The following is a 57,671-nucleotide window of genomic DNA, read 5'->3' as shown; positions in this document are numbered from 1 at the left end:
TAGCAGATATCCCATGAATAATACCCATAAATTTTATATTCTTCGCATTCGAAAACGCCATAGGTATTCCTCTTTTATATAAATTAAAAACATATTTCTCCCATAAAATCGCTGCATCTTTTTTCCCAGTTGCAGCATTTTTCTCAATATTTTCAGCCACTTTTAAAAGAACTTCTTCTTTGTTAAATTGTTTTGCTGCTATAACCGCCATAGAAGACGCTTTAGGTAAGTTTTCAAAATTAATTTGATTTACATTTAATCCTAAACCAACTACTGAATTAATTGTGCCGTCACTTTTTATAACGTTTTCGATCAAAATGCCACCTATTTTTTTATTGTATGACATTATGTCGTTAGGCCATTTTATAGAAAGATTCGGAATATTTAGCGATTCTAAAGCCTCCATTACAGCGAGAGAAACTGCTATATTTAGATTGAAAATTTGAGTTATATCACATAGGAAATCCTTAATCAAAATACTCATTACTAAGTTTTTACTTGCCTCAGACGACCATACGGCACCCATTTGACCTTTGCCTTTGAATTGATTCTCAGCACTTACAACAGTAAAGTTTTCAATATTTTGCTTACTTGACAAGCCTTTTAAGAACTCGTTTGTCGAATCTATGGCATCGAGTTTGATTAGTTTCATGATACGTTTTTTGTAAACAGAATTTAATATTATGTTAAGGTTCAAAAATAATGACAAAAAATGGTAACTTTACAAACTTATATAAAAATAATTCATGGCCAAAAAGACTATAAACAATGACATCCTATTAGCGAATATCATTAACGGAATCGAAGAAGTAAAAGGAAATGACATTACTATCCTAGATTTAAGAGAAATAGATACAGCAGTATGCGACTATTTCGTTATTTGCAACGGTAATTCCAACACACAAGTTAACGCCATCGTAAACTCCATCCAAAAAATAGTTTCAAAAGAATTGAAAGACAAGCCATGGCATGTTGAAGGAACGGACAATGCAGAATGGGTACTTATAGATTACGTAAATATTGTAGTACATGTTTTCCAAAAGCACATTAGAGAATATTACAACATCGAAAGTTTATGGGGCGATGCTAAAATAACAACCATAGAAAACAAATACTAAAGACACATAATCCGTAGTAATGGCTAAAGAAAATAATCCAACTCCAAATAAGTTTAAAGTAAGTCCGTGGTTAATTTATGCTGCAATCTTACTTATTTTCTTATTTATAACTTTTATAACTGGAGGTTCTAGTATAGATGAACCAGGACAGTTGACTTCATCAAAATTTAACGACTATTTAGAAAAAGGTCAAATCGAAAAGGTTATTGTTTATAACAAAACAGAAGCTGAAGTCTTTTTGACAGCTGCTGCATTGAAAGATGCTGCACACAAGAAAGTTTCTAAAGATGTTTTTGATAGAGCTAACAAAGGACCGCACTATAAATTTGATATTGGTAACGATCAAATTTTCCAAAATAAATTGGAAAAAGCAGTTGAAGAGAAAAAATTAAAAGATTTTAATTTCTTACCTAAAAACAATTGGTCTGATATTTTAATTAGTCTTTTACCTATTATAATTATCATCGCTGTTTGGATCTTCATTATGAGAAAAATGTCTGGTGGTGGCGCAGGTGGTGGCGGACAGATTTTCAACATTGGAAAATCTAAAGCAAAACTTTTTGATGAAAAAACAGATATCAAAACTACATTCAAAGATGTTGCTGGTTTAGAAGGTGCAAAAGAAGAAATACAAGAGATTGTAGAGTTCTTAAAAAACCCTGAAAAATATACTAATCTAGGTGGTAAAATACCAAAAGGTGCTCTACTTGTAGGACCTCCAGGAACTGGTAAAACATTATTAGCTAAAGCCGTTGCCGGTGAAGCACAAGTACCATTCTTCTCTTTATCAGGTTCTGATTTTGTTGAAATGTTTGTGGGTGTAGGAGCATCACGTGTACGTGATTTGTTCAAACAAGCTAAAGAAAAATCTCCAGCTATTATCTTTATTGATGAAATTGATGCAGTAGGTAGAGCAAGAGGAAAAAGTAATATGTCAGGTGGAAATGACGAGCGTGAGAATACATTGAACCAATTACTAACAGAAATGGATGGTTTTGGTACCAATTCTAACGTAATAGTCTTAGCTGCTACCAACAGAGCCGATGTTCTTGACAAAGCTTTAATGCGTGCAGGACGTTTTGATAGACAAATATTTGTTGACTTGCCAGATATCAGAGAAAGAGCTGAAATTTTCCAAGTGCACTTAGCTCCTATTAAAAAAGTAGAAGGTTTAGATCTTGATTTCTTAGCAAAACAAACCCCAGGTTTCTCTGGTGCTGATATAGCTAATGTTTGTAACGAAGCTGCTTTAATTGCAGCAAGACATAATAAAACTGCTGTTGACAGACAAGATTTCTTGGATGCAGTAGATAGAATTATTGGTGGTCTCGAAAAGAAAAATAAAATTATTACACCTGAAGAGAAAAGAGCAATTGCAATCCACGAAGCGGGTCATGCAACTGTAAGTTGGATGCTAGAACATGCTGCGCCTCTTATCAAAGTAACAATTGTTCCTCGTGGACAAAGTTTAGGAGCGGCTTGGTATCTTCCTGAAGAAAGACAAATCGTAAGAACAGATCAAATGTTAGACGAAATGTGTGCAACAATGGGTGGAAGAGCCGCAGAAAAAGTAACTTTTGATAGAATTTCTACAGGAGCCTTAAGCGATTTAGAAAAAGTAACGCGTCAAGCTCGTGCAATGGTAACAATTTACGGATTGAACGAAAAAATAGGAAACGTTACTTATTATGATTCAACAGGACAAAGTGAGTACAATTTCTCTAAACCATATTCTGATGAAACTGCTAAAGTAATCGATGCTGAAATCTCTGATTTGATTGAAGGTCAGTACACAAGAGCGATTGCAATCTTAGAAGAAAATAAAGATAAGTTGAACCAACTTGCTGATATCTTGATCGAAAAAGAAGTTATTTTTAAAGATGACTTAGAAGCTATTTTCGGTAAAAGAACATGGGATAAAAATCTCGAAGAAGTAGTTTCATAAATAAAATACCAATATTTAATTATTTAGAAAATCTTAATTCAAAAACAACTTTTGAATTAAGATTTTTTTATCTTTGGACGTTTTCAAATAATAAATCAAGTAGTTTAAAAGTGTATGAGTCTTTTTAGAAAATTTTTTGGTTCAATCAATCCTGCTTCTGATGAAGATAAAGCAAATGAATCTAACGAGTCATTTACTGAAAGCAACAAATCAATTGACGAGATATTTATTTTCAATTTTAAAAAAAATGGAGGTAAGTTTTTATACTGTGAAAATCTTGAAGAAGTAAAAGAGCAGTTTGAAAATATCCTAGAAGAAAATGACTGGTTTGAGAGTAAAGTTCTATGCTACAACCCTGATTTGTTTTCGATCCTTGATGACAATAAATTGGATTACAGTAAAAGTGCAGATCCAAAATTTTTGTATGCTACTTGTGAAAACTTAATAGCTGATGAAGGTTCTATACTGTTTTCATCTAAGCAAATAAAGCAAAATAAACCGCACGAACTTCCCGCGAATATTATTATATTAGCTAAGACTAGTCAAATTATTGGCGCTAAAAGTGATTTATTGAGTGTAATTAAAAAGAAGTACGAAACGGACTATCCCACTAATATCACAACGATAAAATATTTCGAAAAAGCTAAAGAAGAAGATTTCACACAATACGGAAGCACTGCTAAAAACCTATATTTATTGCTCTTAGAAGATCTTTAAGATGAATGAAACTCTAAAACGAGGTATATCAGGAGCTGTATATATCTTATTGTTACTGGCATCCATTTTATATTCGACAGAAACTTTTTTTATTCTTTTCGGTATATTTCTGGCAATAGCAATTTACGAGTTTTGTAATCTTGTTCAAATTGGAAAAGTGTTTCCAATAATTTTAGGAATTACGTTATACACCGCTGTCACTTTATTGAGCCATTACAATAAGCTGACTAAACAATGGATTGATGAAATTTTCAATACTGATATTGATATTTCCTTTAACATTCATCAGTTAGATATAATACTGTTAGTGATAGCATTAGTTGTTTCTCTTAAAGCAATACTGTTTTTGTTTTACGATAGTATTCAGAAAATAAGCAATTCTTCAAAATACCTATATTTAATAGGCTACATAATATTACCCTTTATCTTTATAACCAAAATTTCTTTTGGAGTACAAGACTACAACCCAAAGATTATTATAGGACTTTTTATATTGGTTTGGACAAACGATACATTTGCGTACATCGTAGGTAAATCAATAGGTAGAACTAAATTATTCGAAAGAATATCACCTAAGAAAACCGTTGAAGGCTTCTTAGGCGGAATTGTTTTTGCAGTTTTAGCTGGTTACATGATATCTAAGTATTACATAAAAGCGAGCCCAGAACACAGCGATCGTTCGATCTTGATATGGACATCAATTGCAGTTATCGTTGGAATTGTAGGTACAATTGGAGACTTAATTGAATCTAAATTCAAGCGAATAGCTGGTGTAAAAGATAGCGGAAGTATAATGCCTGGCCACGGAGGCATACTAGATCGTTTAGATAGTGTTATATTTGTAGCACCAATAATTTTTTTGTTTTATCAAATTTTAAACTATGTTTCATAAAGAAGGAACCCAATCGATTTTATTAGGAACGATTTTTACTGCTATTGTACTTTTATTGTCTGATTATTTTATTGACACGAACTGGCTAAAAATGGCCGTTCAAATTGCAGCATTATTGCTTCTAGTTATTATTTTACAATTTTTTAGAAACCCAAAAAGAACTGTTATCATCAACGAGAATCAAATTCTTGCACCAGTTGACGGTAAAGTTGTTGTGATCGAAGAAATATACGAGGGAGAATATTTTAAAGACAAGCGCTTACAAATATCAATTTTCATGTCACCTATAAATGTACACGTTACGCGTTATGGCTTGAGTGGTTTAGTGAAATTTAGTAAATACCATCCTGGTAAATTTTTAGTGGCTTGGCATCCAAAAGCTAGTGAAGAAAACGAAAGAACTACTATTGTTATTGAGAATAACAGTTTTGGTGAAGTTCTATACCGCCAGATCGCTGGAGCATTAGCACGCCGAATAGTTAATTACGCTGAAGTAGGTATGCAAGTCATTCAAGGTACTGATGCTGGTTTTATCAAATTTGGTTCAAGAGTTGATATTTTTTTACCATTAGGAACTCCTATCAATGTTACCTTAAATGAAACAGCAGTAGGAGGAAAAACAGTTATAGCAACAAAAAAATAATGACCGAAAAAGATTTAGATACTCAATTTCTAGAAGCTGTTGAAATAGCGTCGAATATGACACAAGCTTCTTTACCGCAGGATGTACAATTGCGACTATACGCTTTATACAAACATTCGACTAAAGGTACCGTGGATCTAAAACAAAATCCTTCATTCCATTTGAGAGATGCTTTTAAAACAAACGCTTGGATGCAAATTAGTCATCTCACTTCAAACGAAGCCAAGCAGCAATATATCGAAATGATACTTTCGTTATATAAAAAATAATCTAATGATGAAAAAGACCTATTTACTAATTCCAACATTGTTGCTGATTATACTTTTACAAGCTTGTAATGACAAGAAATTAATAGAAGTCGTTGAAGTACCATTACCTACAACCGTGGAGGAAAAACCTGTGATGGGATCTCCTGATGATGTTAGAGCAATTGAGGGTTCTTTTCAAATGGAGAAATTACCGTATACTTATGACGCACTAGCTCCGAGCATATCTGCTACTACATTAGAAATGCATTATTCTAAACATTATCTAACTTATACTAATAATTTAAACAAAGCCGTTTTAGGAACTCCGCTAGAAAACCTAACAATTGAAGAGGTTTTGGCTAAATTAGATCCTAACGACCAAGCGATTCGCAATAATGCAGGAGGATTTTACAATCATTCTATGTACTGGAAATGCATGAGACCGGATTCGGCTCGTGAAGCAAGTGGTTCATTGGCAGAGGCTATTATTAGAGACTTTGGATCTTTTGGTCGCTTTACAACTATGTTCAAAAATGAAGCTACAAAGCATTTTGGTTCTGGTTGGGTGTGGTTGATTATTGATCGTTCAGGCAAGTTGCAAGTAAGCAGCACTGACAATCAAGATAATCCATTAATGCGAAACGCTACTATGCCAGGAACTCCAATTTTGGCATTAGATATTTGGGAACATTCGTATTACTTAGATTACCAGTACAGAAGAGCAAATTATATCGATGCTTTTTTTACTCTAATCAATTGGAAAAAAGTACAAGAGAATTACGAAAGTGCTGTTAAAAAATAATTTTTCAATTATTACTAACATTTAAATTAGTAACTCTATTTTAGCTCTAAAGGAAATTAAGAAGACGTTTATTCTTTTACTATTCAAAAATTCTATTATCAATTTTAGCAGTATAATTAGCTAACACAAAACTTGTATTTTATAATAGTTTATGCGCTTCTGCTATACGAGAATCTGATTGTAATTTAAATAAGAGTCATTCCTTAACAGCATTCTTATTCAATTATTTAAAATAGCAATAACACTTCTTTCGTACTAAAGTTTTTTTCTAAATTTTCTATTTAAAAGTATCGAAAGTAACTCAAATCTAATCTTCAATTATTTAGAATTTAGTTCGAAATTGTCCATTCTTTTCCTCTTTCGAAAAAACCAGTAAAGACGGTAAATTATAAATGATTGTAATTGCTTTTGATCAATTATAAATAAACCTTAATATGGATTAGGATTGTATCCTTTTTCATAAATTTGACAAAAATTAAATCCATTGAATAAATCACTTTTTTCCCTTTGTTATTGTTTCTTGTTATTTGCTAGCAATTTAATTTTGGCACAAGCACCGAAAAAAATTATTATTGAAAATTCTGATTTTGCAGATGTAAATCAAACAGAAACTCCTGATGCTTTATTGCTTATTGGGAACGTTCGTGTAAATCATGACGGAATTGTAATGACCTGCAATAAAGCTTATTATTTCCAGAAAGAGAATTACATAAAAGCTTTTGGAAATGTGCAAATGGTACAAGGCGATACTTTATTTTTAAATAGTAAATATGCTGAATATAATGGTAATCTAAAAAAAGCATATGCTTCCGGTGATGCTGTTATGAGTTCGCCAGACGCAACTCTAGTAACTGAAATAATTAACTTTGATAGAAATACACAAGAAGCATTCTACGAAACTCCTGGAACAATTACCAACAAAGAAAATATATTACAAAGTAATTCAGGTCGGTATTACGTCACTCAGAAGAAGTTTCAATTCCTAACAGCAGTTACGATTACAAATCCAACTTACGTCATTAAGTCAAATCATCTCGATTATTTTAGCAACTCCGGACATTCCTATCTTTTAGGACCGTCGACAATTACTAGTAAAGCAAATTTCATTTACACTGAAAAAGGTTTTTATGATACTAAAAAAAATCTAGCTCACTTCCTCAACAAATCGTACATCAAGTACGATGATCGCGTGATTAAAGGAGATAGTTTGTATTACGATCGAAATAGAGAATTTGCTTCGGCAACGCGAAATGTGAAAATTACAGATTCTATTAATAGAGGTATTATTAAAGGCCATTATGCTGAAATGTATAAAAAGCAAGATTCAGTATTTGTTACTAAAAGAGCAGTCGCTGTCAATTTTGTTGAAAATGACTCCGTCTACATTCATGGAAAAAAATTAATGGTTACAGGCAAAGAAGGGAACCGCATTATCAGAGCTTTTAATAATGTACGCTTTTACAAAACAGATATGAGCGGCAAATGTGATTCGATACATTCAAGTTCTAAAACTGCCTTGACAAAAATGATAGGAAATCCTATATTATGGAATGGCGAAAGCCAAATTACAGGTGACGTTATGCATCTTATAGGAAACAACAACTCTAAAAAGTTAGATTCTCTTAAAGTGCTCAACAATACTTTTATAGTTTCAAAAGATACATTAGGAACTGGCTACAACCAAGTAAAAGGCCAAAATCTTTATGGGAAATTTGAGGAAGGAAAATTACGGGACGTCGATATAATTAAGAATGCAGAAGTGATTTTTTATATGCGAAATGATGATCAAGAATTAATAGGCATCAATAAAAATGTGAGTAGCAAAATCAATCTTTTATTAAATAAAAATGAGATTGAAACGATAACATTTTTCAATCAAGTTGATGGTGATATTTTTCCTGAAAAAGATTTGCCAGAAAATGCCCGTAAGCTTCGAGGATTATTGTGGCGTGGCGACGAGAGAATAAAAACAAAAGATGATATTTTTCCTCCTGAGGAAAGTGAAGACATTTATAAGTCCGCTAAAGCGTCAAAATCTACTGCGGCAAAAGACAATGCTCCAATGAAAATTAGAGAAGAAACTTTGAATTACGATAAAAAATCTAAACCAAAGCCTAAAAAAATAAAATGATAACAGTTTTCTAAGCGGTTATTAGTTTAAAACATTAAATATAAAAAAAGTGAATACTGATTTTACAAAATATCAAGCACAAACTTCACCTTATCCTTTAGGCATGGAAGTTTCACATGCGGTAGGTTCATACATTTACGACACAAATAATAAAAAATATTTAGATTTTGTTGCTGGAGTTTCTGCTTGCGCGCTGGGGCATCAGCATCCAAAAGTAAATCAAGCTATAAAAAATCAACTTGATAAATATTCTCACGTAATGGTTTATGGCGAATACTCGCAAAGTCCAGCAGTTGAATATTGCAAATTATTAGCTTCACTCCTACCACCAACATTGAACAAAACTTATTTAGTAAATTCAGGTACAGAAGCTATTGAAGGCGCTTTAAAATTAGCGCGAAGAACAACTGGTAGAAGTCAATTAATTTCTTGTCATAATGCGTATCATGGAAATACAATGGGTTCTATGAGCGTGATGGGATTTGAAGAGCGCAAACAAGTTTTTCGTCCTCTTATACCAGATGTTGACTTTATAACTTTTAATAATGAAGCAGACTTAGAAAAAATAACAACTAAAACTGCTGGAATAATCTTAGAAACCATTCAAGGAGGTGCTGGATTTATTCAGCCGCATAATGATTTCCTCAAGAAAGTACGTCAACGTTGTGATGAAGTAGGTGCCATGATGATATTAGATGAAATTCAGCCTGGTTTTGGAAGAACAGGAAAATTATTCGGATTTCAACATTACGATGTAGTTCCAGATATTTTGGTAATGGGCAAAGGAATGGGTGGCGGAATGCCAGTAGGTGCCTTCACTGCCGAGGCTTCAAGGATGGATTTATTAAGCGATAATCCTAAATTAGGTCACATCACCACATTTGGTGGTCACCCTGTCATAGCGTCAGCCTGTTTAGCGACTTTGAAGGAAATTACCGAGACGAATTTGATGGATGAAGCCATTGAGAAAGAAAACTTATTTAGATCGCTTTTGGTACATCCTTTGATAGAGGATGTACGAGGACGAGGATTAATGCTGGCCGCAATGACAAAAAGCGCTGATATTACTAATGAAGTGATTCTTAAATGTCAAGACAAAGGACTTATTTTATTTTGGTTACTTTTTGAAGGAACAGCAATCCGCATAACGCCACCGCTTACCATTTCAAATGAAGAAATTAAAGAAGGTTGCAAAATAATGCTAGATGTAATGGACGAGATTTTCAATAAAGAATAATTATAGTACGAAGGTATTCTTGCTCCCTAAACTTCGGGACGCTACACTCTTTAATCAGGACTAGAATAGCAGGTTATGAACAAAAATATTTATAAATTGAAATTTGTTTTTTGTTAATTAAATTGTTCAAAACAATTCCTACTCCTCACCGCTTTAACATTAATGATGCCTAACTTTATTTAGGCCAAATTAAAAAAACACAGTATGCAATTAAGCAACGAAGAAGAAGACTATAACTTATCCTTGTCTAAATTTGAGTCTATGTTGAAAACCAACAAAGTGCTCTTTTTTGACTCTGAGGAATTTGAAGAAATCATTCTTCATTATCTCGATATGGGTAAGGCCGCTTTAGCTAAAAAAGCATTAAAGTTAGCACTTGATCAACACCCCAAATCAACAGGACTAAAACTAGTCCAAGTGGAGATGTTAGTCTATGATGACAAACTAGAATTAGCCGAAAAATTGCTAAATGAATTATATGCAATCGAACCTACGAACGAAGAGATATACATTCAAAAAGCAAATATATACTCTAAAAGAGACCAACACGAAAAAGCAGTTGAGTTATTAAAAATTGCTTTAAAATATACCGATGATTATGCTGATGTCTATAATTTAATAGGTATGGAATACTTATTCATGGATAATTTCGAATTAGCGAAAGAAAGTTTTATCAAATGCTTAGAGGAAGACTTAGAAGATCAATCTGCATTATATAATGTTGTTTATTGCTTTGAATTTTTAGATCAAAATCAAGAAGCGATTACTTTCTTAAATGAATATATTGAAAAAAATCCATACAGTGAGATTGCTTGGCACCAAGTAGGTCGATTGCATTACGGTGTAAAAGAATATGAAAATGCAATTCGCGCTTTCGATTACGCGACTTTAATAGAAGATGAATTCTTAGGAGCGTTTATGGAAAAAGCGAAAGCTTTTGAAAGACTTAAAAAATATAAGGAAGCTATTGAAAGTTACGAAAGAACTATAGAGCTAGATGATGCAACTTCATATGCATTACTAAGAATAGGAAAATGTCACGAGAAATTAGGAAATAAAGCACTTGCTCTAAAATATTTTAATCAAACAGTGCATGAAGATCCGCTTCTTGATAAAGGATGGATTGCAATTACTGACTTTTATGTTCGCCAAAAAAACTTTCAAAAAGCACTTTTCTTTGTCAACAAAGCATTAGCAATTGATAATCAAAATCAATTGTACTGGAAGCGATATGCCTCTATAAATAAACAAATGAACTTTTTTGAGGAAGCAGAGTTTGGATATAGAAAAGCAGTCGAATTTGGAGACCACTCTTTAGAAACATGGTTGTTTTGGGTTGATATTCTTCAATTTTTAGGAGAATTTGATAGCGCAATAAAAACATTGCTGCAGGCGTCTGAATATTTTCCGGAAGAAAACGAAGTTGAATATCGATTAGCTGGATTGTATTATATGCAAGCTGACAATACTAAAGCAAAATTTCATTTGAGTAATGCTTTACGACTAAACTTTGATAACAAAGTTGTTCTCGAGGAATTATATCCGGTAGTTTGGGCAAGAAAAATAGTTCAGAATCATATCTTAAAATACATAAAACCATAATGATTGAAATAGTAAAAAAGCGTTTTGGTTTGTTGGGTAGAAATATAAGCTACTCCTTTTCTAAAGGATATTTTACTGAGAAATTTAGTAATGAAAACTTTGAAGGTTGTACTTATGAGAATTTTGATATTCAAGAAATTACAGCTTTCCCTGAGATTATTAGAGACAATTTAGAATTAAAAGGTTTGAGCGTTACAATTCCTTACAAAGAAACTGTAATTTCTTTCTTGGATAAATTATCAAAAAAAGCAAAGAAAATTGGTGCTGTTAATACGATTAAAGTTTCCAAAAAAGGCAAGCTTAAAGGATATAACACTGACTATTTTGGCTTTAAAAAATCGTTAAAACCTCTATTAAATAAAAGTCATCAGCGAGCATTAATCTTAGGAACAGGTGGCGCTTCAAAAGGTGTAGCTTTCGCTTTGGACGAGTTAAAGATTTCCTATACATTTGTTTCTAGAGAAGCGAAAGAAAATGCAATTAGTTATGAAGCTATTAATGCTTTAACATTTGAAAATTATCAAATCATAATTAATTCAACTCCAGTAGGAACAAGTCCTAATATTGATGCTTTTCCACTAATTCCTTACGAGTATTTTACAGAAAAGCATATTGCTTATGATTTAATTTACAATCCAGAAGAAACACAATTTTTAAAAAAAGCAAAAGAACGAGGCGCTAAAACAAAAAATGGTTTAGATATGCTTATTTTTCAGGCCGAGAAAGCATGGGAAATTTGGAATAAATAAAACTAAAACACAAAGGCATCTACCAATATTTCAAGCTATAACCCTTAAAAGTTATAGCTTTTTTTTTATTTACAAGGTTTTCAAATACCTAAAAATAATTAATACTTAGGCAAGAATGTTCAGCTTAATAATTTATAATCACTTTAAATCGATTGTTTTCCATCAAAAGTGCCCATAATTAGCATATTAATTTTGTACTTTCATAGGGCTTTAGTACCTTTCGCAATAGATACAATTAAAAACCTTACACATTGAACAAATGTTAGAAGAAAAGAATGATAACCTGTCTCGTAATGAAAACGAAACAGATGGAAACGTGGAAAACAGTGCGGTTGATACAAACCAATCTCCAACGGATAATTTAGAGCAATCCGCATCTACGGAAATGACTGAAGAACCTGCTGAAGACAATGTTGTAAATCCAGAAGAAAGTAATTCCGCTGATGTCGTTGAAACGAAAAATCAGAACGCCGTTGACGCTATCGCAGATTCCAATGCTGAAGAAAGTGAAGATGAAACGCTGAAAGAACGTCATGCTATTCCTATGCAAGATTATGATACTTTATCATTAGAGGAATTAGTAGACGAGTTATCTAATTTAGTTTCGAACGAAAAAGTATTATCTGCTAAAGATCATATTGAAGAAATTAAAAAATCATTCTTAGCAAAATACAATCATCTTTTAGAAGAGAAAAAAGAAGAATTCCTTGCTGAAAATCAAGATCCAAATGAAGATTTCCAATATCATTCTCCTCTAAAAACAAATTTCGATAAATATTATTCCATTTTTAGAGATGCTAAAAACATGCATTTCAAAAGTTTGCAAACTAATCTAAAATCTAATTTAGAAAATAGATTAGCAATCGTTGAGGAACTTAAAGAACTTATAGATCCTCAAGCAAACATTAAAGACACCTTAAAACATTTTAATGATTTAAGAGACCGTTGGAAAAATGCAGGACCAATTCCTAAAGACAAATACAATCATGTATGGAATAATTTCCATTTCCACGTAGAGAATTTTTACGATTATTTACACTTAGATAGAGAAGCAAGAGATTTAGACTTTAAGCACAATCTTGAGCAAAAACAAAAAATAGTTGCACGTGTCGAAGAACTAGTAAACGAAGCGGACATCAATAAAGCTTTTAGAGAATTACAGGATTTACATAGAATTTGGAAAGAAGATATCGGTCCAGTTTCTAGAGAACACCGTGATGATATCTGGAATAAGTTTAGTGAATTAACTAAACAAATGCATGATAAAAGAGAAGTTCTATTTGAAAACCAAAGAGGTACAGAGCAAGAAAATCTAGAAAAGAAAAAAGAGATAATCGCTCAAATTGAAGTTTTAGCAACTGAGAAAGTTAATGCTCATTCACAATGGCTTGCACAGATTGAAAAAGTAGAAGCTTTACGTACTGCTTTTTTCTCAGCTGGCAAAGTCCCTTCCGACGTAAATGAAGAAACGTGGTCTGCTTTTAAAACTGCTGTTAGAAATTTTAATTCTTTCAAAAACTCTTTTTACAAAGATATTAAGAAGGATCAAAACGATAATTTAAGTAAAAAAACGGCGCTTGTAGCCAAGGCTAAAGAGTTACAAGAAAGTACAGATTTTGCTGCTACAACTCCTATCATGAAGCAAATTCAAGAAGAATGGAAGCAAATAGGTCATGTACCAAGAAAATATTCAGATAAAATCTGGAAAGAATTTAAAGATGCTTGTAATCATTATTTTGAGAAGTTAAAAGAGCAAAAAAACGAAGAAAATAGTGAAGAAGTAGAAGCATTCGATAACAAGAAAGCCTATTTAGAAACACTAAGAGAGTTTCAACTGATAGGTGAGCATAAAGCAGATTTAGACGCTATAAAATTGCACATCGAAACTTGGAAAAACTTTGGTAAAGTTCCTTTTCCAAGAAGACATATCGAAGGTAAGTTCAATAAAATACTAGATGCTCTTTTTGAAAAATTAAATCTAAGTAAAAAAGATACTGAGATGATGCGTTTTTCAAATAGAATGGATCATTTATCTGAAAGTAACGATACACGCAAGCTTGATAATGAGAAGATTTTTATCATGCGCAAAATTGAAGAAGTTCAAAATGAAATTTTCCAATTAGAAAATAACATTCAGTTTTTCACCAATACGCGTAACGCTAAAAAAGAAAACTCTATAGTTCTAGAAGTTAGAAAAAACATAGCAATTCATAAAGAAACGCTTACTGTTTGGAAAGAAAAACTTAAACAGTTGCGAAATCTTAACGTAGAATAAACTACAAATAAGCTTATAAAGTAGTAACCTCGAACAAATACTGTTCGAGGTTTTTTTTTATCTGTGTTAATTCGCAGAATAACCTTCATTTACAGGAAAGAATGACTCATAATCAAATCCAATGGCTATATTTACATTATGGATTGGTTAAGGAGAACAATACTTATTATTGGACTTTCATTAGTTATTTTCGCTGCTTTTACTGCTAGCAAATCATTGGGTGACTCCATCGAAATAGAAAAAACAGCACCTTCTTATTCACCAGACAGTATACATAGTTCTGTTTTTATTCAGCCTCAAACTACAGCTGCTTTTATATTACAGTATAAAACACAAAGCTACACTGTAGTAAAATATTTAGAAAGCTATTTAGCTTTACTTCCAGAGTTTAAAATTAAGACTCTTTTCATCCGTTATGCGAATCAAGACATCAATCGATGCGAGATGGTTTCGCTACTCTTATTTCCGTATCACTCTTTTTGGTAAAATATATTCTTACTTCTATTATTAAGAGACTTTTTTAATTCTCGCAATTAACACAAATTAATATTATTTACTCAAACTATTTGAACAAATCAATTGGTTCAAGTCATCTTGTTATATAAACACCTAAAATTAAAAAAAATGGAAACTTCAATTACAATTATCGGACTTGCATTATCTTTCTTAATCGCTATTCCAATATTCTACTCAATACGATCAAATTCACTTAACAAATCAAAAATTAATTCGATTATAAATCAATACTCTCAGCCAGGAAATTTTAAATTTGAGGTGATAGACACATTAAATAAAAAAGTTTTGGCTTTCGACGAACACAATAAAGGATTTATTTTAATGGATTTTAACCCGAAGACAGAGTCTAATTCATTTATCAATTTAAATGATGTACAATCTTGTAAAGTGAACGTTACTAAGGACAGCACTACTGATGATACAAATCAAGTAGATTTAGAGTTCCAATATAAGAATAGTAAAAAATCAGAATCTATTCCATTTTACAAAATAGTCAATGACCAAATGGGACAACTTTGCTTATACGAAGATCATCAGCTTGCAAAAAAATGGAAATCACTAATTGATAACTGTATTACTAAATAATTTAAAAGAGACTTTAAAAAGGTCTCTTTTTTTTTGTCTTTTTCTAACATGATAAATATCATTTTAAATATTTAGTGTTAGGAGTACTTTTGGATATTACTAAAAGCTTTTATTATGAAAAACTCCTTAATTCAAAAATACAACGTTCCAGGTCCCAGATACACTAGTTATCCTACGGTTCCCTATTGGGATGAAGCTGATTTTTCATATGAAGCATGGACTGACACCTTAAAAAAATCATTTATACAAAGTAACGGTCCAGAAGGAATAAGTCTTTATATACATCTTCCTTTTTGTGAAAGTCTATGCACTTTTTGTGGATGTAATAAGCGTATCACAAAAAACCACAGTGTAGAAAATCCTTATATAGAAGCTGTCTTAAAAGAATGGTCAATCTACTGTAAAATATTAGGAGAAAAGCCAACTGTAAAAGAAATCCATTTAGGAGGCGGAACGCCTACTTTTTTCTCCCCAAAAAATCTAGAGGATTTAATAAACGGTATTTTCACAAGCGCAACTAAAGCAGAAAATTATGAATTTAGTTTTGAAGGACATCCTAACAATACCTCTTATGAGCATTTGCAAAAGCTATACGATTTAGGTTTTAGAAGAGTAAGCTACGGAGTACAAGATTATTCTGCAAAAGTGCAGAAAGCAATTCATAGAGAACAACCCTTTCACAACGTTGCAAAGGTTACTTTCTGGGCTAGAGAAATAGGTTATACTTCGATAGGCCACGATATCATATTTGGTTTACCATTTCAAGAACTTGATGATATTATCGATACGATAGAAAAAACAAAATCATTACAACCTGATCGATTGGCATTTTACAGTTATGCTCACGTTCCGTGGATAAAAGGAAACGGTCAGCGTGGTTTTAAAGATGAAGATATACCAAAAGATGACAAGAAAAGATTGTTATATGAAACAGGTAAAAAACTACTTTTCGAAAATGGTTATCACGAAATAGGAATGGATCATTTTGCCTTAGAAACTGATAGTCTTCATGATGCTTTTGAAAACGGAAAATTACATCGTAATTTTATGGGTTACAGCTCTTCAAAAACACAATTAATGATAGGTTTAGGCGTTTCATCTATTAGCGATAGTTGGTATAGTTTTGCACAAAATGTAAAAAACTTAGAAGATTATTACCAAATATTAGAATGGGATAAAATACCTATTTATCGCGGACATTCGCTGACAAATGAAGATTTAATAATCAGAAAACACATCTTGAATTTAATGTGCCAATTTGAAACTTCATGGGAAAATAAAGATGTTTACTTTGAAGAAATTCCGGATGTTCTAATTCAATTGAAAGAAATGGAAAACGATGGCTTACTTATTATTAAAGAAAACAGTATCGAAGTAACAGATGCTGGCAAACCTTATGTTCGAAATATCTGCATGGCATTTGATCTTCGATTAAAACGAAAAGCTCCGGAAACCGAATTGTTTTCGATGACAATATAAATTCTTAGTTAAATAAAAAAAACACGTTTACAGCGTGTTTTTTTTTTTAGTATGGTTACTAATACGTTAGTGACAATTTGGATCTTCTTGAACGAACAAGCTCATATTGGATGGCGAGATATAAGGAATTCCTAATCCTAAACCTCTCAAAATAAACAAGCATCCGATTAAAACAGCAACGTATGGAATTAATTTTTGGATTTTATTTCTAACAGGCATTGTCAAGTACGAATTAATGTACACAATACTACTCATCATAGGAACTGTACCAAGACCAAATAATATCATATACAAAACTCCAAGACTTTCACTTTGCATCGCAATTGCGCCAAAGAGAGCGACATAAACCATTCCACACGGTAAAAATCCGTTTAATAAACCAATAGTAAATAATGATTTATAGCTTTTGTTTCTAAATTGACTTCCTAAGGCTATCTTAATTTTCGAGATTAATCTATACGCTGGTTTAGAAAAATTATATTTTGCGAAAATCTTCTCTGGTATCAACACTACAATAATCGTTGCGGCACCTATGAATATCGATAAATTTTGCTGAATTCCTGCTAAGAAGAAACCTTTACCTAGAAGTCCGAAAACAAATCCGATAGTTCCGTAAGCAGTTAATCGTCCAATATGATATGTAATTATTTGTGTTACCTTTTTAGCTTGATTCGTTCGATCTACAGGCAACATCATCGCAATAGGTCCGCACATACCTATGCAATGAAAACTACTTATTAAACCGAATATAAACGCTGAGTATAGCATTTTACTATATAGGATATTATAAAGATTAAAAGCCATAATGTCAATATTTGACTTTATGGCTTTTATCTAATTAATGTAAATTGTTTCTTTAGTCAAATATAATTTTCCATCATATTGCCATTCCATGTTAATGTCCCATCGACCGCCTGCCAAACTTTTTTTAGGTATGAGCAAAGTAGTAGCATCAGATAATGAAATAGGAATTTCGAAATCTAATTTTTTGTTAGACGGTCTATAAAGGGACACTTTTCCTTTGATATTTTTTGGAACTAAAGTTTTTGGAAAAACAACAGTAACTCCTTCTTCCATTATAGTAATTATAGGTTTTGATTTTAAATCTTGAGCATTTTGAATGCGCTCCATCTCATCACCAAATTTAGCATCGTGCTTATAATATTCTTCTACGACCAAATCATTATCGTATTTTGAATCTGATTGAACTTTTATAACAAAATACAATATGAACGAAATAAACAAACTGAAAGCAATGACAATTGCTGTTCCCCAATTAATTTTCATGATATTTTATTTAATAATTTGAAGTATTGCAAAAGTGTTAATCGAAACTTCGTGGACTTAAAAAGTTAGTCGTACTCGTTTCAATTTTCTTATCACCATCGTAAACTTCGATCTTCAATTTTGTTTTATCGCTATCCAATAAATTTTTATTGATTTCGACAAATAATGTACCACCACTCATTCCTTGTTTTGGCACTTTTAATTCTTGTTTACCTACTACATTCAAAGTACCATTTATACCAACTAATTTAAAATGAACATCATTAAAATCATTGTTAGTTTTATTAATAATTTTGAAAGTGTAGATATTACTTATATTATCTCCTTTATGTTGGAATAGCTGCCCTGGTAAACGTAAAATTGTAGCTTCAACATCAGTACGTAAGAATAAAAGACCAATTAAAATTCCTGTAAGAATAAACAATACAGCTGAATATCCCTTAATTCTTGGCGTTATCTTAAACTTATTTTTTTTCTCAATTTCCTCTTCTGATGCATAACGGATTAAACCTCGTGGCAAACCGATGTTATCCATAATAACATCACATTCATCAATACAAGCCGTACAATTCACGCATTCCATTTGAGTACCATTACGAATATCAATTCCGGTAGGACAAACATGCACACACTGTTTACAATCAATACAATCTCCTTTTCCACTTGCAGCGCGATCTTCTTGCTTATTGTATTTTGCTCTTCCTAATTCCTTTTCACCTCGTACAAAGTCATAAGCTACATTTATAGATTTATCATCTAATAATACACCTTGTAACCTTCCATACGGACAAGCAATAATACATACTTGCTCTCTAAACCATGCAAAAACAAAATAAAATATACCTGTGAAGATTAGTAAAGAAATCAAAGTACTCATGTGATTAACAGGTCCTTCATCAATCATTAAAAATAGTTTATCACTACTAATTAAATAGGCAAGAAATACATTAGCAATAAAAAACGAAATAATAAGAAACACAGTCCATTTAAGTGCTTTTTTTCTAATTTTCTCCGCGTTCCACTCTTGTTTCTCTAGACGAATTTGAGCTCCTCTATCCCCTTCAATCAAATATTCAATTCGACGAAAAACCATCTCTAAAAATATAGTTTGCGGACAAATCCATCCACAAAATATCCGTCCAAAAATCACAGTAAACAGAATTACGAATACGACACCTACCAGTAAAAAAAGAACAAAAATGTAGAAATCCTGTGGCCAAAATGGAAATCCGAAAATATTAAATCGACGTTCAAGAATATTAAACATCATGAACTGATTGCCATTAATCTTTATAAAAGGATTAGCGACAAGAATAATTAGTAAAATGTAACTAACCCACTTCCTATAATCGTAAAACCTACCTGAAGGTTTTTTTGGAAAAATAAATTTTCTACTACCATCTACATCTATCGTTCCAATAGTATCTCTAAAAGCTTCATCTGGTAATTTTGACATTTTTTTAATTTTAAAAAAAATTAATGAAGAGCTTTAAAAAATAATTTTTCTAAAGCTCTTTTATTATGATATTACTTTACTTGTGTAGAGTCAATAGCATTTGGTACCGGAATTGTAGTAGATTTAGCAGCATCTTTGTCTACCCAAACTTCACCTTCTGCTTCTTTTGCATCAGCTGGATCACTTCCTCGTAATGAGATAATGTAACTCGCTACCTTTTGCATTTCTTTAGGCTTTAAAGTTCCTTTCCATGCAATCATACCTTTACCATCACGTCCACCATTTACTAGTGTGTGGAATATATTTTTTATCCCGCCACCTAAAATCCAGTAATCATCTGTTAGGTTTGGACCAATTTGTCCACCTGCATCTGCTCTATGACATGCTGCACAATTTGTTATATATATTTCCTTTCCTGCTGATAAATCTGCTGCTGCAGTTAATACTGTTACTGTTTCTTCGTCCATCATATCAGGAGCAGTTTTCATATATTCTGCTACTTCAATTTTAGCTTGAGCGATCTCTTTAGCCAACTCCATTTCTTGGTCATCAGCACCTAAGATTTCGAATCTAACCATATAAACAATTCCAAAAACAATAGAAGCATAGAATAAATATACCCACCATGGCGGAAGATTATTATCTAATTCTTTAATACCATCGTAATCGTGCTCTAACAGCAATTGATCTTCACTTACTATTGTAGATTCTGGTCTTACAAAAGTTGATACTAATTTTTTATACCATTCGCTATCCGTAAAACTCTCATCACTTTTCTCTTGTAATTCGGCTTTTTCCTGTTCGGTCAGTAAATGATAGGTAATATTATCTACCGCTCTCATTGTAATTGATATCGCTATTAATACGAAAAGAAAAACTAGTAAGAAGACAGAAACCATAGGATACCTAATGAAAGCTGGTTGATTGCCCGAGTCTATGAAATATTCCATCGCCCCAAATGCAGCAAAGAAAATGACAATTACGCTAACGTATGCTGGAATTAATTTTTTCATTCTATATATTATTAAAAAATTATACTATTTTATTGTCTTCTAATGGCATTTGGCTCAACTCGTCTATTCTCTCTTTTTTATAGGAAAAAACCCAAATTCCTAATCCTACAAAAAAGGAGAAAAATATTAATAACGATATGATTGGAAATGTTTCCACACCATCAATTGTCTCTAAATTATGTTTTACTTGTTCGAACATGACTTTATAATTTTAGTACTATTTCTTTACTTTTATATCAGTTCCAAGTCTTTGCATATAAGCAATCATAGCTACAATTTCTCTTTCGTTCATTGGAACAAATTCCTCACCTCTAGCTGCTGCTTTTTGCTTGCTTTCCTCGTAACTTTTCACAAAATCTGGATCGTTTTTCAAACTTTCTTCAATCGAAATTGCTTGTTTTCTTAGGTTATCTAATCCACCAGCTACTTCAGCTTCAGTGTACGGAACACCTAATGTTACCATCACTTCCATTTTCTTTTGAGTATGAGAAATGTCCATTGCTTTATTATCAAACAACCATTTGTATCCAGGCATAATAGAACCGGCTGAAATACTTTGTGGGCTCCAGAAGTGGTTAAAGTGCCAGTTGTCATTGTATTTACCACCTACTCTTAATAAATCTGGTCCTGTACGTTTTGATCCCCACAAGAATGGATGGTCATAAACAAACTCACCTGCTTTAGATTGTGGTCCATAACGTTCCACTTCACTACGGAAAGGACGTACAGACTGAGAGTGACATCCTACACAACCTTCACGAATGTATAAATCACGTCCTTCTAATTCTAGCGGAGAATATGGTTTAACACTTGTAATTGTTGGTATATTCGATTTAACCATTATCGTAGGTACAATTTGAATCACACCTCCAATTAAAATAGCGATTGTTGCTAAAATTGTTAACTGAATTGGTTTTCTTTCCAACCAAGGGTGGAATTTTTCTCCTTTAACTCTTCCAGAGCTAATTCTTACTAATGCTGGAGCTTCAGCTAATTCATCTTCAATTACAGATCCTGCTCTTAGTGTTTGAATGATGTTATACACTAAAACAAGCATTCCAGTTAAATAAAGACATCCACCAATAGCTCTCATCCAATACATTGGCATGATTTGAGTTACCGTTTCAAGGAAGTTACCATACGTTAAAGTTCCGTCTGGATTAAATTGTTTCCACATAGATGCTTGCAAGAAACCTGCAACATACATTGGTATTGTATATAATATAATACCTAAAGTACCAATCCAAAAGTGGAAGTTAGCTAACTTTAAAGAGTACAAAGTAGTTTTAGACATTCTAGGAACCAACCAATAAATCATACCGAATGCTAAGAAACCATTCCATGCTAATGCACCTACGTGAACGTGTGCAATAATCCAGTCCGTGTAGTGCGCGATAGCATTTACGTTTTTAAGAGACAACATTGGACCTTCAAAAGTAGCCATACCATAACCAGTAATTGCAACAACGAAGAATTTCAAAACAGGATCAACACGTACTTTATCCCAAACACCTCTTAATGTTAACAATCCATTAATCATACCTCCCCAAGATGGAGCAAGCAACATAATTGAGAATGCAACACCTAAGTTTTGCGCCCAGTTAGGTAATGCCGAATATAACAAGTGGTGCGGTCCAGCCCAGATATAAATAAAAATTAAAGACCAGAAGTGAACAATAGATAGTCTATATGAGTAAACCGGACGATTAGCAGCTTTAGGTACAAAGTAATACATCAAACCTAAGAAAGGAGTCGTTAGGAAAAATGCAACTGCGTTATGACCATACCACCATTGAACTAATGCATCTTGAACTCCTGCATAAACAGAATAACTTTTCCAAGCAGATACCGGAATCTCTAAATTGTTGAAAATATGCAATACCGCAACAGTAACGAAAGTTGCTAAGTAAAACCAGATCGCAACATATAAGTGGCGCTCTCTACGTTTTATCATAGTCCCAATCATATTGATTCCCATTACAACCCAAATAATGGTAATTGCAATATCAATAGGCCACTCCAGCTCAGCATATTCTTTTGAAGAACTATAACCCAAAGGCAGTGTTATAGCGGCTCCAACAATAATTAATTGCCAACCCCAGAAGTGAATATTACTTAATAAATCACTAAACATTCTCGCTTTAAGCAATCGCTGCATGGAATAATACATTCCAGCAAAAAAAGCATTTCCTACAAAAGCAAAAATAACAGCGTTTGTATGTAAAGGTCTCAACCTACCGTAGCTTAACCACGATATTCCATCGGTCATGTTTGGGAAAAGAAACATAAAGGCCAATGTGAGCCCAACTATCATCCCTACTACACCGAAAGCGATAGTAGCAAAAATGAATTTCTTTACAATTTTGTTGTCATAATAAAACTGCTGCATTTCCATAATTAAATTTGTTTTTTATTTTAATTTTAATGTTTGAAGTCAATAGAACTGGACTATTTATCCTGCTCCTTTTCTTCAATTTCTTCTAATTGTGTTACTTTTTTTGGAGATTTCATCAACTCATCATCAAAAAGCATTCTGACAGACGGTGTGTAATCATCATCGTATTGTCCTGTTTTGACCGCTGTTATAAAGGCAATAAAAAAGCCAATCGCAATGATTATACTGATGGTTATTAATAAATAAATGACACTCATACCTAAGTTTATGTGAACAAAATTACTGTGATTATTTTACGCAAAACATGACAATTGTCATACATATTGACAAACGTTAAATAAATGTGAAGATAGACAATTATTTTAATTTTGAATTTATTTCTTCTTGGAGTAGTAGCTACTCATCACTGTCACAAAGCTAACAATTGTTATAGTGCTCAGCGGCATTATAATAGCTGCAACTAGTGGCAGCAAATTTCCCGTCACTGCAAATGAAAGACCTACTACATTATATAATAAAGACAGTGCAAAACTCATCTTAATTGTAGTAATAGAATTCTTAGAAAAGTTGAGGAAATAGTTTAATTTTTTAAATTCAGAAGCATCTAAAATAGCATCACAAGCGGGAGAGAAGACATTTACATTTTCTGAAATTGAAATCCCTACATTACTTTGTGCCAAAGCACCAGCATCGTTCAAACCATCGCCCACCATCATAACGTTACTACCACTATCTTGCAAGTTTTTAATAAACTCTAATTTTTGTTCTGGTTTTTGATTAAAAACGAGCTCAGTTCCCTTAGGTAACAATTCCTCTAACACCGAGCGCTCACCTTCATTATCTCCAGATAAAACTTTGATTTTATACTGCTTACTTAAAACATTAAATAACTCCTCTAAACCATCTCTGTACTGATTGTTAAAAATAAACTTTCCATAATACACCTCATCAATTTTTATATGAACTGACGTTTGCTTAAGATTAGAATTTTCTATTTTCTCTACAAAAGCCGCAGAACCAATTAAAATATGGTAACCAAAAATTTGCGACTTAATACCTTTTCCAACGATCTCTTCGAAATAATCAACTTTCATTTTTTTAGCATTCGAAGCAGATTTATTTTCTAAAATTGGTAAAGGCAAATAATCATATAACATCCGACTCAATGGATGATTAGAAGCGCGAAGGACATTTTTTATCAACAATAAATTTTCATCTGATAATTCATCGCCTTCATAAGAGATATTTGATTTTTTATTCGTCGTAATTGTTCCTGTTTTGTCGAAAACAATGGTATCAACTTTTGCCAATTGCTCGATCACTAATGCGTTCTTCAGATAAAATTTCTGCTTACCCATAATTCGCAATACATTGCCAAAAGTAAAAGGTGCTGTTAATGCTAGAGCGCACGGACACGCGACAATTAAAACAGCTGTGAAAACATTAAAAGCGATATTAGCATCTATAAAAATCCAATATCCAAATGATGCAAAAGCAATTAATAAAAGTATTGGTGTGAAATAGCGAGAAATGCTATCTGTAATGGTTTTGTGTTTCTGCTCGACATTTTTTTGGAAAACATCATTACTCCACAACTGCGTTAAATAACTTTGAGAAACTGAATGTAAAACTTCCATTTCGATAACTTTCCCTATTTGCTTTCCGCCTGCAAAAACTTTGTCACCTGATTTCTTTGCAATCGCAACGGCTTCACCTGTAACAAAACTATAGTCTATTTCAGCTTGTTCTGAGATTAAGATTCCATCCACAGGAATCAATTCCTGGTTCCTTATTAGTAAACGATCTCCTTTTTCGACCTCATAAATTGGCACACTTTCCTCTGAGGAGTCTGCTTTAATTTTAGTAATTGCAATTGGGAAATAGGATTTAAAATCTCTTTCGAAACTCAAGAAACTATAAGTTTTGATTTGGAACATTTTACCTAAAAGCATAAAGAAAATCAATCCTGTCAAACTATCAAAAAAGCCTGAACCGTAATCCATTATGATATCAAATGCACTTCTAACAAACATTACCACAATTCCTAAAGCTATAGGAATATCGATATTTAGCATTTTAGTTTTAATGCTTTTGTATGCGGAAACGTAGTATCCACTAGCCGAGTAAAAGAAACTTGGCATAGCCAACGCAAAAATTAACCATCTAAAGAAACCACGGTATTGATCAAGCCAGTACTCTTTTACTTCAAAATATTCAGGAAATGATAATAACATCACATTCCCAAAACAGAAGAAAGCAACGCCTAATTTGTAAGTTAGCGTGCGATCCACTTTATTATCTCCAGTTTCATAGTTTTCTAAACTAATATAAGGCTCATAGCCTATCGAACTGAGTAAGTAAACAATACTTTTGATGGTTACGATTTCAGGATTATAGGTAATTCGAACCTTCTTTTCAGGAAAATTAACTTGAGAAGTACTTATTCCTTTTTGAAGACGCTGTAGATTTTCCAAAATCCAAATACACGAGCTACAGTGTATGTGTGGAATGTTAAGTGAAATAATAGCGGTTGAATTCTCTTCGAATTCCAAAAGTTTGGATACAATGCTTTCATTATCTAAAAAATCATATTTACCTTTAATATCCTGCGGAGTTGCTCCAGGTGATTTTTCAAAATCATAATAGCAAGACATATCATTCAGACTAAAAATTTCATAAACCGTTTTACAACCGTTACAACAGAAAATTTTAGCATCAAAAACAATTTCGTCCTCTTTTATAATATCTAAACCACAATGGAAACAGTTTTGTGTGTCCATAACATTGCTCATTTTACCTAGGGCAAAGGTTGCTAAATTGATTCACTTAAAAAAATGATATTTGTCATATAAATGTCTAAATTTGTCAAGTTAAAAACCCATCTTCTATTATGAGTAAATGTGAACAATGTATCGTCAGAGAATTTAGCTCACTAAAAGCACTTACAAAAGACGAGCTTTTAAAAATTTCTGATTGTAAAACCTCTCACATTATTAAAAAAGGGGAAGTTATATTTGAAGAAGGAGAAAATGTAAATGGAATTTACTGCATAAAAGATGGTATTTGCAAGTTAACAAAACTCAGCGCAAATGGTAAAGATCACATTGTCAAATTAGTTACAAAAGGCGAACTATTAGGACAACGCTCAATGATTAGTGAAGAGCCTGTGAACCTAAGTGCAGTTGCCTTAGAAGACATGCAAGTTTGTTTTATTCCAAAGAAAGAAGTAATGGGATTTTTCGATAAAAACAATCAGTTCTCTATGAATGTTATGAAATCGATATGCGGTGATTTAAGAGATGCCGATGACCATATGGTTAATTTAGCTCAGAAAACTGTAAAAGAAAGATTAGCAGAAGTACTTCTTTATCTGCACGATACTTTTGGCAAAAACGAAGATAATTCATTGAAAGTTCAGCTTTCTCGTGATGAATTAGCAAGCATGATAGGAACAGCTACTGAAAGCTGTATTCGTTTACTTTCAGATTTCAAGAAATTAGAATTGATTGAATTATCAGGTAAAAAAATAGTCCTTAAAGATATTAGTAAGCTGAAAAAAATTAGCCGAACAGTTTAATTTAGGCTTTTTTATTCATTACCAAATAATAAACTGGAACTCCTAAAGCGACAATACAAAGTCCTAAACCCGTATTGAAAGTATCATAGATTAATAAAGTTAAACAGATACCTGTTGTAATTACAATGTAGATGGCAGGAACAAGTGGATAACCAAACGCTTTGTAAGGTCGATCAGCATCTGGTTCTTTTTTTCGAAGGATAAAAACACCCATGATTGTTAATATATAAAACAGTAGCGATGCAAAAGTCGCATACGTAAGTAAATCTCCAAATTTGCCAGAAACACATAATACACAAGCCCAAATACATTGAACCCATAAAGCCTTTGCAGGAACTTGGTTTTTATTAAGTTCAGTTGCTTGTTTAAAAAACAATCCATCTTTAGCCATTGCAAAAAACAATCTTCCACCAGAGAGAATTAAGCCGCTATTACATCCAAAAGTGGATACCATAATTAATGCTGCCATTACAAAAACGCTCATATTTCCCATAATCATACTTGCAGCTGCAGCACCTACTCTATCGTTGCTCGCAAACATGATTCCGTTATTAGCTACATCAGTAACTCCAGGAGTTCCATGCAGCGGCAATAAAGCTAAATACGCTAGATTTGCTAGTACGTAGATAACAGTCACTATCAAAGTACCCAAAAATAAACTGCGAGGAATATTCTTTTTCGGCTCTTTAATTTCCCCAGCAATAAATGTAACATTATTCCATGCGTCACTTGAGAAAAGTGAATTGATTATGGTTGCTCCTGCAGCTCCTAAAAGTGCCATTCCAGCAAGTTTAGTAACTGTGATTGTTCCATCAGGGTTAGCAACTGTTTTACTAGCCTCCCACATATTTGTAAAATTATCTGAGAGGATATTTGTTTGCAAGCCCACATACAATCCTAAAATAATTAATGCAAAAAGCGCAATTAATTTTGCTGAAGTAAGAATCAATTGAACGGTTTTGCCGCTTTGAATCCCTTTAGTATTAATAAAAGTCAACAAAACAATACTAAAAATTGCTAAAACTTTTTGGTACGAAAAAATAAAAGTTGCACCAATAGTAAATATCGTTGTATCTAAAACTGGAAAGAATATTGCAGCATAATTAGCAAATGTTACTGCAATGGCTGCAATAACTCCCGTTTGAATCACTGTAAAAACAGTCCATCCATATAGAAACGAAATTAATCGTCCGTATGCTCTTTGAATATATACAAATTGTCCACCGGCATTAGGCATCATTCCAGCTAATTCTCCATAACTTAATGCAGCTGCAACAGTTATTAATCCTGTCACAATCCATATTATTAAAAGCCAAGCTGCAGAGCCAATATCTCTCGCCATGGCAGAAGTAACAATAAAAATCCCTGAACCTATCATAGAACCTGCGACTAAACTCGTCGCATCTATTAATCCTAAAGAACGCTTTAACTCGGTTTTATTTTCTGCCATTGGTTAATTTACTTATCTACAGTCAATCTAGTAAAGTAGAACTGAATACTTGTTATTGAATATTATCTTATGAACACGTTCCCCTATTCACTTTTTACTAAGAAAAGAACACTTTCTACTGAGCACTTATAGCTTTTTCGCTTCTTCCCAAAATTGAAATATTTGAAAATCAAAGATTTTCAATTTCTACTTTTTGGTAATACGCTTCGCTTCTTCCCAAAATTGGAATATTTGAAAATCAAAGATTTTCAATTTCTACTTTTTGGTAATACGCTTCGCTTCTTCCCAAAATTGAAATATTTGAAAATCAAAGATTTTCAATTTCTACTTTTTGGTAATACGCTTCGCTTCTTCCCAAAAAACATCCATTTCAGCTAAGGTCATATCCATCAGTGGTTTTCCAAGCTCTCCAGCTTTACTTTCTAAATACTGAAAACGCTTGATAAATTTTTTATTGGTGCGTTCTAATGCATCTTCTGGATTTACTTTTAGAAATCTAGCGTAATTTATCATCGAAAATAAAACATCCCCAAATTCGTCTTCAATTTTATCTTGATCACCAGCTTCGACTTCAACTTGTAGTTCAGCCAATTCTTCCTGCACTTTATCCCACACTTGATGCGATTCCTCCCAATCAAATCCCACACCTTTTACTTTATCTTGAATTCGGCTCGCTTTTACTAATGCAGGCAAACTTTTTGGCACTCCTTCTAAAACAGATTTTTTGCCTTCTTTTAGTTTAAGTTTTTCCCAATTTTGCTTTACTTCTTCTTCATCTTTTACAACAACATCACTGTAGATATGCGGATGACGATGTATTAGCTTTTCACATATTTCATTACAGACATCAGCGATATCAAAATCATTAGTTTCACTTCCAATTTTCGAATAAAAAACAATGTGCAATAAAACATCACCTAATTCTTTCTTGATCTCAGACATATCATTATCTAGAATAGCATCACCTAATTCATAGGTTTCCTCAATAGTTAAATGACGTAAGCTTTGCATGGTTTGCTTCATATCCCAAGGGCATTTTTCGCGCAAATCATCCATTGTATCTAATAATCTTCCGAAAGCTTGTAACTGGTTTTGTCTTGAATTCATTAGGACTCTATTTTTTAGTAAAAATAAAAAAATCCTGTTCAGAAAAAATAGCTGAACAGGATTAAATTGTATTTAAAAGTAAAATTATTCTTTCTCTACTTTTTCTTTTTTAGCTGGAGCCGCATCTGCAACGACCGCTGCTTCTTCCTCAACTGCAACAGCTGGAACTGTATCTACCACAAGACCTTTTGCTTGAAGCATATTGTACCAGTTTAAAACTTTTTTAATATCAGAAGGATAGACTCTTTCCTCATCATAATCCGGTAAAATCTCTTTAAAATAAGCCGTTAATGTTGCGTTATCCTCTTTGTGAGAAATTGCAGGTTGCTTATTCTCTTTATCAGCAATTTTTTGCATGATTTCAGACAGTGGTTTTTCACCTTCATACGTGTAAATAGAAATCTCAGATAATAAGCTCACATTACTTTTTAAGTTAACGGTGATTTTCTTTCCATCAACTAATGATTCTGCAACAAATCCTGTGCGAGTTTGTACTTGTAATACATATAAACCTGGTTTCCCAGAAATCGCTAATATTTTTTCTAAATTCATGTTTTTTGTAATTATTATTAAGAATTTGACTTATTATTTTTTCGTTAAAGACCAAGAACCATACCAACTGAAACGTAAACTTATCTTACCTTCCCTTTTTACCAAAAAATTTCATTCGGTAATCTTGAAACGTTTTACCTTCTAATATATTTTTTAATTTCTTTTGTATTAATCTTTTCTTTAATGTGGAAATTTTATCAGTAAACAAAATTCCTTCGATATGATCGTATTCATGCTGAATAACTCTAGCGATCAAACCATCAAAAACTTCCGTTTTCATAACAAAATCCTCTTCGCAATATTCGATAGTGATAGTAGGATTTCTATAAACATCTTCCCTAACATCAGGAATACTAAGACAACCTTCATTGAAACTCCACTCAACACCTTCTTCTTTAATCATTTTTGCATTAATAAAAGTCTTTTTAAATCCTTCTAATTGCTTTTGCGAAGCATCGTCTAAATCTTCATCATCACTAAATGGAGTGGTATCGATAACAAATAAACGAAGTGCCATTCCTATTTGAGGTGCAGCTAGTCCAACGCCACAAGCGTTGTACATTGTGTCGTACATATTAGTAATCGTTTCTTTCAAATTTGGATATTCTGGCGTAAGAATCTCTCCTGTTTTTCTTAAAACCGGATCACCGTATCCTATAATTGGTAAAATCATGCGAGTTATATTAATTATTATCGTCTATAATTAGAATTGCATTCTTTTTATTTCAGTTCGCAAAAATAGTAAAAAAATAGACAATGGATAATCATCTATTAATTATTACTGAATATTAACAATATTAACCAAAAGTTGGCCATTTATACTTTGAATAATACCTACAAATCTTACCTTTGCTGCAATACTACCTTATGATTAATAAAATTAGAAAATTTATAGACAGCACTTACTTTACGAATGCTATGAAAGTGACCATAGCAGCTGTTATTCCGGTTGTAGTATTTTCTTTTTTAGGACATTTTGCCATGGGATTTACTATGGCTCTTGGCGCTTTTTTTACGTATCCAAGCGACATTCCAAGTAGTTTAAAACACAAAATAAACGGCATTCTTGTAACTGCATTTTTAGTTGCAGGAATTAATCTCGTTGTGAATTTGATTCATCCTTATTCATGGGTTTTTTATCCATTTTTAATTTTGCTTATTTTTCTGCTATCAATGATATCTGTTTACGGGCATCGCGGCACTATGATTTCCTTTTCAGGATTAGTAACGGTTTCATTGTCATTCTCCAGCTTAAATACGGGTTGGGCTATTTTAGAGCACGCGGGCCTAATTCTGGCCGGTGGTTTATTTTATCTTACTGTCTCACTATTATTTTATTATATCAGACCGAACCGTTATGTCGAGCTACAAATTGCAGAGTGCATAAAATTAACCGCTAAATACTTGAAACTGCGCGGTGATTTATGGACCTTAAATAGTGATAAAAAAGTTATTATAGAAAAGCAACTTCATCTCCAAGTTGAGCTAAACTCAATACATCAAAATATTAGGGAGGTTCTTATTAATGGTTCGAATAATACTGCTTCTTCAAATCAAAATCGTAAAATGCTTTTGGTCTTTATCTCGCTAGTTGAAATTCTAGAGCTTGCCTTATCTACCGCTTTTGACCACGACAAACTGAATAGTAAATTTGATAATCATCCTAGAGTTTTATTCACCTATCAAAGTTTAGCGTATCACCTTGCTGCTAGTCTAAAGAAAATTTCAAAAAGTGTCAAGAAAAGAAATAATTATGTATCTAAACATAATCTATTAAAAGACTTGAACGCCTTACAATCTACAATAGATAATTATGAGAATGATTTAGGTAAAATCGCAGCCTCAGAAGGTGTATTTATGTTAACTACAATGCTTAATTACGCTGAAAAGCAAGTAGAGAAAATAAAAATCATAGAAAAAGCATTTACGCTTCCAGCAAACTCAGAGGATTTCAAAGGAATAGGAAAAGATTTAGAAAAATTCCTCACGCCACAATATTATCCTTTAAGTACATTAACTGAGAATTTAAGTTTTTCATCAAATATTTTCCGACATTCCTTACGATTGACGATTACATTAATAATTGGTTTTCTCATTGGTATTTCGTTTCCATTCCAGAATGTATATTGGATTCTGCTTACCGTAATTGTAATTTTACGCCCTACGTATGGCTTGACTAAAGAACGTTCTTTCCAAAGAATCATTGGTACCGTGTTGGGTGGACTAATAGCATTTGGAATCCTATATTTTATTAAAGACAATATTACAATTAGTATTTTCTCGATAATCTGTATTCTGCTAGGTTTTACCTTTACGCAAATTAACTACAAGGTCAGTGCAACTTTTGTAACGATGTATGTCGTTTTTATATATGGAATCTTAACTCCTAATATTAGTGACTTAGTTCAGTATCGAATTTTAGACACAGTTGTTGGTGCTATCTTGGCTTTCCTAGCCAATCACTTCCTATGGCCGTCATGGGAATTCTTGAATGTTCCTAATCATTTAGAAAAATCCATTCGAGCCAACCAAAATTACTTAAAAGAAATAGCTGCATTTTATAACAAAAAAGGTATCGTACCAATATCTTATCGCTTAGCCCGAAAAAACGCATTCATAGAAGTTGGAAATTTAATGTCCTCCTACCAGCGAATGTCGCAAGAACCAAAATCGAAACAAAAGCAATTACCTCAAGTTTATCAACTTGCTGTGCTTAATCATTCTTTACTTTCCTCCTTAGCATCATTAGGAACTTATACGCAATCTAATGCGACGACCACCGCTTCAGAAGCTTTTAATGTGGTTGTTGATACAGTAGTTAAAAACTTAGAAAATGCAGTTTTATTGCTAAAAGGAAATGATTGTTGTTTTGAAGAAAACACACCAAAAGAAGAATTAGCAATGCATTTTACTTCCTTAAAAAAGATTCAAGAAAAAGAGTTAAAAAAAGGATTTCCCGCTGACGAAGAGGCATTTCAGTTAAAGATGCAGGAAGCACAATTAGTAATAGAGCAGCTTATTTGGTTAATAAATTTATCTGAAAACATCGCTAAAACTACTAAAATTATAAAAAGTATCTAAATAAAAAAAGGTGCTAAAATTAGATCAACTCTAAATTTAGCACCTTTTTATTATTTATAATATGGTTTAATTTTTCAGTTTTAAAACAGTTGCAGTTGCTTTTCTAACTTCCAATAATAATTCAGGATTGTCATTTAATTTTTGTCCGAAAGAAGGAATCATGTGCTTCAGTTTTTGTTGCCATTCTGGCGAATTGAACTGATCTTCAAAACATCTACTAACTAAATCAACCATAATAGAAACTGCAGTTGAAGCACCTGGTGAAGCTCCAAGAAGCACTGATAACGAACCGTCATGCGTCGTAATCACTTCAGTACCAAATTCTAATATCCCACCTTCTTTTTCATCTTTCTTAATGACTTGTACCCGTTGGCCCGCTCTTTCTAAAACCCAATCTTTAGATTTTGCAGTTGGAACATATTCTTTCAAGGCATTAATTCTATCTTTAGGTGATTGACGTACTTGCTCAATCAGATAGCGTGTGAGTGGAATGTTTTTTATTCCTGCAGCAATCATCGGAATAATATTATCGGTTTTTATAGATAATGGCAAATCAGAATACGATCCATTTTTTAAAAAACGAGTTGAGAAACCAGCAAATGGCCCAAAAAGTAATGCTCGCTCACCATTTATCATTCGGGAATCAATATGTGGAACTGACATTGGTGGCGCACCTACACTAGCTTTTCCATATACTTTCGCTTGGTGTTTAGCAATTACCTCAGGATTTATACATTTTAACCACTGCCCGCTTACTGGAAAACCTCCGTATCCTTTACCTTCTGGAACATCTGCTTTCTCAAGTAAAGGTAAAGATCCTCCTCCAGCGCCAATAAAAACAAATTTTGTGTATGCTTTTCTCTTTTGGCCAGTAGCTAAATCAGTAACTTTGATTCTCCATACTTTGTCGTCACGCTGTTTCAACTTTTTAACTTCGTGGTGAAAATGGATCGTTACGCCATCTAATGTTGTAAGATGATTGAATATATTTCTTGTTAGTTCACCAAAATTCACATCTGTACCCAAAGCCATTGATGTTGCGGCTACCTTTTCATTGTCGTTTCTACCTTCCATAACAAGAGGCATCCATTCTTGCAATTTTGCAAAATCAGTGCTAAAAAGCATGTCTTTAAAAAGAGGATTTGCCGTAAGAGCATCATATCTTTTTTTAAGATATTCTACGTTTTTTTCGCCCCAAACAAAACTCATGTGAGGAATGCTTTTTATGAAGTTTTCGGGAGAAGAAACTTTATTTTCTTGAACAAGATAAGACCAGAATTGTCGTGAAACTTCAAAAGACTCCGCTATGGAAATCGCTTTTTTAGCACTTACAGTTTTGTCTTCACTTTCAGGTGTGTAGTTGAGTTCGCAAAAAGCAGAGTGACCTGTTCCTGCGTTATTCCAAGCATCAGAACTTTCTGCTGCTGCAATATCTAGTCTTTCGTAGATTTCTATTTTAATATCTGGCTGTAATTCTTTGAGGATTAAACCTAAAGTAGCACTCATGATCCCAGCGCCTATAAGAACTACATCACTATTTGTACGTATTGTTGTATCTGACATAACAAAAATTTAAAACGCAAAGATACTTGAAAATACTAAAAAAAATGTAACAATATAATGTTAAAAAGTAAGAATCGAAGCGATAATTTGAAGCCTTAAAAATTTAGAATAGTAGATTTTAAAATCTTTTTTGCTTCAGATAATCTTGTAACATTATAGTTGCTGAAATCTCGTCAATCAATGCTTTATTTTGTCTTTGCTTCTTTTTCATTCCGCTATCAATCATAGATTGAAAAGCCATTTTTGAAGTAAATCGTTCATCAACTCTAATTACTTTCATCTCTGGAAAGTGATTCGTAAAATGCGTTACAAAGCCTTTTATCATTGAAGCACTTTCTGATGGTTGTCCATTCATTTGCTTTGGTTCACCAATAAGAACTGCCTCCACTTTTTCTTTCGAAAAATAATCTTTTAAAAAAGCTATTGCTGTAGCACTTGGAATTGTAGTCAATCCTGATGCGATAATTTGCATTTCATCAGTAACTGCAATTCCAGTACGTTTTTGTCCGTAATCTATTGAGAGAATTCTTGGCATTTTTATATGGAATCTTTTATTTTGTAAAACTAAATTGTATGGTATGTATTAGTTTTACAACTTCAGTTAAGGTTAGAGTAACAGTAATAAACAATGTTATTTAAAAGACAAATATATAACATTTTCAAAGTAAATTGACTTTTTGCTTTTGGCTAAAAATCCTATATTTGGCAAAAATAAATTTAAGATGAATCCATTACAAATTATTATAGAACAAGCTTGGGAAAACCGCGCCTTGTTACAAGAAACGGCAACTACTGATGCCATTAGAGAAGTTATTGAATTATTAGACACTGGCAAATTACGAGTAGCTGAACCGCTAGCTGAAGGTTGGCAAGTAAACGAATGGGTAAAAAAAGCAGTAGTAATGTACTTCCCTATTCAAAAAATGGAAACTTGGGAATCAGGAATTTTTGAATACCACGATAAAATGCTTTTAAAAAGAGGTTTTGCTGAAAAAGGAATTCGTGTTGTACCTAATGCAGTAGCGCGTTATGGAGCATACATTTCAAGTGGCGTTATATTAATGCCAAGTTATGTAAACATAGGTGCTTACGTTGATGAAGGAACAATGGTAGACACATGGGCAACAGTAGGAAGTTGTGCTCAAATAGGTAAAAATGTACATTTAAGTGGCGGTGTAGGTATTGGTGGTGTTCTTGAACCTCTACAAGCTGCTCCTGTAATCATAGAAGATGGTGCCTTTATAGGTTCTCGTTGTATCGTGGTTGAAGGTGTTCACGTAGGAAAAGAAGCAGTTCTTGGTGCAAATGTTTGCTTAACAGCTTCTACAAAAATTATAGATGTAACTGGTGATACTCCAGTTGAAATGAAAGGTTTTGTTCCTGCACGTTCCGTAGTAATTCCAGGAAGCTACACCAAAAAGTTTGCTGCTGGAGAATTCCAAGTTCCTTGCGCACTAATTATAGGAACACGTAAAGCTTCAACTGATTTAAAAACGTCTTTAAATAACGCGTTGAGAGAATATGACGTAGCAGTCTAAAACTTTCCAGAATTTAAAGTAAAAAAAATCCAAACTACAATCCTAGTAAGATTGTAATTTGGATTTTTTTTTGAATTATTACTTTTTATTTTGAATTTTCAAAAGCTTTGCATACTTCATGTAGGAAAAAAAAGCTTGAGTCATTGCTATGGATAATCCATCAATTCCATTGAATATTCCCTTTTTGAAAAAATAGCATCTTATAAAAGCAACTAATCCATTTAAAACGGGTTTGAGGGAATTAATTCTTTTACCTTGATCATACAATTGTTGTGCGTGCCAACCTGAATATTGATTCTTCTTCGCTATTATTTGATCTAAAGAATCCCAACCATAATGAAGAATGTGAACCGGAACTCTCTTTTCATTTTGAGCAATTATCTTTTGATGCACTTTAGAATCAGATGGAGAAGCTGTTTTTTTATTAAAAAATCTAACTTTATGATCTGGATACCATCCTGAAAAATCGATCAACTTATCACCCAGATAATTTTTTACTCTAAAACTTAGTGCATCATGTTCACCTTTTAGATAATCACCTTCTAGAATATATTTTTCAGCATCTTTATCAAGGAATTCATCAGCATCTAAATTAAGTATCCAGTCATTCTTACAATAAGGAATGCCATGAGTGCGCTGAGGACCATCTCCTAAAAAGACTTGAGAAATTACTGTAGCACCTTTCTCCTTCGCAATTTCAACGGTATCATCAGTACTAAATGAGTCAACTACTACAACCTCATCACAAACTTTAAAAAGCGCATCAATACACTTTCCTATATTTTTACCTTCGTTAAAAGTGATAACTAAACCGCTAATCGCCATTGAAATTGAATTTTTGAACGACAAAAGTATAGATTTTTTATCTACTTTTCCGTTATTTCGATTTTGTGTTACCACCTTCTTTAAATACTTTGTAATTTAGCACGCTAAATGAATTTAGTACCAAATGAAAATAGTAGTCATTCAACAAAAAAGAATTGGAGACGTACTCACAAGTACAATTATATGTAACAATCTTAAAAAAAAGTATCCTAATTCGGTTATCGATTTTATGTGTTATCCAAATTGTGCTGATGTTTTAAAGCAGAATCCAAATATTGACAATATTATTCTTTTATCTAATGAAAAAAGAAAATCCATACCCTCACTATTTAAATTTATTTTCGAAATAAGGAAAAATAAGTACGATGCCGTAATTGATGTTTACTGCAAGCTAGAGACTAATCTTATCACATTATTTTCTGGTGCAAAATATAAAGTTTCTTATCATAAATGGTATTCGTCGATATTTTACAACTACAATATTAAAAGAGTTGCAAACGGTACAAAATCTGAATTAGGATTAGCAATAGACAATAGATTGTTGCTTTTAAAGCCTTTTATTCAAGAACCAATCACAGACTATAAACCAAAAATATTTTTAACAGAGCAAGAAATTCAAGAAGCAAAATCGCGATTGAGTACCTTTAAGATTGAGCAAGGGGTCAAGCCTTTAATTATGTTTGGCATCGTAGGAAGCGAGTGGTATAAAACATATCCTTTAAAGAGAATGGCAAAAATCATTGATTTTACCGTTCAAAAACTGGATGCCGATATCATCTTTAATTATATCCCTTCTCAAAGAGAAGAAGCTTACAAGGTTTACGAACTTTGCGCTACAGAGACAAAAAAGAATATTCATTTTGATTTGTATAGTAATGGCTTGAGGTCGTTTCTAGGATTGCTATCACAATGTTCAATATTAATAGGAAATGAAGGAGGTTCTGTTAATATGGCAAAAGCACTTGATGTGCCAACATTCTCTCTCTTTTCTCCATCAGTAGATAAAGAGACTTGGCAAATATTTGAGAATCTGAAAGAAAATGTTTCAATACATCTCAAAGACATCAAGCCCGAAATCTATATAGCAAACGATATTAAATACATAAAAGAAAATACTTTTAAATATTTTGAAGAATATCCTTTAGAACTTTTACTTGAAAAACTCGAACAGTATTTTAAAGATTTGAATTTTTTGAAGTAACTGTATGAAATTTTAGTTTTATGCACTGTTGATCGCAAAAAAATTAAATTACTTGAATCGTTTATTTCCAGAATTTAAGTTTCTTTTTTAATCTTTTTTTCCTGTAGAACTTCTCTTGAAACTCTGTTGTCATTTGCCAGAGTGTATCAAAAACTAATTTTTCAGGCTGACCACAAATTTTAGCATATTCGCTACTCATTATCGCCACCATTTCTTTGTGTGGCGTCAATCTTCTAAGATTATGCATACGCATAGTAAAAGTCATACTCTCATGAAAATTCATTCTATTTAAATCTACTAAAAAAAAATCATATTTCCCTTCACTAACCTTTCTTATCAAAGTATTCCCGGGTGAATGATCAATAAATTCAATTCCGTTTTCATGTAAATCATAAGAGAATTTTGTAAATTGACGCAGAATATTTTCGGCATCTGGATAATCCGTTTCTACTAATTCTCTGTAGGTTAAATCACAATTTAGATGTTCAGACACATAGTAGCTTTCAAGTAAACCAACTGTATCAAAATTCTCGTAATACGCCATTGGTTGTGGTGTTCCAATTCCTTTTTGTAATAATATAGAAGCATATTCAAAAGAGCGCTTTGCTTTTGATTTTCTAAAATATTTGTAAGCGACTTTATTAATTAAATTCGGTTTTTTGAAAGACTTTATGTTAATAGTCTGACTTGCTGATTTAAAAAGCTTTATTACATTCCGGTCTCCATTCCCAAAAACAATGCCTTCAGAGGAGTTGAACTCTTTTATAAATCTGAGTATCTCTTTCGAATTTTTAACTGTGTTAGAAAACATAAGTTTTATAGTCATATTTTTTTCTTTACAATTCAGTACTTAGTATCTATCTAAAATAGGTTTCCAAAAATCAATCACTTTAGGCTTGTTAATAGCATGACATCCAAAAGGAAGCTGATTGTTATTAAGTTCCAATGCTAGCTTTGGTTTTCGATCCATAGCAAATCCAAGCGCTTCTTTATATTCTGGAATTTTAAAGTTCGGATCAATTTCAGGCGCTTTTAAAGACCAAAAGACATCTTCAATCGCGCACAGCTCTTCTTGTTTATTTTTAATTAAATCAAAGATAATTTCTTTACTCTCTCTGGCTATTTTGATAAAAGATGCTGTTTTTCTTAGTGAAAATCCACCATTTCCAACTTTATAAAAAATGACATTTCGCTTTTTCTTCTTCTGTGACTTAAAAATACTTAAAAAACTATTGACTTGCTTTAGAGGGAACTTTTCTATACTTGCAATCCAAGGTGCTCCTATATAATCGTAGCCCTTTTTACACCAAAATTCCAATTCATCTTTGAATACAAAAGCATCCAACTGATGTATCAACACGTATTCCGTATCAGAAAAGCGCTCATAGAACTCTGAAGTTAGCAACAATTCATTGTAACCGTCAATATCTTTGAAATACTTTTTTGGAAAATTCTCGACACTTACAGGATAAGAATTCGTAATAAATGAACTATCTAAACCTTCCGGTTGCACTAATACAATTTCAAAGTTTTTTAAAACTTTTACACATTGTAAAAAAGATTTTTCCTCTAGTAATCCAAAAGATGTTTTGTATAATGGAATAAGTACTTTTACTGAATTTATCATTCTTAAGCGTTAATTTATAATCAAAAGACAAACTGAAAAAACAACTATTCTATTGATGAGTTTAATAGATACCAATAAACTCTTCGACAACAAAATCAGCCTTTAAAAGCAAAAATAACTTTATAATTAGTAAAAATGCTTTTATTCAGAATTAAATTTAACTCATATACCAACTAGAATAGTATTTTTGCATTAAATCTATTTTGATGATATGACTATAAATGAAGAAATACAAAATGCCTACGACATCATAAAAGAAGGTGGGATTATATTATATCCTACTGACACTGTTTGGGGTATTGGTTGCGATGCTACAAATCCAGAGGCTGTGGCAAAAATTTACAAATTGAAGAAAAGAGCCGAAGAACAAAGTATGATTGTTCTTATGAATGGTGATCGAATGATGCACAATGTATTTGCAGATATTCCTGAAGTTGCATGGCAAATACTTGAATTATCGGAGAATCCAACCACTTTAGTTCTTGATAAACCAAAAAATGTAGCTGCAAATTTGATTGCTGCTGATCAAACATTAGCAATTCGAATAGTAAAAGAACAATTTTGTTTTAAACTATTGGAAAAAATGAAGAAGCCACTGGTATCCACTTCTGCAAATATTTCGGGACAACCAACACCAAAAAGTTTCAAAGAAATTAGTGCCGAGATTATAAAAGGCGTGGACTATGTTGTAAATTTGCATCGTGATAAAATTGCAGGGAAACCTTCGACAATAATTAAACTTTCTTTAGACAATCAAGTGAAGATTATTAGAAAATAAAAATAGTATTCACAAATTCACAATTATTTTTGAGATAAAAACTGTCGATTGATTCAACAACAGTCATTACAACCAATGTTTAAATTATTTAAAAGTATCTAAGAACAAATTGGCTATACTCGTTAATTTCAATCTGCTATATTTAGAATATTAACGCATTATAGATTCAAAAAATTAATTCGTGAATTCGTGGCAAAAAACAACATGAACTACAAACAAGCTTTACACAGTAAAATATTCAAAGTTATCTCTCAAGCTTCCCAAGAACTTAACATTGATAGTTATGTTATTGGAGGTTTTGTGCGGGATTTGATTTTGAAAAGAGACTTTAAAAAGGATATCGATGTTGTTGCTGTAGGTAGCGGAATCGAACTAGCTTTAAAAGTATCTGAATTGCTTCCAAAAAAACCTAAAGTGCAAGTTTTCAAAACGTATGGCACAGCAATGTTGCGATTTGAAGATACAGAGATCGAATTTGTTGGCGCACGAAAAGAGTCCTATCATTTTGAAAGCAGAAATCCAGTAGTTGAAAATGGAACCCTTGAAGACGACCAAAACAGAAGAGATTTCACCATTAACGCCTTGGCATTATCTTTAAACGCCGAAAATTTTGGCGATCTTTCTGATCCTTTCAATGGTTTAGTTGATTTAGAAAATAAAATAATAAAAACACCATTAGATCCTGACATCACATTCTCTGATGATCCGCTCCGAATGCTGCGAGGTATTCGTTTTGCTAATCAATTGGGTTTCGAAATTGAAGAAAACTCTTTGAAATCTATTGCAAAAAACGCAGAGCGAATTAAGATTATATCTGGAGAACGTATTGTTGAAGAATTGAATAAAATCCTTTCGACGGATAAACCATCAATTGGATTTTTGTTATTGTTCAAAACGGGACTACTAGATATTATTTTGCCTGAACTTACTGCTTTAAATCAAGTAGAAGAAATAGAAGGCCACACACACAAAAATAATTTCTACCACACCTTAGAGGTCGTTGATAATATTTGTCCAAATACTGATGATGTATGGCTGCGCTGGTCAGCATTACTTCACGATATTGGAAAAGCTCCCACCAAACGTTTTAATAAAAAACAAGGTTGGACATTTCATGGTCATGAATTCTTAGGCGGAAAAATGGCTAAGAAAATATTTGAGCGACTGCATATGCCATTAAATCACAAAATGAAATTTGTGCAAAAAATGGTAATGATGAGTTCTAGACCAATAGTTTTATCACAAGACACCGTAACAGACTCAGCAGTGCGCCGTTTAGTATTTGATGCTGGTGAGGATGTGGAGAATTTAATGATCTTATGCGAAGCTGATATCACGACTAAAAATCCAAGTAAGTTCAAGAAATACCATAATAATTTTGAAATTGTTAGAAAGAAAATTGTGGAAGTAGAAGAGCGTGACCAAGTTCGCAATTTTCAACCGCCTATTTCTGGTGAGGAAATTATGCAGTTATTTAATTTGAAACCTTCAAAGGAGATTGGAATGTTGAAGGAAGCTATTAAAGAAGCTATATTAGAAGGTGAAATCCCAAACGAATACCAGGCTGCATATCAGTTTATGCTGAAGAGAGCTGCAAAAATTGGGCTAAAGATTAACGCTTGTTGAATTGAGAAATAATTGTATTTCAAATATCTTTGCATAAATTAATTTGAGTAATGAAAAAAGAGAATAATTTCGTGATCATCTGGTTGTTATCAGGTTGTTTGTTATTGTTTATTATGGTTGTAGTAGGAGGAATTACTAGGCTAACCAATTCAGGTTTATCAATGACCGATTGGCATTTAGTAACCGACACTTTTCCACCACTTACGGAAGCAAAATGGCTACAGACTTTCGAAGAATACAAGAAATTCCCAGAATATCAAAAAATCAATATCCATAACGATTTTACACTTAGCGATTATAAGTTTATCTATTTTTGGGAATGGTTTCACCGTTTTATAGGAAGAATAATAGGTATGGTTTTTATCATTCCATTTCTTTACTTTTTATTCAAAAAACGACTCTCAACTGCTACAATTAAGAAATGTATAGTGTTACTTTTTATGGGAGCTTTTCAAGGATTCCTTGGTTGGTTCATGGTAAAAAGCGGTTTAATTGACGACCCAGACGTAAGTCATTTTAGATTAGCATTACACCTTACTTTTGCGTTTATCACTTTTGCATATACACTTTGGGTAGCGTTAGATTTAATCTACCCTAATAAAAGTTCCGTTATAGTTCCGTTACGAAATTTAGCAAGAGTTTCATTAGTACTGCTAATTTTGCAAATTATCTACGGAGGTTTTGTTGCGGGTTTAAATGCTGGTTTAATTCATAATCACTGGCCATTAATGAGTGACGGACAATTTATTCATGACAGTGTGTTCATCGAACAAAAAACGTTGTTTCTAAATCTAGTAGAAGGTAAAAGTGGCGTTCAATTTGTACATAGAACGATGGCTTATTTTGTAGTAGCATTAATTGTAGCATTATTTTTCAGAAGTAAGAAATACATACTTTCATCAGTTCAAAAACGTGGTATTAACACTTTAGTTATTTTTGTATTTTTACAATTCGCATTAGGAGTTTTCACTTTATTATATGGAGTTCCTTTATGGCTAGGATTAGTGCATCAGGTAATGGCATTCTTTTTATTGACAGCAATGACTTTCACTTTACATCGATTATCTAAATAGAAATAAAAGTAGTTCAATAATTAAACTACTTTTGCATGTTGTAAAATAATGCACAGCTCAAAATACAACAAGACTATATTGTCACATTTCTTTGCTTACAAACTTAAATGTCTAAACTAGCTCCTCAAGATAAATTTTTAGATTTATCAGATTACGGAAGGCCTATTGGAAATTTCATCGCTAACCAACTTAAAAATACGCGCTTCACTGCTATTCATGTTACGCTAGTTTTTGGTGTTTGTGGCTTAATTGCAATTTACTATATTTTGCAAAACCAGTATTTATTAGCTGGCTTTTTCATAATACTGAAATCAATTATTGATGCTGCAGATGGTGAATTAGCACGATTAAAAAACACGCCATCTTACACTGGTCGCTATCTAGATAGCGTATTTGACATCATTTTAAATTTCATGTTTTTAATGACTATTTGTTATGTTTCAAACGCAAGTATTTGGCTTACTATTTTAGCGTTTATTTGCATTCAATTGCAGGGAACTTTATACAATTATTACTATGTTATTTTAAGAAATAAATCTGTGGGTGGTGATACAACAAGCAAGATTTTTGAATATAAATCACCTCGTGCTTTGCCTGGGGAAAATCAAAAATCAGTTGATATTTTGTTCTTAATTTATACAATTGTATACGGAGCTTTTGATAAAATAATTCATACTTTAGACAGCGACGCTTATAAGGTAAAAACATTCCCTAACTGGTTTATGACTTTGGTGAGTCTTTATGGGTTAGGTTTTCAATTATTGATAATAGCAATAATGTTACCACTAGGTTTAATAGAATTCATTATTCCTTTTTTCATCCTGTATAGCGTACTGATTTTTGTACTAATTGCTATTAGAAAAACCACTTTTAAGGTCTAAAACGGCAATAGATAGAATCTATATCAAATACTTACTTTGCTTATTACCATATAATTGAACTCTTTTATTTAATTCAATTATTTAACGTTTTAATAATCTGCTTTTTACAAAAACCAAAAATTATATAAAAGTAAATTTTAATTCTATAATAGAATATGTCTTGTAATTCCTGAGATTTGTAAAACAATAATTAGTAATTTAAAACATAGAAATTATGCCAAATTCAAAAGAGATTGAAGGAAACTGGAATGAGTTTAAAGGAAAATTAAAACAAAAATACGCTGACTTAACTGATGATGATTTGCTTTACGAAGAAGGTAAAGAAGATGAAATGTGGGGTAAATTACAGCAAAAATTAGGTAAGACAGAAAAAGAAATTAAATCATTATTTGATTAATTTTAAACTGCTGTTACAAATCTAAACTGCTTCAAAGACTGCTGAAAAAATATTCTTAATTGAGTAGTTTTTCGAAGTTTTTGAAGCAGTTTTTTTATGGTTATAAATTAACCAATCCAAGCTTTAAAATCAGATACTTTTTCCCTACTTACTATTACCTCATCTTCTTTATAAGTTGGCAAAATAATCTTTAATCGAGAGTTGCTGTGCACTACTATTTCCTTAATTGCTTTGAGGGAAATTATAAATTTCCTACTCACTCTAAAGAAGTTTGACTCGTCCAACTCTTGCTCTAAAATTTCCAGTGTGCAATCCACTAAATAATCCCTATTGTCAAAAGTGTGAATATACGTTCCCTTATTTTCACTATAAAAACATTCAATTTCTTCAACTATAATCACTTTTAACAGTTGGCCTATTTTAACTGTAAAACGTTTTTTAAATGTTTTCTCAAATGGGTTCGACAGCATTTTTTTTATTTGTTCAAAATCAAATTGTACCAATTCTTGTTTGGGTAGTCTCGATTTAAATTTAGAAACTGCAATTTCCAAATCGTCTTCGTCAATAGGTTTTAAAAGATAATCAACGCTATTCAATTTAAATGCTCTCAAAGCATATTCATCGTAAGCCGTGGTGAAAATCACAGCACTGTTTATAGTTTCATGAAGCGACGCAAAATGTTCAAAAATTTCAAATGATAATCCATCCGATAGTTGAATGTCTAAAAAAATTAAATCTGGATGTTCATTATTTGAAAACCACTCAATAGCCTCTTCTACGGAATGAAGCATCACTCCTACTTCTATAGCGAGTTTTTGCAGTTTTCTTTGTAATAATCTTGCAGCTGGCTTTTCGTCTTCGATTATGATTGTTGTCATTATAAAAAATATCTCAAAATTAATATAAAAAATTGTCGCGAATTATTCCCATTTGGTACTCTTTTCTTTCTCCATAAATTCTTTAATTTTTTTCTGTTCCCAATCTTGGTCAAAAAATAGACTTCTTCCAAAAACTGATAGCCCGTGTGCTAAAAGTCCAATTCCCCAAAAGAATGCCGTAGAGTATGTTTCCCAATTCAAAAAATCACCATTTTGAAAAGACTGCCCACTTGTGCTTGATATGATTAGAAAAGCATTCACTAAAATGTAAACCATTACATGCGTGTAAAATCCTTTAATTTTTTTTACTCTTTTATATGCAATCTCGTATTGTGGATCTGGATTATTTCTATCAAATTGATCACTATTGTACATTCTATCGTCTAATCTTTTCATCTCTACTATATTTTATATTTTAGTATCTACTACTATTTTTCTTGTGCTATTCTTTTTTTCTATCCAATGCTTGTCAACATAATGCATTAAAATAATAACTTTCAACTCGTACATGAAACATTACTTTAGTTGACTTTTTATGAATTTTGACTCAAATTTATTTAAAAGACTCATTGCTATTTTGCTTTTGCATAATATCTCTAATCTTTCGCTCTTCCCAATGAGTCCCATATCCAAAAACTTTTAAAGCGTGCATTATCACTCCAAAACCCCATCCAGCAGCAGAAAACCAAAACCAATGAAAATGTGGCGAATAAGTTAAATTGATGTAGATTAGGAATGGGATAACGCAGCAGTAGGATATTAAGTTTCCATAAAATCCTTTTATTTCCTCTACGTGTTTTTTAGCGTGGTAGTAGGAGTTGTCTTCATTGTGTTTAGTTCTTGTTTCCATAACTGTAATTTGTTTAGTTAAAACCGGTATTTTTACGGCAAAAATCTTTTCATTCTTTTCAATACGAACATTTCTATTCGTGATAATCGCATAACGATTAATAATATTCTCAAGTCCAACACCTTGGCGCTCTTTCAAAACTTCCTTTTTTTGATAATCATTTTCTACAACTAAGTAGCCATCTTCAATAAATATTCTGATGTGTAGCGGTCGTTGCTCGCTCACTACATTATGCTTTACCGTGTTTTCTAATAAAAGCTGTAATGAAAGTGGTACCACTTTAGCATCGGGATTTATAGGTGTTGCTGGCAATTCATAAAAAAGACTATTTTCAAAGCGCATTTTTAATAAGTTCATATAGGTTTTGGCGAAAGCCAATTCTTCAGAAACGCTTACTAATTCTTTATCTTTTTGTTCTAAAACGTAGCGATACACTTTAGATAATGATGTTGTAAATCGTTGGGCGTTTTCTGGATTTTCTTCAATCAATGAACTTAGAACATTAAGACTGTTAAAAAGGAAATGAGGGTCAATTTGGTTTTTCAAACTCTCAAACTTAGCCGAAGCAGTTCCAGCTATAATTTTATGCTCAATAACCTCTCTTTTCGATGCGTGTTTCCAGTTAACCATAAAACTTCTCGCATGTATGAAAACAGAAACACCTAGTGATAAAACAATATAAAATAGGTGCACAAAAATCATTCTTTCGCTGAAAAATTGATCAGATTTTAAGTTTTGGAAAATAACAAAAGTGATATAGTCAATTAACAAAACAACAGGAACTGTATACACGATGGTTGTAATTATCCCAAAATATACTCGAAGATTAGTTTGCTCTAGCCAGTCCCACTTTCGATCTAAAAATACATTAATCATTCCGTTACCGAAACCGATTCCAAAAGAATACAGGGAACTTATCAAGAACGTTCTAAGTACATTTTCCAATTCAAAATTCATTTGAACTATTGAAAATACTAAAGTAAAAATTAAGCTGATCTTTAAACAAACTTTCGACCCTTTATTAAAATCTGTAAATATCTTGATTTTTTGATTTTCCATTATCTGTTCTGTTATTTGCAATTCGCTGCAGCGACTATTGCTCTGTCTAATCCCCATGTTGGAGAAAAAGCTGTTTCAGGTTTAAAAGTAGCAAAAAGTCCAATAGCTTTTTCAATTTGTGCGCACATTGGTTTTGTATCTGTTCCCCAAAATTTAGCAGCACCAATTTCAAATTCCGCTTTTTCGAAAACAACTCTAGGGTTCTCTGGAGCAATTGCTTGAGCTTTAGCATACAATTCCATTACTTTTCCAGATAATTTTTGTCCATTTGTCATTGGATCAAAAGCAATCCATGCTGTATGAATCATTGCTTGCACTACTAGTAATTCAGCATTGTTGGGGTTTTTCACCATTTCAAAATCTAACGCTTTTTGTGCTTTTGCCAATAATAAATTAATTTGCTCTTTATCTTTGGTTTGGAAAGCTGCTGTTGTATTTATCAATGCTACATAGTAATTAGGTAACCAACTTGTTTTTTCTACAGCCGAAATTCTTTCAAACATATCAGATGCTTCAGTGTTTTTACCTTGTCCCCAAAGCTGGAATGCTTTTCCCATACCTTGTTCAAATTGGCCTTGAGCCGATAATAAGCTGCAAACAAAAAATGCGATGGTAGTAATAATTTTAGTCATGATTTCTAGTTGTTAAAGGATTATTTTTTATTGTTGTTTTCTTTATTTCTATTTCAAAAGTATTGCGGAATCAACTCTTAAAAAACTTTTACTTACTGAACTGTAGAATTTTGAGGATGAATTGTATAATTGTAAATTAATAAATGAAGTAGCGCATAAATAATCTTTTTTCAAATGACAGAGATAAAGGATTTCAGCAGGATTGCGTAGAGAATTTAATTCTAATTGACTCTTTGACAGAATAGAACCTTTAAAATTCCAAATTAAAGATTCTTCAATTGATTGTCTTTTTTATTTGCACTTAATGTCCAAAAGAAGCCTACGAAGAAGAAGCGATCTGCTGCCGGAGTTAACGCTGACCGATTATAAACACCATTTGAATTGGGATTTTTTGCATAATCGTAACCATAAACATTCTGAGTGCCCAAGACATTGGAAACAGAGAAATACAAAATCTTTTGTTGTGATAGTAAGTACGCCCAGTTAAAGCTCAAGTTATTATAAGCTTTGGTTTTCCCATTCATAAATTCCAATTCATTAGGATTATTGTAGGGTCTTCCAGTGCTAAAGGAATTAGTAAATCCGATTTGTGATTTCCAACTTCCAATCCAGTATTTTGTAACCAAGGACAAACTGTGATTTGCGATAAAGCTTGGCGTTGCTTGCGTTGGGAAATTTTTGTAATTTCTTTCCGAGTCAATGTATGAATAGGAAATCCAATACTCTAAATTTTTAATTGACTCGCTGTCTCTCCAGAATATATCTAAGCCTTTGGCAAACCCAAAACCGTCATTGTTGAAATTAGAATTATACTGAATACTTGGAGTATTGTATTTTACTAAATTGTTGTACGCTTTATAATACGCTTCAGCAATCAAAGTTTTTCCATTCTTGCTGAACTGATAATTTAAAATATAATGCGATGCTTTCTCACTTTCAAATTCGTGAAATTTAGAGTATTTGATATAATCAGAATTTGGAGTTTGGCTAAAATCACCATAAGCCAATGATACTTGACTATTTTTTGCCACTTTATACGCTAATGAAATTCGGGGAGCAAATGCAGATTCTTCTAACAAGTCATTATGTGAAAATCGCACACCTATTTTAGCAGCTAGCTTCTTAGAAAAGAAAATATCTGATTCTGCGAATACAGCTGCGATATTCGAATTGTATCCAATAGAGTTCAAAGTTCCAGCGTTTAAACCGATGTCTTCATCAAATTTCGTAATGAAATAATCAGCTCCAAAAGACATTTTAATTCTGTTAGATAGATTTTTTATTAATTTAAATTTGAAATGTGCTGCATTTTCCGCATTAGCGATATCATCTAAGTCAACTTTAATTTTGTTTTGACTGTTTCCGTAACTAATCCCTGAAACTACTTGCCAGTTTTCACCAAAAACTCCTTTGTAAGAAGTATTAAAGTAGAAGTTATTGTTATTTAAATTTACTCTTATTTTGTTTGGTGAATTTATATTTTCTTGATTGATATCAAACTTTGAAGAATCAAATGCGGCATACACTTTTAAAATTCCGTTGGTAAAGTTATAACTGTAAACAGTCTCGCCAGATAAAGATTGAAAAGGACTATTCCAGTCCACATCTTGTTTCACTATATATTGATAAGGCGCTAAATTAATGTAAGAACCGTTTACACTCAACGAACTTTTTTCCCATTTTTGAGTATTTCCTAAACCTAAACCCACAGTCATTACGGAAATTTCAGTTTTATTAAAATCAACTTCATTTTTAGTATTCAGTAATAAAACACTGGACAATGCTTCGCCATATTCTGCAGAGTAACCACCGGTAGAAAATGAGATTCCGTCAAATAAAAAAGGAGAAAACCGACCTCTAGTAGGTACGTTTTGAGCTGAAGCGCCATAAGGCTGTGATACCCGAATGCCATCTACAAATGTTTGCGTTTCGTTAGCTTCTCCACCACGCACAAATAATCTACCGTCCTCACCTACGTTTTGTGTTCCAGGTAAAGTTTGCAGAGCTGCAATAATATTGCCAGCAGAACCAGCAGTAGTGACGATATCTAAAGGTTTTAAAACGGAGACTTTTGCTTTCCCACCTGATTCAAAAGTTCCAGCTGTAATTACCACTGCATCCAATGCGTTAACGTTGTCTTTCAGTTTTAAAATTATATTTTGAAAATTGGAAACATCAATCTTAGTTTTTAATGTTTCGAAAACAAGAAAACTAGCCACTAAAATTTGGTTTCCAGTTGTACTAGTTTCAAAACTAAAAGCACCATCCTCAGCGCTCGAACTACCATCGTAAGTTCCTTCAATAAAAATATTTACACCAGCAACAGCTTTTCCTTTCTCATCAATAACTTTTCCAGAAATAATAGTCTGAGAGAATAAGCTTGTCGTTATTAGAAAGATACTTAAGATAAAAATGATTTTCATAATACTTGGTTTTTGATGAAGCAAATATATTTAAGGAATCACTGCTGCGAAAAACTTATTAACTGAAGTGTCAATAAATGAGGATGAGTTGTAATACGATTCATTTTCTTTTACATTTACAACAATCAAAATTATTACTATGACTACTGAAAAAGAGAAAATGATCGCTGGAGAATATTACTTAGCAGGTGATCCGGTACTAGTCAAAGACCGCAGAAAATCTAAAAACTTACTGCATCGATTAAATGTAACTGAGTATAGAATTACTAAAAAAGCGAGAGAAACCATTAAGGAGTTAATCCCGAATGCTGGCGCTAATCTTTATATCGAACCTCCATTTTTCTGTGATTATGGATACAATATTATTTGCGGAGAAAACGTTTACTTCAATGTCAATTGCGTTGTTTTAGATTGCACGAAAGTGACAATAGGTTCCAATGTATTTTTCGCTCCTGGAGTGCAATTATACACTGCAACACATCCGCTTGATGCTGAATTGCGCAAGACATTAGAAAATGCTTTACCTATTATTATTGGTGACGATTGTTGGATAGGCGGAAATTCGGTTATTTGCCCTGGTGTCACGATAGGAAATGGTTGTGTTATTGGAGCTGGCTCTGTAGTTACAAGAGACATTCCAGACAATTCATTAGCAGTAGGAAATCCTGCGAAAGTTATTAGAAAGTTAAATCTAGAAAAATAAAAACTAAGTTTATTTCAGTCCTATATTAATCACTAAATTATAAAACTATGAAACATTTTAAATTACTGTTGGCGTTTTTACTTGTATTTGTTGCTAATACTGCTTCGGCACAGTCTACTTTTGACAAATGGCCAGCGATTAAAGAATTTCACGAGGTAATGTCTGAGACTTTTCATCCAGCTGAAGAAGGAGATTTGGCTCCAATAAAAGCACGTTCGGAAGAAATGATGAATAAAGCAGCTCAATTATTAAAATCAGAAGTTCCAGTAGAATTTAAAACTGATGCTATACTTGTCTCTGCAGAACATTTACAAATGAAGAGTAAAGCGCTAAATAAACTTATTAAATCTAATGGATCTGACGCCGATGTTGTGAAGTCCATCACTGATTTACATAATACTTTTCATGAAATTGTAGGGTTATGCTCTGAACAAAAAAAATAGAAACTGAAGCCTAATCAATAGATTAGGCTTTTTTTTTGAGAAAATTTATTAATTAATCTTGTTTTTACAAAAAAATAATAAATAATTGTTTTTTTCTTAGCTAAAAAAATACGGTAATCATAAAATAGTGTAACATGAACTTTAATTGAATTCATTTGTGGTTTTGTTTTTTTAACTTTGTGATGTAGAATTATTTTTATTAACAATATATTTTCTTGTTTTAGGACAACCAAAGTTTAGCACTTCGATCCAATGAATACAAATGCCGAAATTAAAAAAAATTACCAATTCATTAAGTTTAAAAAATTAGTAATAGTTTCCATTTTGATTGGATTTCTCTCTGCATTTTTAGGGATAGTTTTAAAAAATGCGACTGAATACTACGAAGCTATATTCTTTCATCGAGCATCTACTAACTCCTTATTTTTTATAGTTTTCCCTGTTTTTGGATTCTCCATTATCTTTTTTCTACGACAATATTTATTCAAAAAGAAAGAAAATAAAGGGATTAAAGAAATATTTGAAAGTGTAGATTCAAAAACTAAAAACCTACCAAGTTATAAGATTCCTTCCCATTTTATAAATGGTTTATTAACAGTCGTTTCTGGTGGATCTACTGGAATTGAAGTTTCTACCGTTGTAGCGACAGCAACTATAGGAGCAGTTGCGCAGCGAAAGCACAATATGTTTAGACAATACAAAACAGAACTAATTTGTGCCGGAATAGCCGCAGGTATTACCGTTCTATTTAGTAGTCCTATTGCAGGAATTCTCTTTTCATTGGAAGTAATTTCTAAAAAATTAACGCGAGCATTTATTCTCACTACTGTCATTGCAGTATCAATCGCCTCTGCACTTAGTTATTTATTACATGAAGAACCATTGTTTACGGTTAATATCACAACTTGGCATTTAAAAGCAGCTCCCTATTTTATTCTATTAGGAGTTTTAGCTGCAATATACTCTGTTTATTTAACGCGATGTGTTTTGTTTTTTAAATCAAGATTCTCCAAAATAAGCGAGCCTTATTACAAAATCATATTAGGCTCAGCAATTTTAAGTGTTTCCTTTTTTTTATTCCCTCAATTATATGGAGAGGGATATCATGCGATTAAAACTGTTTTACTTGACTCAAATGATACTGTCTTAACTTTATCATTAGCGTTAACATTTTTTGGAATAACATTATTAAAACCTATTGCTACTTCTGCTTCGCTAGCTGCAGGAGGTGACGGAGGTGTTTTTGCGCCCAGCTTATTTGTTGGTGCTTTCTTAGGTATATTGCTTGCTTTACTTTTAAATAAATATTTAAACGCTAATGTCATTCCGCTAAATTTTATGATCATTGGTATGGCTGCCGTTTTAAGTGCAAGTATTCACGCGCCTTTTACAGCCATTTTTTTAGTTTGCGGTTTAACCAATGATTATACCCTATTTCTACCCATTTTAGTAGTTTGCTTAATTTCAAAATATACGGCAAAATTATTATATCCATTTACTGTATACACTTATTCTCCTAGTCTAGCAAAATAACTACTTATGTCATCGATCCACAAAATCAAGAGAAATTACCGCAAAACAAAATACATTCTTTATAAAGAAACACTTGTCGATTTCAAAGAACATTTATGGGCTTTTATTGGTGGATTTGTTGGTATCGGGATTATAGCTTATTTACAATCCCAAGTACTCCCAAAGTCGGATATGGTTTATTTAATAGGTTCGTTTGGCGCCTCTAGTGTATTAGTTTATGGAGTTATTCAAAGTCCTTTGGCTCAGCCAAGAAATCTTATTGGCGGTCATGTGATTTCTGCCATTATTGGAGTGACTGTTTATAAATTCTTGCCCGATATCTTATGGTTAACTGCTCCTCTTGCAGTCGCTTCCTCAATTGTATTAATGCAAATAACAAAAACACTTCATCCACCAGGTGGCGCGACTGCTTTGATTGCAATTGCTGGTTCCGAAAAAGTGAAAGAGTTAGGTTATTTATACGTTCTTTCCCCTGTACTCAGCGGATCACTTATTCTACTTGCAGTGGCGTTAATCACCAATAATATGGCGCACAATAGACTTTATCCCAACCATAAAAAATACCACAAATTCAGAAAGAGAATTTCTAGAGCCTTTAGAAATCGGAGAGCAGAATAAATAAATTTTGTTAATAGAAAAAAGGATGAAAATAGAATTCTCACTAACTCATTGAGTCTGAAAAACATTCCTATTTAATCTTCTAATTTCATATTCATAAGCAAAAATCTTATCAACAAATCGCAAATCTGTAACAAAACTTCAAGACTAAATCTAAAATTAAATTTTACCTTTGACCTTTCAAAATAACAGGAAAGATTATGGTTTACAAATTTAGAGTGATACTAGACGCAGAAGATGATGTTTTTAGAGATATTGCTATACATGAGGAAGATACATTAGAGGATTTACACAACGCAATTTTCAATTCTTTCGGTTTTGACGGGATGGATGTTGCTTCTTTCTACACTTGCGACGAGACTTGGAATCAGGAAGATGAAATTTCTCTTTTTGATACTGGAGATGTTCCTGGCGAGCAAAAAATAATGAGTGATTACGCTTTATCTGATATTTTAGACAAACAAAACACAAAGATTATCTATGTCTACGATTTCATTAATATGTGGACATTCCTTATTGAATTAGCTGCTATTGAAGAGCCTGTTACAGGTAATGCATATCCAGAAACTATATTTTCTCATGGAGAAATTCCTGATGAAGCAATGGAGAAAAATTTTGAATCCGATAATGCCGATGATTACAATGACGAATATGAAGATGGTTTAGATGAAGATGATCTAGACATGTTTGAAGGAGATGATAGTTTTGAAGACTTCGGTTTTGAGGAGAACTGGAATTAATTCCTCTCCCCGACCCTCTCCAAAGGAAAGGGAGCTAAGCGAACTATAAATAAATATTGCTATAATAACGAAAAGCTTTTTTGTTTGCACAAAACACCTTTAATAAAAACTTTTATTCATTTGTGTAAATAAAAGCAATTTCAAAACCTACCTCTCAAACTTTAATAATATGATCAACCTATATAATACACATATCGAAAATTTATCAATTCATAGAGTTGGTAATAAAAGTAGAAATGAAGCTATTTTTTTATCAGAACAGCCATTTAGCTTGAATGATGAAATTGTACCTTTAATGAAAGAATTTTTCTTTAAACCATTTAGAGAAAAAGAGGAAAATTATTTTCAGTTTGCTCACGAAATTGATTTGGATTACAATGATATGTTCAAGTTCGCAACGGAAGTTTTTGATAATCCTGCAACTATTCATGAAGTTTCAAAAAAAATAACAAATCATTTATTTGAGCAATCTAATCATCCTCATATTAAAAATGGTGAAGTATACGTTACCTATTTAACAAACTTGAGTATCGATAACAACGTTGTTGATGCGATAGGGATTTTCAAAAGTGAAATTCAAGCTGACTTTTTACAGTTTGAAGAAAAAGCTTCTCATTTAGAAATGATTTTGCAACAAGGTGTTAGTTTGAACAAACTTGACAAAGGTTGCTTGATCTTTAACTATAAAAAAGAGGAAGGATATAAAATTTTGACAGTAGATAGCAACCGTTATGATGCCAGATATTGGTTAGAGCATTTCCTTTCTGTGGATGCATTTGAAGATGAAAATTTCATTACTAAGAAGTATCTGAAATTCTGTCAGAACTTTGCTAAAGATGTTGTTTTCCCCGCTGAAGACAAGAAGGAGGAAGTAATGTTTATGAATCGCTCTGTTAATTATTTTGCCAAAAATGATGAATTTGAAGAGACCGAATTTCTAAATGAAGTTTTAGACAATCCCGACTTAATTCCAGAGTTTAAAAATTATAAAATAGACAAGGGAGAAAAGTATAGTATTGAAGATATAACTTCTTTTCCTATTGCGAATGCAGCAGTTTCTGACGCTCGTAAATCGATTAAAAACGTAATTAATTTAGACACCCATATCCAAATTAAAATGGATTTCATTAATCCTGAAAGTGCCGAGAAGTACGTTGAAAAAGGATGGGACGAAGAAAAGCAAATGTATTACTACCTTGTATATTTCAACAAAGAAGAAAAGTCCTAATGGTAACTTTTTGTAAATAGTCGATATTAAAATAATATGAATCCTCAAGTAGCTAATTGCTTGGGGATTTTTTTGTTTAAAGGATCAAAATTTAAAATCTTGGAAGTTACAACAGTCGAATTGAAAGAGTAATAAAACTATTATTATTTGTAAATTTACCTTTCTAAATATAGAAAATGACACATCAATTCTTTACCGAAAGCCCTTTCAAGACAATGATCTCTTTTCATAAGCTTATTGAAGCGCTTGAAGAAATCTCTATTTCTGATGTGGATTATCGGGCTAATTATGCAAAAGCTTTACTAAAAGAGATTGAACCATTTCCTGAATTTAGAACAGGAATTGAAGATTTAAATTTAATTAACGATAATGAAACTTTAATAAAAAACTTACTGGCAGATCTATTTCCAACCGCTTTAACTAACAACGAGATTAAAGCAGTAACTATTCCTTTTCAAAATTTCACTTTTAATTACACAGAACGTTTTAAAAAAATTGTACAACAAGCCGGTATCGCATTTGACATGTCTATAAGAAATCTAGACGAACATCAGTTTTACATTATGAGCTGTACGTTAATTTTAAATCAATTCTACGGACAAAATATTGATTACAACAATCCTTTATTTTATGATATTCCAAGTGAAAACGGAGTCATGAATCAATATAGGATTTTATATAACGCTGATTTTTTAGAAATTCAACCTACTGATAACGTAAATCCTATTTCCCAAGACGACATTGACTTGTTGATGGATAATTGTGATAATATCGCTTTGTGGAAAGAGAAATTTCCAGTGAATAGTTGGACACTAAAAGGTTTCGGAATTGCTGTTTTATTTGATGCCACTACTGAAAGTGCGATTTCAAATCTAAAAAGTAATCTATTAAAACCGGAAATAGAACTAATAACGCTTCAAGATAATTTTGAATCTATTTTTCGCTCCATATTCAAAAACCCAAATCTAAAAGTTGGAATGATTATTTACGATGAAGAACAAGATAAATTTGTAAAGACTACTTACAATAACGATGAAAGTAGCGGCAGCTTTATACTATCTGCTGACGGTGAAATAAACTGTAATAATGAGTTTTTTGGCTGTTCTTTCGAAAAATTATTAAAAGACAAAAAGCCTTTATCGATTGCAAACGTTGAAAATTTTGCATTAGTTCCCGGTAATGAAAAATTAGGACAACATTTATTGAAACAAAATATTCGAAGTTGCATTTTTTGTCCTATTGTGAAAAATGACGTTATTCTAGGCATTATTGAATTAGTTTCACCAAATAAAAGAGAACTCAACAGTCTTAATGCAAGAAAACTAGACCTGATTATACCTTATTTAATTGATACTACAGAACGTCATAATTTAGATAAGCAAAACCAAATTGAAGCTATAATACAAAGAGAATATACGGCCATTCATCCTAGCGTATATTGGAAATTTAGACAAGAAGCTTTAAAATTTTTCGAAACAAATCGTCAAAATAAAGGTTACATCTTCAAAGAAATTGTTTTCAAAGAAGTATTTCCTTTATATGGTCAAATTGATATCAAAGGATCATCAGAACACCGAAACAAAACCGTAAAAGAGGACTTAAAAAAGCAATTAAGCACACTGATTGAAATATTCGAAAATCACGAGTCAGATACTAATATTTTATTATTAGAGCAACGTAGATTCGAATTAAAATCGCTCTTAGATCAATTGAATTTGCCTCTAAAAGCAGATACGGAACAACAGATTCAGCTGTACATCCAAAATGAAATTCATCCTGTTCTTAAAAACGCTGAAAATGGTGCGGCTGAGAAAAGTTACTTTGATAGTCTCGATGAAAAGTCAGGATTGTATTATCATGCAAGAAAACAATTTGATAACGCACTTTCAATTATTAATAAAAAACTCGCGGGAGTTCTTGATGAAAAACAAACAGAAGCACAAAACATTTTCCCTCACTATTATGAAAGATTCAAGACTGATGGCATAGAACACAATTTATACATTGGTTCATCTATTGCTCCAATGAAAGCTTTTGATATTATGTATCTCCATAATTTAAGGCTTTGGCAATTACAAACTCTTTGTGAAATGGAAATGGAACTATGATGCGACCCTTTGTTAAGACAACTTTTTCAAAAACTTAAGATAGTTTTTTTTTAGTTTTATTTTCCAGTTTCCTGGCTAAAATCGGAGATA

General features: G+C 32.3%; 54 protein-coding genes and 1 pseudogene (1 of these 55 running past the window's edge). 32 read left to right on the top strand and 23 right to left on the bottom strand.

Going from position 1 to position 57,671, the window contains the following annotated elements:
• Positions 1-652 carry the 5' portion of a biotin--[acetyl-CoA-carboxylase] ligase gene (locus RCH19_RS10765; RefSeq protein ID WP_343023225.1) on the bottom strand. It extends 77 nt beyond the left edge of the window, so 652 of the gene's 729 nt are visible here — the first part of the coding sequence; the start codon lies at positions 650-652; its stop codon lies beyond the left edge, outside the window.
• Positions 653-746: 94 nt separating this feature from the next.
• On the opposite strand from RCH19_RS10765, the gene rsfS reads away from it, so the two are divergent.
• From rsfS to hemN, 15 genes are all read left to right on the top strand, one after another.
• Positions 747-1,118 (top strand): ribosome silencing factor, encoded by a 372-nt coding sequence (gene rsfS / locus RCH19_RS10760; protein WP_121924395.1) that lies wholly within the window; start codon positions 747-749, stop codon positions 1,116-1,118.
• 19 nt (positions 1,119-1,137) lie between these two features.
• Complete coding sequence (ftsH, locus tag RCH19_RS10755) at positions 1,138-3,063, top strand: ATP-dependent zinc metalloprotease FtsH (RefSeq protein ID WP_343023224.1); 1,926 nt, start codon at positions 1,138-1,140, stop codon at positions 3,061-3,063.
• Positions 3,064-3,177: 114 nt separating this feature from the next.
• Positions 3,178-3,780, top strand: coding sequence for a lactate utilization protein B/C (locus RCH19_RS10750; RefSeq protein WP_343023223.1), 603 nt, complete (start codon positions 3,178-3,180; stop codon positions 3,778-3,780).
• A 1-nt stretch (position 3,781) separates the two neighbouring features.
• On the top strand, positions 3,782-4,672 hold the full coding sequence (locus tag RCH19_RS10745) for a phosphatidate cytidylyltransferase (protein WP_343023222.1): 891 nt from the start codon (positions 3,782-3,784) through the stop codon (positions 4,670-4,672).
• On the top strand, positions 4,662-5,315 hold the full coding sequence (locus tag RCH19_RS10740; RefSeq protein WP_343023221.1) for a phosphatidylserine decarboxylase family protein: 654 nt from the start codon (positions 4,662-4,664) through the stop codon (positions 5,313-5,315). Before RCH19_RS10745 ends, RCH19_RS10740 begins: the two co-directional genes overlap by 11 nt.
• Positions 5,315-5,584 carry an acyl-CoA-binding protein gene (locus RCH19_RS10735; RefSeq protein ID WP_121924390.1) on the top strand — a complete coding sequence of 90 codons (270 nt, stop codon included), beginning with the start codon at positions 5,315-5,317 and terminating at the stop codon, positions 5,582-5,584. Before RCH19_RS10740 ends, RCH19_RS10735 begins: the two co-directional genes overlap by 1 nt.
• 4 nt (positions 5,585-5,588) lie before the next feature.
• On the top strand, positions 5,589-6,365 hold the full coding sequence (locus tag RCH19_RS10730; protein ID WP_343023220.1) for a superoxide dismutase: 777 nt from the start codon (positions 5,589-5,591) through the stop codon (positions 6,363-6,365).
• Between the two features lie 544 nt (positions 6,366-6,909).
• Entirely contained in the window at positions 6,910-8,496 is a 1,587-nt protein-coding gene (locus RCH19_RS10725) for an OstA-like protein (protein WP_343023219.1), read from the top strand.
• A 49-nt stretch (positions 8,497-8,545) separates the two neighbouring features.
• On the top strand, positions 8,546-9,733 hold the full coding sequence (locus RCH19_RS10720; RefSeq protein WP_343023218.1) for an aspartate aminotransferase family protein: 1,188 nt from the start codon (positions 8,546-8,548) through the stop codon (positions 9,731-9,733).
• 204 nt (positions 9,734-9,937) lie between these two features.
• Positions 9,938-11,335 carry a tetratricopeptide repeat protein gene (locus tag RCH19_RS10715; RefSeq protein WP_343023217.1) on the top strand — a complete coding sequence of 466 codons (1,398 nt, stop codon included), beginning with the start codon at positions 9,938-9,940 and terminating at the stop codon, positions 11,333-11,335.
• On the top strand, positions 11,335-12,084 hold the full coding sequence (locus RCH19_RS10710; RefSeq protein WP_343023216.1) for a shikimate dehydrogenase: 750 nt from the start codon (positions 11,335-11,337) through the stop codon (positions 12,082-12,084). The genes RCH19_RS10715 and RCH19_RS10710 overlap by 1 nt, the downstream gene beginning before the upstream one ends.
• A gap of 259 nt (positions 12,085-12,343) precedes the next feature.
• Positions 12,344-14,359 (top strand): DUF349 domain-containing protein, encoded by a 2,016-nt coding sequence (locus tag RCH19_RS10705; RefSeq protein ID WP_343023215.1) that lies wholly within the window; start codon positions 12,344-12,346, stop codon positions 14,357-14,359.
• 138 nt (positions 14,360-14,497) lie between these two features.
• On the top strand, positions 14,498-14,845 hold the full coding sequence (locus tag RCH19_RS10700; protein WP_121924385.1) for a hypothetical protein: 348 nt from the start codon (positions 14,498-14,500) through the stop codon (positions 14,843-14,845).
• A 138-nt stretch (positions 14,846-14,983) separates the two neighbouring features.
• Positions 14,984-15,460: a hypothetical protein gene (locus RCH19_RS10695; RefSeq protein WP_343023214.1), complete on the top strand. Its 477-nt coding sequence runs from the start codon at positions 14,984-14,986 to the stop codon at positions 15,458-15,460.
• 114 nt (positions 15,461-15,574) lie between these two features.
• The gene (hemN, locus tag RCH19_RS10690; protein ID WP_343023213.1) at positions 15,575-16,939 is read left to right on the top strand and encodes an oxygen-independent coproporphyrinogen III oxidase; all 1,365 of its coding nucleotides are present in this window, start codon (positions 15,575-15,577) and stop codon (positions 16,937-16,939) included.
• A 66-nt stretch (positions 16,940-17,005) separates the two neighbouring features.
• On the opposite strand, the gene RCH19_RS10685 is transcribed toward hemN, so the two are convergent.
• The 8 genes from RCH19_RS10685 to RCH19_RS10650 all read right to left on the bottom strand — a co-directional run bounded on the left by RCH19_RS10685 (position 17,006) and on the right by RCH19_RS10650 (position 25,870).
• The gene (locus tag RCH19_RS10685) at positions 17,006-17,707 is read right to left on the bottom strand and encodes a sulfite exporter TauE/SafE family protein (protein WP_343023236.1); all 702 of its coding nucleotides are present in this window, start codon (positions 17,705-17,707) and stop codon (positions 17,006-17,008) included.
• A 66-nt stretch (positions 17,708-17,773) separates the two neighbouring features.
• The gene (locus tag RCH19_RS10680) at positions 17,774-18,226 is read right to left on the bottom strand and encodes a FixH family protein (protein ID WP_343023212.1); all 453 of its coding nucleotides are present in this window, start codon (positions 18,224-18,226) and stop codon (positions 17,774-17,776) included.
• 37 nt (positions 18,227-18,263) lie between these two features.
• Positions 18,264-19,682 (bottom strand): cytochrome c oxidase accessory protein CcoG, encoded by a 1,419-nt coding sequence (ccoG, locus tag RCH19_RS10675; protein ID WP_343023211.1) that lies wholly within the window; start codon positions 19,680-19,682, stop codon positions 18,264-18,266.
• Positions 19,683-19,753: 71 nt separating this feature from the next.
• The gene (locus RCH19_RS10670; RefSeq protein WP_343023210.1) at positions 19,754-20,695 is read right to left on the bottom strand and encodes a cbb3-type cytochrome c oxidase N-terminal domain-containing protein; all 942 of its coding nucleotides are present in this window, start codon (positions 20,693-20,695) and stop codon (positions 19,754-19,756) included.
• A 19-nt stretch (positions 20,696-20,714) separates the two neighbouring features.
• On the bottom strand, positions 20,715-20,894 hold the full coding sequence (locus tag RCH19_RS10665) for a cbb3-type cytochrome c oxidase subunit 3 (protein WP_121924378.1): 180 nt from the start codon (positions 20,892-20,894) through the stop codon (positions 20,715-20,717).
• Positions 20,895-20,912: 18 nt separating this feature from the next.
• Entirely contained in the window at positions 20,913-23,090 is a 2,178-nt protein-coding gene (ccoN, locus tag RCH19_RS10660) for a cytochrome-c oxidase, cbb3-type subunit I (RefSeq protein WP_121924377.1), read from the bottom strand.
• Positions 23,091-23,143: 53 nt separating this feature from the next.
• Entirely contained in the window at positions 23,144-23,347 is a 204-nt protein-coding gene (gene ccoS, locus RCH19_RS10655) for a cbb3-type cytochrome oxidase assembly protein CcoS (protein ID WP_121924376.1), read from the bottom strand.
• A gap of 117 nt (positions 23,348-23,464) precedes the next feature.
• Positions 23,465-25,870 carry a heavy metal translocating P-type ATPase metal-binding domain-containing protein gene (locus RCH19_RS10650; RefSeq protein ID WP_343023209.1) on the bottom strand — a complete coding sequence of 802 codons (2,406 nt, stop codon included), beginning with the start codon at positions 25,868-25,870 and terminating at the stop codon, positions 23,465-23,467.
• 110 nt (positions 25,871-25,980) lie between these two features.
• Between RCH19_RS10650 and RCH19_RS10645 the strand changes: the two genes are divergently transcribed.
• On the top strand, positions 25,981-26,667 hold the full coding sequence (locus RCH19_RS10645) for a Crp/Fnr family transcriptional regulator (protein ID WP_343023208.1): 687 nt from the start codon (positions 25,981-25,983) through the stop codon (positions 26,665-26,667).
• Between the two features lies 1 nt (position 26,668).
• On the opposite strand, the gene RCH19_RS10640 is transcribed toward RCH19_RS10645, so the two are convergent.
• The 4 genes from RCH19_RS10640 to def form a co-directional block, all read right to left on the bottom strand.
• Entirely contained in the window at positions 26,669-28,117 is a 1,449-nt protein-coding gene (locus tag RCH19_RS10640) for an amino acid permease (RefSeq protein ID WP_343023207.1), read from the bottom strand.
• 324 nt (positions 28,118-28,441) lie between these two features.
• Positions 28,442-29,224: a nucleoside triphosphate pyrophosphohydrolase gene (mazG, locus tag RCH19_RS10635; RefSeq protein WP_343023206.1), complete on the bottom strand. Its 783-nt coding sequence runs from the start codon at positions 29,222-29,224 to the stop codon at positions 28,442-28,444.
• Positions 29,225-29,308: 84 nt separating this feature from the next.
• Positions 29,309-29,776 carry a DUF5606 domain-containing protein gene (locus tag RCH19_RS10630; RefSeq protein WP_343023205.1) on the bottom strand — a complete coding sequence of 156 codons (468 nt, stop codon included), beginning with the start codon at positions 29,774-29,776 and terminating at the stop codon, positions 29,309-29,311.
• A gap of 85 nt (positions 29,777-29,861) precedes the next feature.
• Positions 29,862-30,449, bottom strand: coding sequence for a peptide deformylase (gene def / locus RCH19_RS10625; protein ID WP_343023204.1), 588 nt, complete (start codon positions 30,447-30,449; stop codon positions 29,862-29,864).
• A 194-nt stretch (positions 30,450-30,643) separates the two neighbouring features.
• On the opposite strand from def, the gene RCH19_RS10620 reads away from it, so the two are divergent.
• On the top strand, positions 30,644-32,857 hold the full coding sequence (locus RCH19_RS10620) for an FUSC family membrane protein (protein ID WP_343023203.1): 2,214 nt from the start codon (positions 30,644-30,646) through the stop codon (positions 32,855-32,857).
• Positions 32,858-32,923: 66 nt separating this feature from the next.
• On the opposite strand, the gene RCH19_RS10615 is transcribed toward RCH19_RS10620, so the two are convergent.
• Positions 32,924-34,420: a malate:quinone oxidoreductase gene (locus RCH19_RS10615; RefSeq protein WP_343023202.1), complete on the bottom strand. Its 1,497-nt coding sequence runs from the start codon at positions 34,418-34,420 to the stop codon at positions 32,924-32,926.
• A 118-nt stretch (positions 34,421-34,538) separates the two neighbouring features.
• Entirely contained in the window at positions 34,539-34,955 is a 417-nt protein-coding gene (gene ruvX, locus RCH19_RS10610; RefSeq protein WP_121924367.1) for a Holliday junction resolvase RuvX, read from the bottom strand.
• Between the two features lie 187 nt (positions 34,956-35,142).
• On the opposite strand from ruvX, the gene RCH19_RS10605 reads away from it, so the two are divergent.
• On the top strand, positions 35,143-35,958 hold the full coding sequence (locus RCH19_RS10605; protein ID WP_343023201.1) for a 2,3,4,5-tetrahydropyridine-2,6-dicarboxylate N-succinyltransferase: 816 nt from the start codon (positions 35,143-35,145) through the stop codon (positions 35,956-35,958).
• A gap of 78 nt (positions 35,959-36,036) precedes the next feature.
• Here RCH19_RS10605 and RCH19_RS10600 read toward each other — a convergent pair whose 3' ends face one another.
• Positions 36,037-36,783: a glycosyltransferase family 2 protein gene (locus RCH19_RS10600; protein ID WP_343023200.1), complete on the bottom strand. Its 747-nt coding sequence runs from the start codon at positions 36,781-36,783 to the stop codon at positions 36,037-36,039.
• A gap of 124 nt (positions 36,784-36,907) precedes the next feature.
• Here RCH19_RS10600 and RCH19_RS10595 point away from each other — a divergent pair, with 124 nt between their 5' ends.
• On the top strand, positions 36,908-37,984 hold the full coding sequence (locus tag RCH19_RS10595) for a glycosyltransferase family 9 protein (RefSeq protein ID WP_343023199.1): 1,077 nt from the start codon (positions 36,908-36,910) through the stop codon (positions 37,982-37,984).
• Positions 37,985-38,045: 61 nt separating this feature from the next.
• On the opposite strand, the gene RCH19_RS10590 is transcribed toward RCH19_RS10595, so the two are convergent.
• Together RCH19_RS10590 and RCH19_RS10585 are read right to left on the bottom strand one after the other, a co-directional pair.
• Positions 38,046-38,810, bottom strand: a complete 765-nt coding sequence (locus tag RCH19_RS10590) for a Kdo domain containing protein (protein WP_343023198.1) — start codon at positions 38,808-38,810, stop codon at positions 38,046-38,048.
• 24 nt (positions 38,811-38,834) lie between these two features.
• Entirely contained in the window at positions 38,835-39,611 is a 777-nt protein-coding gene (locus RCH19_RS10585; protein ID WP_343023197.1) for a DUF5672 family protein, read from the bottom strand.
• Between the two features lie 211 nt (positions 39,612-39,822).
• Between RCH19_RS10585 and RCH19_RS10580 the strand changes: the two genes are divergently transcribed.
• From RCH19_RS10580 to RCH19_RS10555, 6 genes and pseudogenes are all read left to right on the top strand, one after another.
• Positions 39,823-40,389, top strand: coding sequence for an L-threonylcarbamoyladenylate synthase (locus RCH19_RS10580; RefSeq protein ID WP_343023196.1), 567 nt, complete (start codon positions 39,823-39,825; stop codon positions 40,387-40,389).
• Positions 40,390-40,456: 67 nt separating this feature from the next.
• A pseudogene (locus tag RCH19_RS10575) lies at positions 40,457-40,543 on the top strand (GxxExxY protein); the annotation flags it as partial.
• 50 nt (positions 40,544-40,593) lie between these two features.
• Positions 40,594-42,015, top strand: coding sequence for an HD domain-containing protein (locus tag RCH19_RS10570; RefSeq protein WP_343023195.1), 1,422 nt, complete (start codon positions 40,594-40,596; stop codon positions 42,013-42,015).
• A gap of 50 nt (positions 42,016-42,065) precedes the next feature.
• Positions 42,066-43,088: a COX15/CtaA family protein gene (locus RCH19_RS10565; protein ID WP_343023194.1), complete on the top strand. Its 1,023-nt coding sequence runs from the start codon at positions 42,066-42,068 to the stop codon at positions 43,086-43,088.
• A gap of 107 nt (positions 43,089-43,195) precedes the next feature.
• The gene (locus tag RCH19_RS10560) at positions 43,196-43,969 is read left to right on the top strand and encodes a CDP-alcohol phosphatidyltransferase family protein (protein ID WP_343023193.1); all 774 of its coding nucleotides are present in this window, start codon (positions 43,196-43,198) and stop codon (positions 43,967-43,969) included.
• A 214-nt stretch (positions 43,970-44,183) separates the two neighbouring features.
• Positions 44,184-44,366 (top strand): CsbD family protein, encoded by a 183-nt coding sequence (locus tag RCH19_RS10555; RefSeq protein WP_121924359.1) that lies wholly within the window; start codon positions 44,184-44,186, stop codon positions 44,364-44,366.
• A gap of 107 nt (positions 44,367-44,473) precedes the next feature.
• On the opposite strand, the gene RCH19_RS10550 is transcribed toward RCH19_RS10555, so the two are convergent.
• From RCH19_RS10550 to RCH19_RS10530, 5 genes are all read right to left on the bottom strand, one after another.
• Positions 44,474-45,244 carry a LytTR family DNA-binding domain-containing protein gene (locus tag RCH19_RS10550; protein WP_343023192.1) on the bottom strand — a complete coding sequence of 257 codons (771 nt, stop codon included), beginning with the start codon at positions 45,242-45,244 and terminating at the stop codon, positions 44,474-44,476.
• Positions 45,245-45,286: 42 nt separating this feature from the next.
• Entirely contained in the window at positions 45,287-45,640 is a 354-nt protein-coding gene (locus RCH19_RS10545; protein ID WP_343023191.1) for a 2TM domain-containing protein, read from the bottom strand.
• A 157-nt stretch (positions 45,641-45,797) separates the two neighbouring features.
• Positions 45,798-47,153, bottom strand: coding sequence for a histidine kinase (locus RCH19_RS10540; protein ID WP_343023190.1), 1,356 nt, complete (start codon positions 47,151-47,153; stop codon positions 45,798-45,800).
• A gap of 11 nt (positions 47,154-47,164) precedes the next feature.
• A complete protein-coding gene (locus RCH19_RS10535; RefSeq protein ID WP_343023189.1) occupies positions 47,165-47,785 on the bottom strand; it encodes a hypothetical protein in 621 nt (206 codons plus the stop codon).
• A gap of 263 nt (positions 47,786-48,048) precedes the next feature.
• Positions 48,049-50,208 carry a TonB-dependent receptor gene (locus tag RCH19_RS10530; protein ID WP_343023188.1) on the bottom strand — a complete coding sequence of 720 codons (2,160 nt, stop codon included), beginning with the start codon at positions 50,206-50,208 and terminating at the stop codon, positions 48,049-48,051.
• A 139-nt stretch (positions 50,209-50,347) separates the two neighbouring features.
• Here RCH19_RS10530 and RCH19_RS10525 point away from each other — a divergent pair, with 139 nt between their 5' ends.
• The 7 genes from RCH19_RS10525 to RCH19_RS10495 all read left to right on the top strand — a co-directional run bounded on the left by RCH19_RS10525 (position 50,348) and on the right by RCH19_RS10495 (position 57,581).
• Complete coding sequence (locus tag RCH19_RS10525; RefSeq protein ID WP_343023187.1) at positions 50,348-50,911, top strand: sugar O-acetyltransferase; 564 nt, start codon at positions 50,348-50,350, stop codon at positions 50,909-50,911.
• Between the two features lie 47 nt (positions 50,912-50,958).
• Positions 50,959-51,354, top strand: coding sequence for a hypothetical protein (locus RCH19_RS10520; protein ID WP_343023186.1), 396 nt, complete (start codon positions 50,959-50,961; stop codon positions 51,352-51,354).
• Positions 51,355-51,606: 252 nt separating this feature from the next.
• A complete protein-coding gene (locus RCH19_RS10515; RefSeq protein WP_343023185.1) occupies positions 51,607-52,887 on the top strand; it encodes a chloride channel protein in 1,281 nt (426 codons plus the stop codon).
• A 6-nt stretch (positions 52,888-52,893) separates the two neighbouring features.
• On the top strand, positions 52,894-53,505 hold the full coding sequence (locus RCH19_RS10510; RefSeq protein WP_121924349.1) for an HPP family protein: 612 nt from the start codon (positions 52,894-52,896) through the stop codon (positions 53,503-53,505).
• 200 nt (positions 53,506-53,705) lie between these two features.
• The gene (locus tag RCH19_RS10505) at positions 53,706-54,245 is read left to right on the top strand and encodes a hypothetical protein (protein WP_343023184.1); all 540 of its coding nucleotides are present in this window, start codon (positions 53,706-53,708) and stop codon (positions 54,243-54,245) included.
• 169 nt (positions 54,246-54,414) lie between these two features.
• Positions 54,415-55,473: a nucleoid-associated protein gene (locus RCH19_RS10500; protein WP_343023183.1), complete on the top strand. Its 1,059-nt coding sequence runs from the start codon at positions 54,415-54,417 to the stop codon at positions 55,471-55,473.
• 176 nt (positions 55,474-55,649) lie between these two features.
• Entirely contained in the window at positions 55,650-57,581 is a 1,932-nt protein-coding gene (locus tag RCH19_RS10495) for a GAF domain-containing protein (protein ID WP_343023182.1), read from the top strand.
• Positions 57,582-57,671: the final 90 nt, after the last annotated feature.

It is taken from the genome of Flavobacterium sp. PL12 (assembly GCF_039123485.1).
GTDB classification, from domain to species: Bacteria; Bacteroidota; Bacteroidia; order Flavobacteriales; family Flavobacteriaceae; genus Flavobacterium; species Flavobacterium weaverense.
Note: the sequence above shows the minus strand (reverse complement) of the source record. Positions and strands in the feature narration are given on the sequence as shown.

Excerpts from the sequence above, each read along its gene's own strand:
- RCH19_RS10510 (WP_121924349.1), top strand. The coding sequence starts at position 52,894 with ATGTCATCGATCCACAAAATCAAGAGAAATTACCGCAAAACAAAATAC.
- RCH19_RS10520 (WP_343023186.1), top strand. The coding sequence starts at position 50,959 with ATGAAACATTTTAAATTACTGTTGGCGTTTTTACTTGTATTTGTTGCT.
- ccoN (WP_121924377.1), bottom strand. The coding sequence starts at position 23,090 with ATGGAAATGCAGCAGTTTTATTATGACAACAAAATTGTAAAGAAATTC.
- RCH19_RS10730 (WP_343023220.1), top strand. The coding sequence starts at position 5,589 with ATGATGAAAAAGACCTATTTACTAATTCCAACATTGTTGCTGATTATA.
- RCH19_RS10685 (WP_343023236.1), bottom strand. The coding sequence starts at position 17,707 with ATGCTATACTCAGCGTTTATATTCGGTTTAATAAGTAGTTTTCATTGC.
- RCH19_RS10580 (WP_343023196.1), top strand. The coding sequence starts at position 39,823 with ATGACTATAAATGAAGAAATACAAAATGCCTACGACATCATAAAAGAA.
- RCH19_RS10735 (WP_121924390.1), top strand. The coding sequence starts at position 5,315 with ATGACCGAAAAAGATTTAGATACTCAATTTCTAGAAGCTGTTGAAATA.
- RCH19_RS10530 (WP_343023188.1), bottom strand. The coding sequence starts at position 50,208 with ATGAAAATCATTTTTATCTTAAGTATCTTTCTAATAACGACAAGCTTA.
- RCH19_RS10565 (WP_343023194.1), top strand. The coding sequence starts at position 42,066 with ATGAAAAAAGAGAATAATTTCGTGATCATCTGGTTGTTATCAGGTTGT.
- ftsH (WP_343023224.1), top strand. The coding sequence starts at position 1,138 with ATGGCTAAAGAAAATAATCCAACTCCAAATAAGTTTAAAGTAAGTCCG.
- mazG (WP_343023206.1), bottom strand. The coding sequence starts at position 29,224 with ATGAATTCAAGACAAAACCAGTTACAAGCTTTCGGAAGATTATTAGAT.
- RCH19_RS10555 (WP_121924359.1), top strand. The coding sequence starts at position 44,184 with ATGCCAAATTCAAAAGAGATTGAAGGAAACTGGAATGAGTTTAAAGGA.
- RCH19_RS10670 (WP_343023210.1), bottom strand. The coding sequence starts at position 20,695 with ATGAAAAAATTAATTCCAGCATACGTTAGCGTAATTGTCATTTTCTTT.
- RCH19_RS10525 (WP_343023187.1), top strand. The coding sequence starts at position 50,348 with ATGACTACTGAAAAAGAGAAAATGATCGCTGGAGAATATTACTTAGCA.
- ccoG (WP_343023211.1), bottom strand. The coding sequence starts at position 19,682 with ATGTCAAAATTACCAGATGAAGCTTTTAGAGATACTATTGGAACGATA.
- RCH19_RS10695 (WP_343023214.1), top strand. The coding sequence starts at position 14,984 with ATGGAAACTTCAATTACAATTATCGGACTTGCATTATCTTTCTTAATC.
- RCH19_RS10585 (WP_343023197.1), bottom strand. The coding sequence starts at position 39,611 with ATGATAAATTCAGTAAAAGTACTTATTCCATTATACAAAACATCTTTT.
- RCH19_RS10615 (WP_343023202.1), bottom strand. The coding sequence starts at position 34,420 with ATGTCAGATACAACAATACGTACAAATAGTGATGTAGTTCTTATAGGC.
- RCH19_RS10595 (WP_343023199.1), top strand. The coding sequence starts at position 36,908 with ATGAAAATAGTAGTCATTCAACAAAAAAGAATTGGAGACGTACTCACA.
- RCH19_RS10680 (WP_343023212.1), bottom strand. The coding sequence starts at position 18,226 with ATGAAAATTAATTGGGGAACAGCAATTGTCATTGCTTTCAGTTTGTTT.
- RCH19_RS10705 (WP_343023215.1), top strand. The coding sequence starts at position 12,344 with ATGTTAGAAGAAAAGAATGATAACCTGTCTCGTAATGAAAACGAAACA.
- RCH19_RS10590 (WP_343023198.1), bottom strand. The coding sequence starts at position 38,810 with ATGACTATAAAACTTATGTTTTCTAACACAGTTAAAAATTCGAAAGAG.
- def (WP_343023204.1), bottom strand. The coding sequence starts at position 30,449 with ATGATTTTACCAATTATAGGATACGGTGATCCGGTTTTAAGAAAAACA.
- RCH19_RS10540 (WP_343023190.1), bottom strand. The coding sequence starts at position 47,153 with ATGGAAAATCAAAAAATCAAGATATTTACAGATTTTAATAAAGGGTCG.
- RCH19_RS10750 (WP_343023223.1), top strand. The coding sequence starts at position 3,178 with ATGAGTCTTTTTAGAAAATTTTTTGGTTCAATCAATCCTGCTTCTGAT.
- RCH19_RS10650 (WP_343023209.1), bottom strand. The coding sequence starts at position 25,870 with ATGGACACACAAAACTGTTTCCATTGTGGTTTAGATATTATAAAAGAG.
- RCH19_RS10495 (WP_343023182.1), top strand. The coding sequence starts at position 55,650 with ATGACACATCAATTCTTTACCGAAAGCCCTTTCAAGACAATGATCTCT.
- RCH19_RS10715 (WP_343023217.1), top strand. The coding sequence starts at position 9,938 with ATGCAATTAAGCAACGAAGAAGAAGACTATAACTTATCCTTGTCTAAA.
- RCH19_RS10535 (WP_343023189.1), bottom strand. The coding sequence starts at position 47,785 with ATGACTAAAATTATTACTACCATCGCATTTTTTGTTTGCAGCTTATTA.
- RCH19_RS10645 (WP_343023208.1), top strand. The coding sequence starts at position 25,981 with ATGAGTAAATGTGAACAATGTATCGTCAGAGAATTTAGCTCACTAAAA.
- rsfS (WP_121924395.1), top strand. The coding sequence starts at position 747 with ATGGCCAAAAAGACTATAAACAATGACATCCTATTAGCGAATATCATT.
- ccoS (WP_121924376.1), bottom strand. The coding sequence starts at position 23,347 with ATGAGTGTCATTTATTTATTAATAACCATCAGTATAATCATTGCGATT.
- RCH19_RS10515 (WP_343023185.1), top strand. The coding sequence starts at position 51,607 with ATGAATACAAATGCCGAAATTAAAAAAAATTACCAATTCATTAAGTTT.
- RCH19_RS10630 (WP_343023205.1), bottom strand. The coding sequence starts at position 29,776 with ATGAATTTAGAAAAAATATTAGCGATTTCTGGGAAACCAGGTTTATAT.
- hemN (WP_343023213.1), top strand. The coding sequence starts at position 15,575 with ATGAAAAACTCCTTAATTCAAAAATACAACGTTCCAGGTCCCAGATAC.
- RCH19_RS10550 (WP_343023192.1), bottom strand. The coding sequence starts at position 45,244 with ATGACAACAATCATAATCGAAGACGAAAAGCCAGCTGCAAGATTATTA.
- RCH19_RS10505 (WP_343023184.1), top strand. The coding sequence starts at position 53,706 with ATGGTTTACAAATTTAGAGTGATACTAGACGCAGAAGATGATGTTTTT.
- RCH19_RS10600 (WP_343023200.1), bottom strand. The coding sequence starts at position 36,783 with ATGGCGATTAGCGGTTTAGTTATCACTTTTAACGAAGGTAAAAATATA.
- RCH19_RS10500 (WP_343023183.1), top strand. The coding sequence starts at position 54,415 with ATGATCAACCTATATAATACACATATCGAAAATTTATCAATTCATAGA.
- RCH19_RS10570 (WP_343023195.1), top strand. The coding sequence starts at position 40,594 with ATGAACTACAAACAAGCTTTACACAGTAAAATATTCAAAGTTATCTCT.
- RCH19_RS10710 (WP_343023216.1), top strand. The coding sequence starts at position 11,335 with ATGATTGAAATAGTAAAAAAGCGTTTTGGTTTGTTGGGTAGAAATATA.
- RCH19_RS10545 (WP_343023191.1), bottom strand. The coding sequence starts at position 45,640 with ATGAAAAGATTAGACGATAGAATGTACAATAGTGATCAATTTGATAGA.
- RCH19_RS10605 (WP_343023201.1), top strand. The coding sequence starts at position 35,143 with ATGAATCCATTACAAATTATTATAGAACAAGCTTGGGAAAACCGCGCC.
- RCH19_RS10700 (WP_121924385.1), top strand. The coding sequence starts at position 14,498 with ATGGATTGGTTAAGGAGAACAATACTTATTATTGGACTTTCATTAGTT.
- RCH19_RS10745 (WP_343023222.1), top strand. The coding sequence starts at position 3,782 with ATGAATGAAACTCTAAAACGAGGTATATCAGGAGCTGTATATATCTTA.
- ruvX (WP_121924367.1), bottom strand. The coding sequence starts at position 34,955 with ATGCCAAGAATTCTCTCAATAGATTACGGACAAAAACGTACTGGAATT.
- RCH19_RS10620 (WP_343023203.1), top strand. The coding sequence starts at position 30,644 with ATGATTAATAAAATTAGAAAATTTATAGACAGCACTTACTTTACGAAT.
- RCH19_RS10740 (WP_343023221.1), top strand. The coding sequence starts at position 4,662 with ATGTTTCATAAAGAAGGAACCCAATCGATTTTATTAGGAACGATTTTT.
- RCH19_RS10665 (WP_121924378.1), bottom strand. The coding sequence starts at position 20,894 with ATGTTCGAACAAGTAAAACATAATTTAGAGACAATTGATGGTGTGGAA.
- RCH19_RS10640 (WP_343023207.1), bottom strand. The coding sequence starts at position 28,117 with ATGGCAGAAAATAAAACCGAGTTAAAGCGTTCTTTAGGATTAATAGAT.
- RCH19_RS10560 (WP_343023193.1), top strand. The coding sequence starts at position 43,196 with ATGTCTAAACTAGCTCCTCAAGATAAATTTTTAGATTTATCAGATTAC.